Genomic DNA, 57,671 nt, shown 5'->3' on the forward strand with positions numbered 1-57,671 from the left:
GGGTCGAGGCGTGGTCGTCGTCTCGTCCGCCGGCCACCGACACGATGATCTCGGGCACGACCTCGAAATCGTCCTCGCTGCGACCGGCCGCGGCCAGCCCCGCACGGACAGCAGGCATCGTCGTGCCGTGCAAGTACCGTTTCGTCCCGAACGGCATCACCAGCAAACCGTCGGCCACCTCCGCGGTCGCCCTGGTCAGCCGGGGGCCCAGGGCGCCGAGATAGATCGGCGGCGGACCGAACGGGTTCGGCCCGGGTACGAATGTCGGCGTCATCAGGGTGTGCCGGTAGTACTCGCCGCGGAAGTCCAGCCGTGCGCCGTCGTTCCATGCCGCGAAGATCGCGCGCAGCGCCCCCACCATCTCCTTCATCCGGGCGACCGGATGGTCGAACTCGGCCCCGTAGCGCTTCTCTATCTGCGCGCGCACCTGCGTGCCCAGCCCGAGGATGAAACGCCCCTTCGTGAGCAGTTGCAGATCGTTGGCCTGATGGGCCAGCTGGATCGGATTGCGGGGGAGCGCGATCGCGACGTTGGACATCACGTCGAGACCTTCGACCGCCGATGCCAGCACCAGCGGCGTGAACACGTCGAACGGGCCTTCGAAGGTGAACACACCGGATGCGCCGGCTTCCTGGAGTACTTTCGCGCGTTCGGCCGCATCGGTGGGCCCGTACAGCGCTGTCATGATCTTCATACGTCGCGCCTATTCCGCTACGTCGGTCCAGTCGGAGAAGCCCGACGGATAGTGCGGTCCGAGCACGCCGTGCTCGAACAGCCCGGCACCCTCGCGGACCTGCCCGTCGGCTTCGGTGCATACGGCTGCGCCGATATGGTCGATGAGACTGAACGGCGCCCGGGCCATCACCGCGGGATCTGTGAGGTCGAAGCTGACGCGTTCGGCGAACGGTCCCTCCTTCCAGGTGCCGTGTGCCCATGAGGAGTCGCCACCGTAGCCCGACCCGAACGCGATGGGCGCAAAGAGCTTCGATTCGATATCGAGTTCGATCCGGTCGCCGGCGCGGTTCATGAACGAGATATGGGCGCCCCGCGGGATCCGTGTCCCGGGCGCATAGTGGATGGTGGCGCGCACTCCGTCGAGTTGTTCGACGCGGCCGTCGCGCCAGCGGCGAGTGCAGTCGTAGAGGCTCCGGTGGCCGTCGGGGTCTTCTTGCAGGATCAGGAACAGTTGGAAGTCGTCGAAGGCCAGCGGCAGGTAGAGCCACCACATTCCGCGGAATGCGGCATCGGGCCGGCCCGCCGGTTCCGGTTCACCGACCGGCCGGATGCCCCAGGATCGGTCGCGGCTGGCCACACTGGTGTCGTGATCGACTGTCAGCCGTTCGCCGTCGACGTCGATCCAGCCCTGCCACGTGCCGACCTGGGCGAACCGGCACGCCTGCAATGTCACTCGTCGTTCGGTCAGCATGTCGTGCGGCTGTTCCAGGGTGGCGGGGAACAGTCCGCGCCAGGTCAGATCCGCGGAGATGCCCTCGGTTTCGGCCAGGGTCAGGTGCAGTTCCTGTAACGGTTCGACGACGTCGAGGCGGTAGCCGTTGACGTTCTGGTGGAGCCGGTCGTCGTCGATGGCGTCGCTGAGGTGCACGGCGGTCTGGGTGTCTCCGCGGCGGACGACGAAGTAGGCGTCCTTGACGCCCAGGCGTGGGTAGTAGCCGATTCCGGTCAGGGCCATGAAGCGGCCGTCCCGGTCGAGCACGTTGAAGTACGAGCGGTCGTAGAAATTCCGATCGGAGGTGGCGGGCCAGGTGAGGGGCGCCGGTGTCTGATGAATCGGGTATTCGTCGAGTGGGCTCAGGTTCACACGGTCTCCCTCAAATATGATGCACACCGTATTGGAATTACGATGGGATCATGACAGCAGAAAGCGGCAGGGAAGGCAAGAGGTCTGCGCGATCTACGCCGGGCCGCCCGCGCGACGGCAGGATCGACGCCGCGATCATCGCGGCCACCCGGGAACTCCTGCTACAGACGGGCTATCCGGCGCTGTCGTTGTCGGCGATCGCCGCGCGAGCCGGGACGACCACGGCCGCCATCTACCGGCGATGGTCGGGAAAGGCGCAGCTCGTCCACGAGGCCGTGCTGCCCGCCGAAACGATTCCCACGCCGGACGGTTCCGGTGATATCCGCCGGGACATCCGGGCATTGGTCGAGACGGTCCGCGCGATGTTCGACAGACCGGAAGTGCGGCTGGCATTGCCGGGTCTGATCGCCGACACTGTCGCCGCTCCCGACGTGCACCGCATGATGATCGACCGGTTGGCCGGTAATCTGGCCGCTTTCGAATCCCGCTATGGCCAGGAGCGCCGAGCAGGCGACCAGTTGCCCATGCTCGCCGAGGTCGTGGCGGGCACCGCGATCTTCCGCATCCTCATCCGCCATGACGCCGCCCTCGACGACACCTGGGTGACCGAGATGACCGAGATGATCACCGACCGCTGGCCTTCTGGGCAGCGGGTCGACGGGACGCTCTAGCGCTTCGCGGCCGGGCTGCACCGTCAGCGCCCGGACGCAGGGGAGGAGACAGGAACACCACCGGCACAGAATCCGGAGCGCGGTGGGAACGGGCCGGAGTCGCACCTGCGGGCTGTGGCAGCCGAAATCGACCGACTGTCTACCGCCGAGCGCACCGACCCCGAGTTGACATAATGCGTGAGGTGCCAGAATGCGCCCGTCCAGCACCGACTCGATTGCGTCTCCGATCCCGACCGACATGTCTCGGCCGAACTTCCCCGCAGGCAGAGGGGCCCTGAGTCCGGGTACGCAGTCGTGAACTGGCCGCCACGGCTCGGTGTTCGGTCTCCGACCCGACCTCCCGAAGACTGCCGATAATCTACATTACGTCAACTAACGTCCAGGAGACGGACTGTGGACGTTCCCCCGGCAGTCGGCGGCCGGTTCCACACGCGACCGCCTCGGTCTCCAGCAATACAGTCGAGTCGCTGGGGTTGCCGGCCCCGGAGTGCCGGTCACTGCCACTGATACGCCGAGAAGTCAGTACTCCGGAGTGATGCGCGAATCGGTACCGCCGAACATGGTGAGAGCCCTGTTCCGAATCGCGGCACGAGACCCGCTCCTGTGCGCGGGACCGCAATCATCGGCTACCACACGGGTCTGGCCGGCACTGGGCACCTAGGTGGCGTGCACGCCGGCGGCCTGAGGCGCGCTGCTTGTCGTGCAACTCCATTCGGAAACAGCCAGTCCCCACGCCGGTTTCCTCGAGGTTGCTGCAGTGGTCGCCGCCGCCGGTGTGAGCACAACGCGGGCCCTGCGGCGCACTGACAGGACTCCCTGAGCTGAATTCGGGCGCCGGGTGTGGAGGCGCCGCCCCCCACCCGGCGCGGTCATCCGTTGTGTCCGGCGGTTTCTCGGTCGAGTTGGTCGTTCAGGACGTGGGCGATGCGGGCCAGGACCGCCGGTTCGGTCATCGCCAGGTGGGTGGCATCGATATCGATAGCGGTGATGTGGCCGCGGACGTGCGGTTCCCAGCCGTGGTGGCCGGTGGCGTCGGCGCGGCGTTCGCCGGTGGCGGTGAAGTACAGCATGTCGCTGTCGAGGATCCGGGGTTGCCATTCGGCGGCGGCGCGGATCGACTGGTTGTAGGCGTCGGTCATGCGCTGGATGAGGGTGGCGTCGATACCGAGCTCCTCCCCCAGGTTCTGCCGGATCAGGGTGGCGGCTTCCTCGGCGGTGGCGTCGGTGGGGACGAAATCGATACCCATGACGGGGCCGAGGTTGGCGACGAGTTCGCCGGCGGTCACGGTGGTGACGGCTGATCGGTCGAATCCGTCGGCTTCGGCGTCCAGCAGGGCCAACAGGGCCACCTCTTCCCCGGCGGCGCGCATTTCGACCGCGATCGCGTGGGCGATCTGGCCGCCGAGAGACCAGCCGAGCAGGTGGTACGGGCCGTGCGGCTGGAGGGTGCGGATTTCGTCGAGGTAGCGGCGGGCGGTGTCGTCGATGGTGGCGGGTCCCTGCCCGGCGCCGCTGAGTTGCGGTGCCTGGATACCGTAGATCGGCCGGTCCCCGGTGAGGTATTCGCAGAGGGGACGGTAGCTCCAGGCGAGGCCCGAGGCAGGGTGGATGCAGAACAGCGGGGGTTGTGTTCCGGTGGTGCGGATCGGTAGCAGGACATCGAATCCGGGGGCGGTGGGTTCGGTGGTGACCTGTCCGGTGCGCATCCCGGTTTCGATCCGTTTGGCGAGTTCGGCGGGGCGCGGGTCGGACAGGATCCAGCTGACGGGGACGTCGTAGTCGATTTCCCTGCGGAGTTCGCTGACCACCTGTACCGATTTCAGGGAGTTGCCGCCGAGGGCGTAGAAGTCGTCGTCGGCGCCGACACGGTCCACGCCGAGGACGTGGCCGTAGGCTCGGGCGACTTCTCCTTCCAGCCAGGATTCGGGTTCCCGGAACTCCCCTACCGCGAATACGGGTTCGGGTAGGCGGTTGCGGTCGAGTTTTCCGGAGGCGGTGAACGGTACGGTGTCGAGCACCATGACGGTGGTGGGCACCATGTAGTCGGGTAGTTCGGTGGCGGCGTGGGCGAGGACGGCGTCGGTGTCGACGGCGGCGCCGGTCGCGGGTACCAGGTAGGCGATGAGCCGGTCGCCGGTGCCGGAGGTGTGTACGGCGGCGATGGCGCGGGCGACGGTGGGGTGTTCGGCGAGAACGGCTTCGATTTCGCCGAGTTCGATACGCAGGCCGCGGAGTTTCACCTGGAAGTCGGTGCGGCCCAGGTATTCCAGTTCGCCGGTGCGCAGGCGGCGGGCGCGGTCGCCGGTGCGGTACATGCGTTCGCCGTCGGTGAAGGGGTCGGGGACGAATCGTTCGGCGGTGAGGCCGGGGCGGGCGTGGTATCCGCGGGCGATCTGGTTGCCGGTGAGGTACAGGTCTCCCGCTACTCCGGGTGGGACGGGGCGGAGGTGGGTGTCGAGGATGTGGGCGCGGACGTTCCAGACCGGTGTGCCCATGGGGACGCTGCCGTCGTCGGTGCCGGTGACGGGGTGAGAGGTGGCGTGCAGGGTGAATTCGGTGGGGCCGTAGAGGTTGTGCAGTTCGGTGTGGGGCATGGCGCGGCGGGCGGTGGCGACCACGTCGGCGCCGAATGCTTCGCCGCCGACGAGTAGCGCCCGTAGGGAGGTGAGCGATTGTGCGGGGGCGGCGTCGGCGAATGCGGCGAGCATGGACGGGACGAACGAGGTGACGGTGATGTGCCGGTCGTCGATGGTGTCGGCGAGGTAGGCGGGGTCGGTGTGGCCGTCGGGGCGGGCGATGACGAGGCGGGCGCCGACGGCGAGGGTGGCGAACAGTTCCCATACCGAGACGTCGAAGGTGGCGGGGGTTTTCTGCAGGACGATATCGGCGGCGGTGAGGCGGTAGGTGTCGATGATCCAGTGCAGTTGGTTGAGGACGGCGTTGTGCGGTACGGCGACGCCTTTGGGCCGGCCGGTGGAGCCGGAGGTGAACAGGACGTAGGCGGTGTTGTGGGGTCGTAGTGGCCGGAGCCGGTCGGTGTCGGTGACGGGGGTGTCGTCGTAACCGGTGAGGTCGATTCCGTCGAGGGTGGTGAGTTCGACGACGGGGGCGGCGGTGGTGAGCATGTAGTCGATGCGGTCGGCGGGGTGGGTGGGGTCGATGGGGACGTATCCCCCGCCGGCGGCGTGGACGGCGTACATGGCGGTGACCTGGTCGAGGGATCGGGGCATGCGTAGTGCGACGAGGGTGTCGGGGCCGACGCCGCGGGTGATGAGCCAGCGGGCGAGGCGGTTGACGCGGGCGGCGAATTCGGCGTAGGTGAGGGTGTGGGTGCCGGATTCGACGGCGGGCCGGTCGGCGTGGGTGGCGGCGGCGCGGGCGAACAGGGCGGGGAGGGTTTCGTCCGGGTCGAGTGGGTGTGCGGTGGCGTTCCACCGGTGCAGGACGGCGTCTTCTTCTGCGCTGTCGAGGAGTTCGATGTCGTGGACGTGCCGGGTGGGATCGGCGGCGATGGCGCGCAGCATGCGGTGCAGGCGGTCGGCGACGGCGGTGACGGTGGCGGGGTCGAACAGGTCGGTGGCGTAGGTGATGCCGCCGGTGATTCCGGTGGGTGCGCCGGTGGTGTCGTAGGTGTCGGAGACGGTGATCTGGAGGTCGAACAGGGAGGTCGCGGTGTCGGCTTCGACGGCGGTGGCGGTGAGTCCGGGAAGCTCGAATTCGGTGCCGGTCTGGTTCTGGAAGGCGAGCATCACCTGGAACAGGGGATGGTGGGCGTGGGAGCGGACGGGGTTGAGTTCTTGGACGAGCCGTTCGAACGGTACGTCGGCGTGCCCGAATGCGGCGAGGTCGGTGCTGCGGACGTGGTCGAGGAGTTCGGTGAACGTCATCCGGGCGGTGAGGTGGGTGCGCAGGACGAGGGTGTTGACGAACATGCCGACGAGGTCGTCGAGTTCGGGTTCACCGCGTCCGGCGTAGGGGGTGCCGATGGCGATATCGTCGGTGGCGGCGAGCCGGCCGAGGGTGGCGGCGAGGGCGGCGTGGAACACCATGAACAGGGTGGTGTTGTGGGTCCGCGCGACGTTGTCCAGTTCGGCGTGGAGGCCGGCGTCGACGGTGAGGGGGATATCGGCGCCGGTGTAGGTCTGGATCGCGGGCCGCGGCCGGTCGGCCGGTAGTTCGAGCAGGGGTGGCAGGTCGGCGAGCTGGGTGGTCCAGTAGTCGATTTGGGTGCGCAGCAGCGAGTCGGGGTCGTGTTCGGCGCCGAGGACGGTGTGTTGCCAGATGGTGTAGTCGGCGTATTGGACCGGGAGTGGTGTCCAGGTGGGTGGGCGGCCGTTGACTCGGGCCTGGTAGGCGGTCATCATGTCGCGGGCCAGTGGGGCGAGGGAGGATCCGTCGCCGCAGATGTGGTGGAGGACGACGGCCAGGACCCAGGTGTCGGGGCCGGTGTTGTAGAGGTGGGCGCGTAACGGTACTTCGCCGGTGACGTCGAAGGCGGTGGCGACGAATCCGGCGAGGGCCGCGGGTAGGCCGGTGTCGTCGACCGGGGTGGGGTGCAGGGGTGGTGCGGTGTGGTCGGCGGGCAGGACGACCTGTGCGGGTTCGCCGTCGGTGTGCGGGTAGTAGGTGCGCAGCACTTCGTGCCGGTCGATGACGTCGGTGAGGGCGTGATGCAGGGCGTCGGTGTCGAGGTGGCCGGTGAGGCGGATGATGATGGGGATGCTGTAGGCGGCGGAGTCGGGTTCGAACCGGTTGAGGAACCACATGCGCTGTTGTGCGTAGGACAGCGGGATATGCGGGGGCCGGGGTTGCGGGGTGAGGGCTACGCGTCCGGTGTCGGCGTGGGATTCGGCGCGGGCGGCGAGTTTGGTGACGGTGGGTGCGTCGAAGATCATCGCGACCGGCACGGTGGCGTCGAGGGCGGCGCCGATGCGGGCGGCGACGCGGGTGGCGACGAGGCTGTTGCCGCCGAGTTCGAAGAAGTCGTCGTCGGCGCCGACGGCGCGGTCGAGGCCGAGGACGTCGGCGAAGACGCCGGCCACGATCTCTTCGACCGGGGAGGCGGGGGCGCGGAAGTGTTTGGCTTGCAGGACGGGTTCGGGCAGGGCTTTGCGGTCGAGTTTGCCGTTGGGTGAGAGCGGGATCCGGTCGAGGACCATGATTGCGGCGGGCACCATGTAGGCGGGGAGGGTGTCGGCGAGTGCGGTGGTGAGGGTGTCGGCGGAGAGGTCGGCGCCGGGGGCCGGGACGACGTAGGAGACGAGGGTGACGGGTCCGGTGCCGTCGCGGCGCGGGATGGTGACGGCGTAGGCGATATCGGGGCGGGCGCCGAGTGCGGTGTCGATTTCGCCGAGTTCGACGCGGTAGCCGCGGACTTTCACCTGGAAGTCGTTGCGTCCCACGAATTCGAGGTCGCCGCGGGTGTTCCAGCGGACGAGGTCGCCGGTGCGGTACATGCGGCTGCCGGGTTCGGCGTAGGGGCAGGTGGTGAATCTGGCCGCGTTGGTGGCGGCGCGGTGCAGGTAGCCGCGGGCCAGGGCGGGCCCGGCGAGGTACAGCTCGCCGGTGACGCCGACGGGGGTGGGCCGGAGGCGGTCGTCGAGGACCAGTGCCTGCATTCCGGGGAGTGGGGTGCCGATGGTGGGTCGTTCGCCGGGGTGCACGGGAGCGGTGGCGGTGGCGACCATGGTGGTTTCGGTGGGTCCGTACAGGACCCGGAACTCGCGGGTGCCGGCGCGGTCGGTGCCGGCCCACCGGTTGATGAGGTCGGCGGGGACTTCGTCGCCGCCGGACATGACGGTGCGGAGGTCGTCGAGTCCGGTGGGGTCGACGGAGGCGAGGGCGGCGGGGGTGACGAAGGCGTGGGTGATGCGGTGGGTGCGCAGGAATTCGGCGAGTTCGTCGCCGCCGTAGATGCCGGTGGGGGCGATGACGAGGGTGGCGGCACGGCCGGCGGCGAGCAGGATTTCCAGGAGGGAGGCGTCGAAGGACGGGGAGGCGAAGTGCAGGACGCGGTCGCCGGTGTCCGGCGGGGTGCCGCCGCGTTGTGCGGTGACGAAGTCGGCGATTCCGGTGTGGGTGACGGCGACACCTTTGGGGCGGCCGGTGGAGCCGGAGGTGAACACGATGTAGGCGGTGTTGCCGGGGCGGAGTGGCCGGAGCCGGTCGGTGTCGGTGAGGGGTTCGGCGGATTCGGTGTGGAGTTGCCGGTGTGTGTCCGGGGAGTCGAGGAGGATCCAGTCGACGTTGCCGGGCAGTTGGGGTCGCGCGGCGGTGAGAGTGATGCCGAGGTGGGCGTGGGAGTCGGTGACCATTTGTTCGATGCGGCCGGTGGGATAGCGGGGGTCGACCGGGACGTAAGGGGCGCCGGTTTTGACGACGGCCCACCAGGCGACGATCGCTTCGGCGGTGCGGCCGGTGGCGACGAGGACGGGGTGTTCGGGTCCGGCGCCGCGGCGGATCAGCAGCCGCGCCAGCTGGTTGGAGCGGGTGTCGAGGTCGTGGTAGGTGAATTCGGTGTCGTCGGAGAGGACGGCGATGCCGGTGGGGTCGGCGTGGACGGCGTCGGCGAATATGTCCGGTAGCAGGGCGGGGGGCCGCGGGCCGGTGGGGCGTGGTCCGATCCGGGTCAGCAGGTCGTCGTGTTCGCTGGTGTCGAGCCAGTCGATATCGCCGACGGCTACCGCGGGGTCGGTGGTGACGGCTTCCAGGACGCGCAGGAGTCGCGTGACGAATTCGTGTGCGGTGGTGTCGTCGAACAGGTCGTGGGCGTAGGTGAGGGTTCCGGAGAGCCCGGCGGCCGCTCCCCTGTCGTCGTAGGTGTCGGCGAGGATCAGTTGCAGGTCGAATTGGGACAGTCCGGTGTCGACGTCGGCGCGGGTGACGGTGACGCCGGGGAGTTCGACGTCGGTGCCGGCGAGGTTCTGGAAGGCGAGCATCACCTGGAATAGTGGGTGCCGGTCGGTGGCGCGTTGCGGGTTGAGTTCTTCGACGACCCGTTCGAACGGTACGTCGGCGTGTTCGAAGGCGGCGAGGTCGGTGTCGCGGGTGCGCGTGAGGTGTTCGGCGAACGATTCGCCGGTGTGGACGGGGGTGCGCAGGGCGAGGGTGTTGACGAACATGCCGACGAGGTCGTCGAGGCCGGGTTCGCCGCGGCCCGCGACGGGGGTGCCGATGACGATGTCGTCGCTGCCGCTGAGGCGGGCGAGTACGGCGGCGAGGGCGGCGTGTACGGCCATGAACAGGGAGGAGCCGCGGGTGTGGGCGAGGTCGAGCAGTTTGGTGTGCAGGTCGGCGTCGAGGGCGACGGGGATGCGGCCCCCGGCGAGGGAGGCGACCGGTGGGCGGGGGCGGTCGGTGGGCAGGTCGAGGCGGTCAGGGGCGTCGGTGAGGGTGTCGCGCCAGAACCGCAGCTGAGCCGACAGGAGTGATTCGGGGTCGTCGGCGGCGCCGAGGACTTCGCGCTGCCAGAGTGCGTAGTCGGCGTATTGGACGGGGAGCGGCTGCCAGTGGGGTGCGTGGCCGCCGGCGCGGGCGGCGTAGGCGGTGACGACGTCGCGGGCCAGTGGTCCCATGGATTGTCCGTCGCCGGCGATGTGGTGGACGACGAGGACGAGCATGTAGTCGCCGGTGCCGAGGTCGAACAGTCCGATACGGAGCGGGACCTCGGTGGTGACGTCGAATCCGGTGCGTACGAACGCGGTGACGGTGTCGGTCAGGGTGTCGGCGTCGGCGGGCAGGGTGTGCAGGGCGGGTGCGGGGTCGGTGAGGATTTGTTGGCGGGGTTCGCCGGCGGTTTCGGGGTAGATGGTGCGGAGTACTTCGTGGCGGGCGATGACGTCGGTGAGGGCGTCGTGCAGTGCGCCGGTGTCGAGGTGGCCGGTGAGGCGCAGCATCACGGGAATGTTGTAGGCGGCGGAGTCGGGTTCGTACCGGTTGAGGAACCACATGCGTTGCTGGGCCAGTGACAGCGGTACGGGTTCGGGGTGGGGGCGGGCGGTGAGCGGTATCCGGTCACCGCTGCGCAGGGTGGTGGTGTGGCGGGCGAGGGCGGCGACGGTGGGCGCTTCGAACAGGGCCCGGACGGGGACACGGACGCCGAGGGCGGCGCCGACGCGGGCTACCACCAGGGAGGCGCTGAGGGAATCGCCGCCGAGGGCGAAGAAGTCGTCGTCGGCGCCGACGCGGGGCACGTCGAGGACTTGGGCGTAGGTGTCGGCGACCAGTTCTTCGGGCCAGGTGGCGGGGGCCCGGTATTCGCGTGCGGTGAATTCGGGTTCGGGGAGGCGGTCGCGGTCGAGTTTGCCGTGGGCGGTGAGCGGTACGTCGTCGAGGATCATGATCGCGGCGGGCACCATGTAGGTGGGGAGCGCGTCGGCGAGTGCGGTGGTGAGGGTGTCGGCGGAGACGTTCACTTCCGGTGCGGGCACCACATAGGACACCAGTCGTGCCGGTCCCCCGTCGTCGTGGTGTGCGAGGGTGGTGGCGAAGGTGATGTCGGGGCGGGCCGACAGGACGGCGTCGATTTCGCCGAGTTCGACGCGGGAACCGCGGACTTTCACCTGGAAGTCGTTGCGTCCCACGAATTCGAGGTCGCCGTCGGGGGTGCGGCGGACGAGGTCGCCGGTGCGGTACATGCGGGTACCGCCGGTGTCGAACGGGCAGGCGATGAACCGGGCGGCGGTCAGTCCGGGGCGGTCGATGTAGCCTTCGGCCAGTCCCGGCCCGAACAGGTACAGTTCGCCGGCCACGCCCTGCGGTACGGGCCGCAGCCAGGTGTCGAGAACAGCGGCGGCCACGGGGCCGACGGGGCGGCCGATCCCGATCGGTGTCGCGGCGGTCAGTTCGCCGGCGGTGGCCCAGATGGTGGTTTCGCTGGGGCCGTAGAGGTTGATCATGGTGCGGCCGGGTGCCCACCGTTCGACGAGTTCTCGTCCGACGGGTTCGCCTGCGGTGGCCAGCACTCGCAGGCCGGTGAGGTCGTCGGCGGGGACGGTGGACAGGGCGGACGGGGTGATGACCGCGTGGGTGATGTGCTCGCGGCGGATGAGGTCGGCGAGTTCGCGGCCGCCGTACACGTCGGGGGGTGCGATGACCAGGCGTGCGCCGGATCCGTGTGCCATGAGCAGTTCGAACAGGTTGGCGTCGAAACTGGGTGAGGCGACCTGCAGGACCGTGGACTGTTCGTCGACGTGCAGGCTGCGGTGTTGTGCCGCGACCACGTCGGTGAGGGCGCGGTGTCCGACCTGCACACCTTTGGGGGTGCCGGTGGATCCGGAGGTGTAGATGACGTAGGCGTTGCGGTCCGGGTGCAGCGGGGTGCCGCGTTCGGTGTCGGTGACCGGTTCCGGCGATTCCGCGGCCACACTGTGGTGGGTGGGTTCGTCGTCGATGATCAGCCAGTCGATTCCGGCGGGCAGGGTCGGTGCGGTGGCGGTATCGGTGATGCCGAGGCGGGCCGCGGAATCCGACAGCAGGTATTCGATGCGCCCGGCGGGCAGGTTCGGGTCGATCGGGGCGAACGCGGTTCCCGCTTTGGCGGCCGCCCACAGGGCCACGACACCGGCGAGGGAGCGTGGGAGTGCGAGGGCGGTGATCCGGCCGGGGCGGGCGCCGCGGCGGAGCAGGGTGCGGGCGAGACGGTTGGATTGTTCGTCGAGTTCCCGGTAGGTGAGGGTGGTGGTGCCGTAGCGTGCGGCGACCGCGGCGGGGGTGGCGGCGGCCGTGGCGGTGAGGATGGCGGCGAGGGTTTCGGGAGTGTGATGGGCGGTGTCGGGGTGGTCGGGCGAAGGTACGTCGGGTAGTGCGAGCGCGCCGAGCCTCGTGGCGGGGTCGCGGGCGATGCGGGTGAGGATGTCCACGAACCGGGTGAGGATGTGGTGGGCGCGGGTGTTGTCGACGTCGTCTTCGAGGAAGCGGAGGGTGATCCGCAGGCCGGGTGAGCCGTCGTGGGTGGGGGCGACGACGAGGCTCAGTGGGAACGGGGTGGCGTCGACGCCGTTGATTTCGCCGATGCGCAGGCCCGCGGATTCGACGAGTCGTTGCAGGGCGGGGCGGTCGACGGGGAACGATTGGAACGCGATCGCGGTGTCGAACAGTTCGGTGACGCCGGCGGCGCGCTGGATTTCGGGCAGCCCGATGTAGTGGTGGTCGAGCATGCGGGCGTGCTGGTCCTGGATTCGGGTCAGCAGGTCGCGCAGTGTGTGTGCCGGGTCGAGGCGGACCCGCACCGGGATGGTGTTGAGGAACATGCCGAGGGCGCGGTCCACGTCCGGTAGTTCCGGTGGGCGGCCCGAGACCGCGGAACCGAAGACGATATCGGTGTCGCCGGTGAGGACGCGCAGGTTCAGCGCCCAGGCCGCGGCGACGGCTGTGTTGACGGTGACTGCGGTGTCGGCGGCGACGTCGCGTAGCGCGCCGTACAGGTCGGCGGGTAGGTCGGCGTTCACTTCGGCGGCGGTGCTCGCGGTGGACGTTCCACGGGCGACGCGGGTCGGGGAATCCACGTCCGCGTATTCCCGTGCCCACACGGCTTTGGAAGCGGCGGGGTTCTGGTGTTGCAGCCAGGTCAGGTAGTCGCGGTAGGAGGGCGCGGGTTCGGTGGCGCCGATTCGTTCCGGTGTGCCGTAGTTGTCGAGGAGTTCGCCCATGAGCAGCGGCATCGACCAGCCGTCGAGGATGATGTGATGGTTGGTGACCAGCAGCCGGTGCACGCCGGGTTCGAGGTGCAGCAGGGTGAACCGGATCAGCGGCGGTGTGGACAGGTCGAAACCGGCGGCGGCGTCGGCGGCGGCGATCTCGGTGGCTGTGCGCGGATCGCCGCGGGTGAGGTCGATGTCACGGAATACGGTGCCGGTGTGTTCGACGACGATCTGGTGTGGCCCGGCGGCGGTTTCGACGAATCCGGCGCGCAGGATGTCGTGGCGGTCGATCAGGGCTTGGGCGGCGCGGCGCAGGCGGTCGGTGTCGATATTGCCGGTGAAGGCGATGGTGGTCTGGACGGTGTAGTTGTCGGTGGTGCCGGTGTCCTCGCCGGTGAAGGTGGAGTGGAAGTGGATACCGGCTTGCATCGGCGAGAGGGGCCAGATGTCGGCGAGGCCGGGATAGCGCTGCCGTAGTGCGTCGATCTCGGTTTCGTCGAGGGTGACGAGTGGCCGGTGTGCGGGGCCGGTGTCGGTGGCGGGGTGGTCGTGGCGGGCGGTGGCGGCGAGTGCGGCGACCGTTTTGCCTTCGAACACGTCGCGGGGGGTCAGGACGAGGCCGGCGGCTTTGGCCAGTGCGACCAGGCGCATGGAGACGATACTGTCGCCGCCGAGGGTGAAGAAGTTGCTGTCGGCGGATACGTTGTCCACGCGCAGGACCTGCGCGAACAGGTCTGCCATGGTGTGTTCTTCCGGGGTGGCGGGGGCGCGGCCCGTGACATCGGGTGTCGTGAATTCGTGGTGCTGTAGCGCTTTGCGGTCGATTTTGCCGGTGGCGGTGACCGGCATTTCGCCGAGTTCGATGATCGCCGCGGGGTTCATGTAGTGGGCGAGGGTGCGGTCGAGGTGGTCGTGCAGTGCCGTCGTGTCGAGGGTGGCGCCGGGCGCGGGGACGACGTAGGACACGAGGATCGGTTCGCCGGTGGGGCCGGTGCGGGTGATGGTGGCGGCGCTCGCGACCGCGGAGTGGCGGGTGAGCTGGGTGTCGATCTCGCCTGGTTCGATGCGGAGGCCGTGGATTTTCACCTGTTGATCGTTGCGGCCCAGATATTCCAGTTCGAGTCCGGTGCGGCCGTGGATCCAGCGCACGGAATCGCCGGTGCGGTAGAGGCGTTCACCGTGGGCGGAGCAGGGGTCGGCGACGAAACGGGCGGCGGTGGTGGCGGGCCGGCCGAAATAGCCGCGTGCCAGGCCGGGACCGCCGAGGTACAGCTCCCCCGCGACGCCGGCCGGTACCGGCCGCAGCCACATATCGAGGACCGCGGCCGATACGCCGTGGACGGGTCCGCCGATGGTCACCGGTTGTCCGGGGTGCAGGGCGGCGGATCCGGTGGCCCAGATCGTGGTTTCGGTCGGTCCGTAATGGTTCAGCAGGCGCCGGCCGGGCGCCCACCGGTTCACGGTGTCCGCGCCGGTGGCTTCACCGACGACTGCGACGGTGGTGAGATCCGGTAGCCGTGCCGGGTCCAGGGTGTTCAGCACGGACGGGGTGATGATGGCGTGGGTGACGTGTCCGGTGTGGAGTAGTTCGGTGAGGTCTGTGCCGCCGTACACGTCCGGGGGTGCGATCAGCAGGCAGGCGCCGTTGCCGTGGGCCAGGAGCAGTTCCGAGACGCTGGCGTCGAATCCGGGTGAGGCGACCTGCAACACCGTGGAGGTGGAGTCCGGGGCGAAGGCTTCGGTGTGGGCGGCGACGAGATCGGCCAGACCGCGGTGGGTCACCTGGACTGCTTTCGGGGTGCCGGTCGACCCGGAGGTGAAGATGAGGTAGGCGGTGTTCTCGGGTGTCGCCACGCGCGTGGGTGCCGGGGGCCGGCTGTGGGGGGTGTTGCCGGGGGTCAGCCAGTCGACGGTGCCGGGGAGGTGTGCGGCGACGGGGGCGGTGGTGATACCGAGGCCGGTACCCGTATCCGCGAGCATCGCGGCGATTCGTTCGCCGGGGTTGGCGGGGTCGAGCGGGATGAACGCGGCGCCGGTTTTCGCGACGGCCCAGATCGCGACGACCAGGTCGGTCGACCGTGGAAGTGCCAGGGCGACGAAGGTTTCGGGGCGGGCGCCGCGTTCGGTGAGCAGGGCGGCGAGGTCGTCGGCGCGCTGCTGCAGGGCACGGTAGGTGAGGGTGGTGTCGCCGGACCGGACGGCGGCCGCGTCCGGGTAGCGGTGGGCGGTGGCGGTGAGGATGTCGTGCAGGGTGGTTTCGGGGACGGCGGGTGCGCCGGTGGCCGGTGACGGTGCGTGGGTTGCGGGGTCGTAGCCGGGGGTGACGGCGGCGGTGCGGGTGGCGGGGTCGGTGACGAGCTGGGTGAGGATCTGTTCGAATCGGGCGAGCAGGGCGGTGGCCTGTTCGGTATCGAACCGGTCGGTGGCGTAGCGCAGGGTGATCGTGTAGGTGCCGGTGGGGCGCGGCGGGGTGACCTGCAGGCTCAGCGGGTAGGGGGTGGCGTCCTGGGCGTCGAGATCGATCAACTGCAGTCCGGCGGCGTCGAGGTCGCGGGCGAGGCCTTCCCGGTCCAGCGGATAGGATTCCAGCACCGTGACGGTGTCGAACATATCGGCGATGCCGGTGGCGTGCTGGAGTTCCGCCAAACCGATATGGCGGTGTTCGAGCATCGCGGCCTGTTCGGATTGCACTCGGATCAGCAGGTCGGCGACCGTTTCCCGGGGGTCGAACCGGACCCGCACCGGCAGTGTGTTGATGAACAGGCCCACCATGTGTTCGACGCCGAGCAGTTGCGGCGGACGGTGCGACACCGTGTTACCGAACACGACATCGGATCGTCCGGTGAGGGCGGTGAGCAGCATCGCCCACGCCACCTGGACGGTGGTGCCGGCGGTGACACCGTGGGAGCGGGCCAGGTCGAGGACCGCGGTGGCGGTCGCGGTGTCGAGTTCGAGACCGACTTCACCGGCGGCTGCGCTGCCCGTACGGTCCGGGCGGCCGGTGACCCGGGTCGGGTTGTCCACTCCGGCCAGCATCCGCTGCCATGCGGTGGTGGCGGCATCGTTGTCCTGGGTGTGCAGCCATTGCAGGTAGTCGCGGAACGACCGGGGGGCCGCGAGATCAGCTGCCTCACCGCCGTTGGTGTAGAGGACGAGCAGCTGATGGATCAGCAGCGGCATCGACCAGCCGTCCAGGACGAGGTGGTGGTCGGTGATCAGCAGCCGGTATTCGGTGATGCCGGTGCGCAGCAGGTGGAAGCGCAGCAGCGGCGGGCGCGCGGGATCGAACGGTGCCGCGGCTTCGGTGGTGAGGCGGCGGAGTTCGCGGTCGCGGGCTGCGGGGTCGTGATCGGTGAGGTCGGTTTCGCGCCAGTCGGCCCGGACGTTCTGCAGGACGATCTGGCGGGGGCCGTCGGCTGTTTCGACGAAGGCGGTGCGCAGGCTGTCGTGCCGGTCGATCAGCGTTTGCGCGGCCTGGCGCATCCGCTGCGGGTCCACGTCACCGGCGAGGGTCAGTGTCGCCTGCACGATGTAGCTGTCGTCGCCGTCGCGGTCGTAGAGGGTGTGGAACAGCAGCCCGGTTTGCAGCGCGGTCAGCGGCCACACATCCGTCATCGCCGGGAATTCCCGCGACCATTCGTCGATATCGTCCTGCGACACCGTGACCAGCGGGAAATCGGACGGTGTGTGACCGCCGGCGGGTTCGGTGTGCAGATGCGCGGCCAGGCCGTGCAGGGCCCGCACCCACAGATCGGCGAGTTCGGCTATCGCGTCTGCATCCACGATGTTGCGGGCGAACTCCCAGGTGGCGTCGAGTTCGAGGCCGTCGGGGCCGGGTTCGGCGATCGCGTTCACATCCAGTACCGCGGGCAGCGCCATCCGCGGATCGGTGGTCGCGGTCAGCGAGGTGAATTCGGTGGTGGGTGTCCACGCCCCCGAGTGGTCGCGGACACCCACCCGCCCCAGATAGTTGAAACTGATCTGGGGTTCCGGCGCGCTCCCGAGTTCGGCGCTGCCCACGGGATCGAGGTAACGCAGCATCCCGTAGCCGATCCCGTTGTCCGGGACCGTGCGCAGTTGTTCCTTCACCTGTTTGATCGCCGACCCCGCGGCGGGGCCGCCGGCGAAGGCGTCGTCGAGGTCGACGCCGGACATTTCGAGCCGGACCGGGAACCGGGTGGTGAACCAGCCGGCGGTGGCGCTGAGGTCCGCGCCCGGCACCGCCTGCTCTTCCCGGCCGTGACCCTCCAGGGAGATCAGTTCCGTACCGGCGGGGTCGCCGCGGCGGGCCCGCCATTGCGCCAAAGCCAGTGCGAGCGCCGCCAGCAGTGGGTCGTTGGCGCTGCCGTGGAAGCGGGCCGGGAGGGTGGTGAGCACTGCGTCGGTGATATCGGCCGGGATACGCAACCGGATCCGGCCGGCGGTGGCCATGACATCGCGTTCGGGGTCCAGTGGCCGTGTTCCGAGCAGCCGTTCACCGCCGGCGAGTACCTCTGTCCAGCGTGCCAGTTCTGTGGCGCGCCGCGCGGAGACCTGTTCGGTCAGGCCGTGCACCCAGCGCCGCACCGAGGTGGTGCCCGCGCCGGGCTGCGGGTCCTCGCCCGTAGACACCTGCAGCCAGATGTGGGCGAGGTCGGCGAGCAGGATCCGCCATGACACCGCGTCGACGGCGAGATGGTGGATTACCAGCCACAGCAGGTCCGGGCCCGTGCCGGTGCCGTCCTGCATGCGGACGGCCTGCATCAGCACACCGGCGGCGGGGTCGAGTCGGTCCGCGGCCGCCTGCAGGTGCCGGTCGATTTCGGCGGCGTCGCGGTCGCGCAGTGTGCGGTCGGTGAGGACGGTGGCGGCGTCGACGGATCCGGGGGCCGGAACGTCGAGGCGGTGTTCACCGGCGGCGGTGACGCGCAAGGTCGCGCGCAGCATGTCGTGGCGGTCCAGCAGGGTGTCCAGGGCGCGCGCGAGATGGGCGGGGTCGAGGCGGTCGGGTAGTTCGACGAGGGTCGCTTGGGCGAAGCGGTCGTAGTGGCCGCGGTCGAGCATGGCGTGCACGATCGGCGACAGCGGGACCGGGCCGGTGCTGCCGCCGGGTAGTTCCCGCAACTGTGGTGCTCCACCGGCTTCGGTGGCCATGGCGGCCAGGGCCGCGACGGTTTTGTGCTCGAACACGTCCTGGGTGGAGAATCCCAGACCCACGGCTTTGGCGCGCGACACCAGCTGGATCGACAGGATGCTGTCGCCGCCGAGGGCGAAGAAACTGTCGTCGGCGCCGACCTGCGGGACACCGAGGACCTCGGTGAACAGGCCGGCCATCAGGATTTCGCGGGCGGTTTCCGGGGCACGCCCGGCGGGGGCCGCCCCGAATTCCGGTTCCGGGAGCGCGGCGCGATCCAGTTTGCCGAATGCGTTCACCGGCAGCCGGTCCAGTGGCACGATCACCGCCGGCACCATATGCGGTGGCAGGGATTCGCGGGCGAACCGTTGCAGCTGCTCCGGGTCGGCGCGGTGGTCGTCGACGGGGACGACGTAGGAGGCAAGGACGGTGGCGCCGGCATTGTTGTGCACCGGGACGGTGACCGACAGGTCGACGTCCGGATGGGCGGTAAGGGCGGTATCGATTTCGGCGGGTTCGATCCGGTAGCCGCGGATTTTCACCTGGAAATCGCTGCGGCCCAGCAGTTCCAGCGAAACCCGCGAGTCCTCGACGGTCCAGCGGGCGAGGTCGCCGGTGCGGTACATGCGCTGCCCCGGGCCGCCGTAGGGGTCGGCGACGAAACGGGCCGCGGTATCGGGGAACCGCCGGTTGTAGCCGCGGGCCAGGCCGGGCCCGGCCAGATACAGTTCCCCGGCCGTGCCGACCGGCACCGGTTGCAGTGCGCGGTCCAGCACCATCGCCGCTACACCGCGGACCGGGCCGCCGGCGGTGAGGTCCCGGCCGGGCCGGATCCGGGCGCTCGCGGCGGTCACCGTGGTTTCGGTGGGCCCGTATTCGTTGAACATCGCGCAGTGCCGCGACCACCGTTCGATCACATGCGGCGGGCATACGTCACCCCCGACCACCACCACCCGCAGGTCGGTGAGCGGATGGGGGTCCACGGTCGCCAGCATCGCCGGTGTCAACGTCAGATGGGTGATGCGCTGTTCGGCCAGCAGCGCGGTGAGCCGGTCGCCGCCGATCACCTCCGGCGGCACCACCACCAGTGTGGCGCCGCCCGCGAAACAGGTGAGGAACTGTTCGAAGGAGGCGTCGAAAGCTGGTGAAAGAGCATAGGACACCCGCGACCGCGAGTTCATATCGTAGATGTCGCTGCGGTCGGCGACGAGATTCGCGAGGCCGCGGTGGGTGACCTGCACACCTTTGGGCACACCGGTGGAACCGGAGGTGTAGGTGAGGTAGGCGAGGTCGCCGGTGTGCAGCGGGCGGGTGCGGTCGGCGTCGGTGACGGGGCCGGGATCGTTGTCCGCGTAGGCCTGCCGGGTGGCGGGGTCGTCGACGAGCAGTACAGGTGTGGCGTCCGGTAGCCGGTCGCGGAGCGCGTCGAGGGTGATCACCACCCGGGCGCCGCTGTCGGTGATCATGTGCTCGATACGTTTCGCCGGATAGTCCGGGTCGACCTGCACGATCGCGGCACCGCATTTCGCGACCGCCCATGCCGCGACGATCGTCTCGGCGGAGCGGCGCAGCACGATCGCCACCGCCGTCCCCGGCCCGCAGCTGCGGCCGATCAGGTACCGCGCGAGCTGCGAGGAGCGGGTGTCGAGGTCGTGGTAGGTGAGCGTGGTGGTGGTGGCGGCGATCGCGGTCGCGGCGGGGTCGCGGCGGGCGCCTTCGGTGAGGATATCGGGCAGCAGCCGGTCGCCGGTGCTGTCCGGTCCGCGGACGGGCAGCAGCGCGGCGCGTTCCGCCGGTTCCAGCAGCGGCAGGGTGCTGACCGGGTGTTCCGGTCCGCCGGCCAGGAATTCGTGCAGGAACATCAGGAACCGGGTGTGGTGGGCGGCGAGTTCGTCGCTGCTGTAGGCGCCCGGGTTGCCCTGGAAATCGATCTGGGTGCTGTCGCGGCCCGCGCCTGGATAGATGTTGACGAAGAGGTCGGCGGTGGGGCCCGAGGTCAGCACATGTAACCGGCCGGTGGTGGTGCCGAGCACGATCTCGTTGTCCACCATCATGAGGTTGACCGCCGGGCCGAACGACGCGGTTTCGTCGCGGGCGATCCCCATATCGTGGAAGATGTCTTCCTGCCGGTATCGCTGGCGTCGCAGGGCGCTGGTGAGCTCGCCCTGTACGGCGTCGATCACCGCGCCGGTGCCGCGGCCGGCGACGGGGACCCGCAACGGGACCACGTTGGCGACCATTCCGCCGGACCGGCGCAGCACCGCGGAGTGCCGGCCCGACACCGGCAGGCTCAGCAACACTTCGTCGCTTCCGGTCATCCGGGCGAGATAGGCGGCGAACGCGGCGACGATCACGGGGGTGACGCTGGTCCCGCGGTCGGTGACGACCCGGTCCAGCAGCTGGGCGGTGTCGTCCGGGAGGGTGGCGCTGACCAGGGCCGGGTGAATGGTGGGTTTGCCGACGCGGCCTGCGAGGCTGACGACGGGTGGGGCGCCGTCCAAGTGTTCGGTCCAATAGTTGCGGTCGTTGTCGAATCGTGTCGACCCCCGGTAGGACAGGTCCTGGTCCACGATTTCACCGAGGTCCTTCGCCGTGGACTCCGGGGCCTGCTCCCCCGTCACCCAGGCGTTGTACAGTTCGGTGATCCGCTGCAGCATCGTCACCGCGGCGAAACCGTCGAGGACGATATGGTGGGCGCGCTGATACCACAGGTAGTGGTCCGAACCGACCTGGAAGACAACACATTTCATGAGTCGGTCGCTGTGGAGGTCCAGTGGGGCGGAATAGTCGCGGACCATCAGGTCGTGTGCGGCGGCCACCGGATCGTCGTGTCCGCGCAGATCCAGCACCGACACCGGTGAGGGCAGTCCTTCGTCGACGATCTGGAACGGTTCGCCGTCCTCCTCGACCAGTCGCACATAGGCGGAACCGAACTCGCGCCCGACGGTCTCACAGGCCGCGACCAGTACATCGACGTCGACCGGGCCGGTGATCTCGACATACTGCGCCACCGAAATCGGGGACGAGCCCGCCAGATGCTGGGCGAACCAGATCCCGCGCTGTGCCGCCGACAGACGCAACGGGTGGCCGGGCCGCGGGCTCGGCGAGACGCCGTTGTGGCTGCCGTTGCCGTTGTGCGGGTGTCCGCCGTTACCGGGAACCGGGCCGGGGAACTCTGCTGCGCCGCCCGGCGCGGAACCCGGCTCTTTCCGGCTGCTGTCGAGGTTGCGCTCGGACTGGGTCACCTGACCTCCATGAATTTCGTCGTTTCGAGGGCCGGTCGACACGTCCAGACCGCCCCCGCACCGCAAGAAACGTCGATCACTCCGGAAAAGCGGGAGTGAATTATCGAAATGGCACCGAATGCCGCCGGTGCGGAATTGGTTCGCGATTTATGCGGCATTCGGCAATGGCCGGACAATTTGTGGTCAACCCGTGATGAATCATCTTCGAGTATTGAGACCTGACGGTTATCGGTTTCGTGTAACGGGCCGTCGAAAATTATCGGCGGCCGGGGCGCGAGTCGTCGCGCACGAGACCGGACGGTCATCGGTGCGGGCGGCTTCGAATCCCGGGGCGAGCCGTTTCCGGCGTACCCGATGATTCCGGGGTGGACTCCCGGCCGGCCTGGTGCGCGTCGGTGGCGCACTCGGGCGACCCCTACCCGGCGGGCAGTGGGTACGCAGGTCACAGCGGTGTCTCGACCCCGAGTGGGGCGCGGCGAGCAGGAAGCGGACCGTAGTGGAATTCATTGGTTGCACTGGATCGCCTTCTCGGAAGTGGCGTGCCTATGTACCAGTTTGTTCCAGCAGAATTCGGCGACCGCACTGTCGTCGAATTCGCGCTATGGATTCCCCGCAACCCCGACAATTGGAGGATTCATCGGTTTCGCCCGACCGGTCGGTGACGATATCCGGTCCGGCAGTCGCCGGAGCGCACTTGCGTTCTGACGACCAGCTTGAGAAGGCAATGATAAGCAAGTTTCGAGGAGGGGCGCAATGGGTATTTATTTTCTGTGCTCTGTGCGGGGCGAGAGGGTGCGCGGCCTCGTGGGTACAGGACGGGGTGGCGCGTTTACCACCTCAGCGCCATCGCGCGGCGGCTGCGGAACAGGTGATTACGCCGGGTGATCTCGGAAACGTGACAGGAAGGCCGGCCGGTGGCTGCGACGGTGGTGACCGCGGGCGCGGCGAGATCGGCCGGTGTGGCGATTGTCCTGCGGCAGATCGGGAGACGCATTATCGTCCACCTCCTGAGCGGGCGGACTCCCCCGCGTGCCGTCGGTGTAGCGCGCAGGGTACCCGCCGGACGGCGATTCCGGGGCCTTTTCTGGATAGATACTGATACTTGATTGACTCCAGAAAAGCGGTAAGCTTGCTGCCGTGCCCACGACCGCGGAGTTCGAGAACATGCTGCGCGACGCCGCGCTGCGTGTGACCGCCCCCCGGCTCGCGGTGCTCAACGCCGTACACGACAACCCACATTCCGATACCGACACAATCATCGGACAGGTCCGCTCCACTCTCGGCGCCGTCTCCCAGCAAGCCGTCTACGACGTGCTGCGGGCCTTGACGGTCGCGGGGTTGCTGCGCCGTATCCAGCCCACCGGTTCGGTGGCCCGCTACGAAACCCGGGTCGCCGACAACCACCACCACCTCGTCTGCCGCTCCTGCGGCGCCATCACCGACGTCGATTGCGCCACCGGAGCCGCGCCGTGCCTGACCGCCGCCGACAGCCACGGTTTCACCATCGAAGAAGCCGAGGTCGTCTACTGGGGCCTGTGCCCCACCTGTTCCATGTCGTCCAGCCCGCAATGACCTTTTGTCAACCGGAAGGAAAGCAGTGTCCGAGACCACCACAGGCCAGTGCCCGTTCGCGGCCAAACACCCCACCACGGGTGCCGGCAACCGTGACTGGTGGCCCAACCAGCTCAACCTGAAGATCCTGCGCAAGAACGCGCCTGCCTCGGATCCGATGGAACCTGACTTCGACTACGCTGCGGCGTTCAAAACTCTCGACCTGAACGAGGTCCGCAAGGACATCACCGAGGTGCTGACCACCTCGCAGGACTGGTGGCCCGCCGACTTCGGCCACTACGGCCCGCTGATGATCCGGATGGCCTGGCACTCCGCCGGCACGTACCGCACCATCGACGGCCGCGGCGGCGGTGGCGGTGGCCAGCAGCGGTTCGCGCCGCTGAACAGCTGGCCCGACAACGGCAACCTGGACAAGGCCCGCCGGTTGCTGTGGCCGGTGAAGAAGAAGTACGGCAAGAAACTGTCCTGGGCCGACCTGATGATCTTCACCGGCAACGTCGCCCTCGAAACCATGGGCTTCACCCCGTTCGGCTTCGCCGGCGGCCGCGCCGACGTGTGGGAACCCGACGAGGACGTCTACTGGGGCCCCGAATCCACCTGGCTCGACGACGAACGCTACAGCGGCGAACGCGACCTGGAGAACCCACTGGGCGCAGTCCAGATGGGCCTGATCTACGTCAACCCGGAAGGCCCCAACGGCAACCCGGATCCGCTGGCCGCGGCCGTGGATATCAAGGAAACCTTCGGCCGGATGGCGATGGACCTGGAGGAAACCGTCGCGCTGATCGCCGGCGGGCACACCTTCGGTAAAACCCACGGCGCCGGTGACGCCGACCTGGTCGGCGCCGAACCCGAAGCCGGAGCCATCGAACAGATGGGCCTGGGCTGGAAGAGCGCCCACGCCTCCGGTAAGGCCGGTGACGCCATCACCAGCGGCCTGGAGGTCACCTGGACCACCAAACCCGCCCAGTGGACAGGCGACTTCTTCGAGATCCTGTTCGGCTACGAATGGGAACTCACCAAGAGCCCCGCGGGCGCCAACCAGTGGGTCGCCAAGGACGCCGAGGAGATCATCCCCGACGCCCACGACCCGGGTAAGAAGAAAAAGCCGATGATGCTGACGACAGACCTGTCGCTGCGTTTCGACCCCGAATTCGAGCCCATCTCACGCCGCTTCAAGGACAACCCGGAGCAGTTCGCCGACGCCTTCGCCCGCGCCTGGTACAAGCTGACCCACCGCGATATGGGCCCGATCGACCGCTACCTCGGCCCCGAGGTCCCCGCCGAGGTCCAGATCTGGCAGGACCCGATCCCCGCCGTGGACTTCGAGGTCGTCGACGACGCCGATATCGCGGCGCTCAAAGAGCAGGTCTTGGGCGCCGGCCTGACCGTGCCGCAGCTGGTGTCCACCGCCTGGGCGTCGGCGTCGACATTCCGCTCCAGCGATAAGCGCGGCGGCGCCAACGGTGCCCGGATCCGGCTGGAACCGCAGAAGAGCTGGGATGTCAACGAGCCCGAGCAGCTGAGCACGGTGCTGGGTGCACTGGAGAAGATCCAGGAATCGTTCAACGCCGCCCAGAACGGCGGCAAGAAGGTATCGCTTGCCGACCTGATCGTGATCGCCGGCGCCGCCGGTGTCGAGCAGGCCGCCAAGGAGGCCGGTGTGCAGGTCACCGTCCCGGTCACCCCAGGCCGTAACGATGCCCTGCAGGAGCAGACCGATGTGGATTCCTTCGCGGTGCTCGAACCGCGCACCGACGGTTTCCGCAACTACATCGGCAAGGGCCACCGGCTGCCGCTGGAGCACTTGCTGATCGACCGCGCGAACCTGCTCGGCGTCACCGCACCCGAAATGACCGTGCTGGTCGGCGGCCTGCGTGTTCTGGGCACCAACTACAAGCAGTCGAAGTACGGCGTGCTCACCGACAACGTCGGCGCACTGAGCAACGATTTCTTCGTCAACCTGCTCGATATGGGTGTGGAGTGGAAATCCACCGACGAAACCCAGGAGACCTTCGAGGCCCGCGACGCCGCGACCGGTGCGGTCAAATGGACCGGGACTCGCTACGACCTGGTGTTCGGCTCGAACTCCGAACTGCGCGCCGTCGCCGAGGTGTATGCGGCCGACGACGCCAAGGAGAAGTTCGTGCACGATTTCGTCGCCGCCTGGAACAAGGTGATGAACGCGGACCGGTTCGACCTGGCCTGATCGGTATCGCCGGGTAACCGTGGGCAGTGCCCCCGGGTGTCTTCGGATACCCGGGGGCACTCTGCTGTTCAGCGGCGCCAGAACAAGTGGTGCACGACTCCGCTCGGGCTGGGCACCTTCTCGAGATGGAACCGGTCCAGCAGATCCTCGGGACGCTCCCACAGCCGCTCGCCGCCACCGAGTTCGTTCGGGGTGACGACGATGTGCAGGGTGTCGATCAGATCGGCGGCCAGGAATTCGCGGACCGTCGCCACGCCCCCGCCGATCCGCACATCTTTGCCGTCCGCGGCGGCGAATGCCTGTTCCAAGGCATTTTCCGGAGTGGCGTCGAGAAAGTGGAAGGTCGTATCGCTCAGAGTGAACGATGGGCGCGGATGGTGGGTCAGAACGAACACGGGGGTGTGGAACGGCGGCTCGTCACCCCACCATCCCTCCCATTCGTGGTCTTCCCACGGCCCGCGTTGGGGACCGAACTTGTTGCGTCCCATGATCTCGGCGCCGATATTGCGGGCGAAATCGCGCGTGAAGTAGTCGTCGAGGCCGCGGGTACCGCCGGGATCGGTGCGGTTGGGCCAGCTGGCGGTGGCGCCGGCCCACGCCATCATGGTCGCCGGATCCGCGTGCCCGAACGGCCGGTCCAGGCTCTGGCCGGTACCGGCTCCGTAGCCGTCGGCGGAGACGGTGAAATTCTGTACGCGCACGAGCGGGCTCATCCTGGACTCCTTCTGATCTCAATGTGCAACCAGTGTCGAATACCACCTCACCGAAGCCGCCATCCAGCTCGTTCCCCTGATCACCGAACTCGGCGCCTGGGGCGCCCGCTGGCTACCGACCACACCAGAGCCGGCCATCCGCGCTCGCCTGCTCGCCGACGGCGGACCCGAACTCGGGCAACCTTTCATGAACGAACTCCGTGACGCCCACCTGCACCGGCGACCGGCACCCGAGAACGGTGTGCTGGCCGAACTGACCGCCGCCTATCAGGAGATCGCCCGGGCTTCCGAAAATCGGGACCAATGAGCCACCATCTGCGGCCGGCATTCCACCGCAGGTGTCATGTCTGCCGCCCACCTTAAGATGCGCCCCATGAAATACACCGACTCCATCGAGATCGCACTGCCGCGGCAGAAGGTGGTCCAGCTGCTCGCCAACCCGGCACACCTGCCGAAATGGCTGCGAGGCGTGGTATCGCACGAACCCTTGACCGGGGAGCACGGGCAACTCGGCACCACATCGCGAATCGTGATGCAGTCGGGTGGGCGAACGATGGAGTGCACAGAGACCATCACACGCCGGGAACCGGCAGACCTTCGCGAGGTCCCGGACACGGCTGTCGTTCACTCCGACCGCGAAATCGCCGGCGAGGGCATGTGGAGCGCCGTACGCGACCGGCTGACCGAAACCGGCCCGGAAACGACTCTGTGGGAGTGCGAGAACGAATACCGGTTCGACGGCTTCCTGATGAAGCTGATGGGGCTGCTGATGCCCGGCGCCTTCCGCAAACAGTCCCGACAGCATATGCAGGACTTCAAAGCGTTCGCCGAGCAGGGAAAAGACGTCCGCGAAACGGCGGACTGATCAGAGACCCCGCACGCGGCGTGGCCCTCGGCGCCCCGGCGTTCCCTTCCGTGTGCCCGCACCCCCGGTTCGCCCGCGTTCCGGCGAGTAGTTTTCACAGCTATGAGCACCACCCTTTCCGCATACGCCCGGCAGGCCTGGAGCCTGCTCGAACCGCTGCACGCGGTCACCTACTTCTCACCCGAACCACTCCAGGCGCTGAAAACCGCCGGATACCGCGGATTCTGGATGGGATACTTCGCCGGCCGCGCCGCGCCACTCGGGCCGGTAGGGCCGGAAACCGTGCACGCCCTCTTCTACAACTTCACCTACGACCGGATCGCGAAAGCCCTCCCGTCGGCCTGGGAATTCGCCGCCCCGCCCGCCGCGCTCACCGCCCGCGAACACGGTGCCACCGCGGCCCTGCGCCGCCAGCTCGGCGAACTCGCCGACAGCCCCGACCTGGCCACCGCCGCCGACTTCGCCTGCCGCGCGGCCACCGCGGCACCACTGGAAGGCCGGGCACTGTTCGCCGCCAACCGGGCACTCCCCGAACCCACCGATCCCGTCGCGCGCCTGTGGTACGCCGCGACCCTCCTGCGTGAACACCGCGGCGACGGACATATCGCCGCCCTCGTCGCCGCCGGAGTCGGCGGCCGGGAGTCGCATGTGCTGCAAGCACTGGCCAACGGCACCGACCGCGGCATATACACCGTCTCCCGCGACTACGACGACCAGGAATGGACCGGATGCCTCGACGGTCTCCGCGACCGAGGCTGGGCCGGTGACAGCACCCTCACCGACACCGGAACCGAGGTGAAAGCCGGTATCGAAACACAGACCGACGCGGCCGCAGCATCCGCATACACCGCCCTGACCACCGAGGAACGCGACGAACTGTTACGTGTCCTGCGACCCCTGACGAACGCGGTGATCGCGGCCGGGGAGATCCCGCGCGTCACCCCCATCGGGCTCGACCTCGGGGAGATCGCTGCCCCGAGGTGATCGAGTCGACGAACCCGCCCCAGCCCGGCAGGATCGCGGATATGACGCGGACCCACCACTACGAATGCCGCACCGACTGGACCGGGGCGGGCACCACCGGAACCGTCGACTACCGCTCCTACGAACGGTCCTATGTGACACGGTCTCCGGGCCGACCCGATCTGCACGGCTCCGCCGACCCGGCGTTCCGCGGCGACGACACCCGCTGGAACCCGGAACTGCTACTGGTCGCCGCGCTGAGCCAATGTCATCTGCTGTGGTACCTGCACCTGTGCGCCGTCAACGGGGTCACAGTGCTGGAATACCACGACGACGCGCACGCAACGATGGCGGAGACCGCCGACGGCGGCGGGCATTTCACCGGGGTGGAACTGCGGCCGGTGGTGACGGTCGCCGCCGCCGATATGGTCGACCGGGCCCGTGACCTGCACGGCGACGCCGCGGCGAAATGCTTCATCGCGGCCTCGGTGAACTTCCCGGTGAGCCACACCCCGCGAGTGGAAGTCGGCGGCGGCTGAACCGGGCTACCGGCGAGACCCGGGTCCGGGACGGTATGGAGCTCTCCCCGGCGCAGCTGCCGACCGGGCAGCCACTACGGCATCTACCAAACCAGAGTGAGTTCCGGGATACGGACCCGGCCGAAGAACCGTTTCGCGATATCGCTGCCGTCGAAGTTGTAACCGTTCATGATGTCGGCCAGTTCGGTCGCCAGCTCCTGCAACTGTGGACTGACCCGTTCGATACCGTCCTCGACGACCCAGCCCCATTCCCGCGGCACCTTGTCGATGGTGATATCGATACACGCGTGATGCGGCAGATCCACGGTGATCTCGATCTGCACCGGCGCATCGCCGAGCGGGTCGCGGATCGCGGGCTCACCGAGGCGGGTCTGCGGCGCGAACATGATCCGCCCGAGGGCGATATCGGCTCGGATCATCTCCGCCACCGCCGGCAGATCCGCATGTTTACCGACCCGGTGATGACGGTCGCCGTAGGTGCGGTCACCGACCGGCGCGCCACCACTGCGGGCCAGCAGCCGATCCAGCATCCGCTGCGCGGTCGCCCGCTCGTCGGCCCCGGTATTGGGGTGCTCGATAAGAGCACGCAGGCGCATGATCCGATGGCTCGCAATGATCGCCATAGCAGGAAAGAGTAGCGAAACCCGGACCGATCCGGCGGTTCAGTCCGAGGCGCGTCCCCCCGAACCTCCCGCACTCGCGATCACCGATGTCAAATGCTGCTCCGGTGTCAACGAGTCCGACTCCGGCGACCGCACCGCCAGCGGTGAACGCAACGCCGTCCACACCTCCAGCGCACCGAACGCCGTCATACAGCACCCCGCGACCGCAGCCAGCATCTCGATACTGTCGAACGGGGCCACCGCGATCACCAGACCCGACGCCAACGTCACCAGACCGAACAGTTCCTGTTTCCCCTGCCCGGTCACCTCGTCGTCGTCCCACACCCCCGCCACGGCATGCGCGATACCCCGCACCGACCACGCCAATCCCAGCCACATTGCCAGCAGCAGCGTCCAATTCCCCGCCCGGAAACACAGCGTCGCCGTCACCAGCGACACCACCGCCGCCAAGAACAGCAGCGTCCGCGGAAAACGGCCCAGTTTGCTACCGAACGCCACCGTCGCCAACGACACCGTGCCGCACAGCAGCGAGAACATGAACAGATTCCCGATCGCGCCCAGCGATTTATCGGGCCACACCACGGTCGCGACCCCGATCACCACCGAGCACACCCCCATCGCCAGCACCGTCTGACGTACACCGCGACCGAACACCGGAGCGGCCCCCGCTTCCTCGTAGGTCGGCATAGCAGAATGATATGGGCCGGTCGGCCCGATTGCCCAACGGTTGCCGTTACCCGCCTGTCGCGGACTGCCCGACGGGGCCGCTCGCACGTCGTACTCACCGGCCGCCGCGCACCGCCGCCACCGAAGCCGAAGAAGGATCGGCGCTGTGCCAAGGGGCGAACACATCGAATTCGAGCAGCGCCGACACAGTCCGGTGTACCGCGAGGACGAAACCGGCGGTGCACCGCTACGACCCCGGCGCGAAACGGGGTCACTGTACAGGCCCGGGCCGAGGCCGCCGGGGCCTGCGACACCGGGCGGTGAACCGCGGCACCGGCCGGTTCGGGCACTACAGTCGCAGCGAGACACGTATCGAGGGCACCAGTCAGGAGGCCGTCGTGACCGTTCCCGCGCTGGTATGGGGGTGCACCCTCGCACTGATCGCCGGACTGTTGCTGTTCGATTTCTTCTTCCACGTCCGCAGCGCACACACCCCGTCGCTCACCGAGGCCGCAGTGTGGTCGGCCGCCTATATCGGTGTCGCGGTGGCCTTCGGATTCGCGGTGTGGGGGTTCGGCGGATCCGATATGGGCCTGGAATACTTCGCCGGCTACATCACCGAGAAAGCGCTCTCGGTGGACAACCTGTTCGTCTTCCTCATCATCATGACCACCTTCCGCGTCCCCAGCGCCGCCCAGCAGAAGGTGCTGCTCGTCGGTATCGTGTTCTCCCTGGTGGTGCGCACCGGGTTCATCTTCGTCGGCGCCACCCTCATCAACCGGTTCGCGTGGGTGTTCTACCTGTTCGGCGCCGCCCTGCTCCTCACCGCCGGGAACATGCTCCGCCCCGAAGGGGAGGACAGCCACGCCGACGACAATATCGTCCTGCGGCTGGCCCGGCGTTTCCTGCGCACCAGCGACACCTACGACGGCGACAAACTGTTCACCACCGTCGCCGGCCGCCGCCATATGACCCCGATGGTGCTCGCGATGGTCGCCATCGGCGGCACCGACGTCCTGTTCGCCCTCGATTCCATACCCGCCATCTTCGGGCTCACCCAGAACGTGTTCATCGTCTTCACCGCCACCGCGTTCTCCCTGCTCGGCCTGCGTCAGCTGTTCTTCCTGCTCGAAGGGCTGCTGGACCGCCTGATCTACCTCGGTTTCGGTCTCGCCGCCGTGCTGGCCCTCATCGGCGTCAAACTGGTTCTGCACGCACTGCACGAGAACAACGTCCCGTTCATCAACCACGGCGAACCGGTACCGGTCACCGAGATATCGACAGGCCTGTCGCTGGCCCTCATCGTGCTGATACTGGTGGTCACCGTCGTCGCATCCCTGCTCAGCCCCGCCGGGCGCGCGCAAACCGCCGTCGGTAATGCCCGCCGCCACGCCACCCGCTACCTCGACCTCGGCTACGAAGCCGACCAGAGCCTGCGGGAACGCACCTACAACAAGATGCTCGGCGAAGAGAAAACGCTCGCCGGCCTGCCCGCCAAATACCGGCGGCGGATCCGCGAAGGCGAAACAGAACTGGTCGCGCTGCTCGAACGGGCCCATTTCGTGCACGCCGACCGTATCGCGCGGATCGAAGCCGGACTCCCACTGCGCATATAAGCCCAGGGGTATCGGAGTGAGAACGTGGCCGGGAACACGGCACGACAGGCTTGAGTATGCCGTTGCGTCACAGTGTTGAGTCGGTGACGACAACGTGATCCGGAACAGAGCGGAGTGCACAGTGACCATGACCGGAGAACCGACCGACCAGCGGCCGGCACTGATCGATATCGAAACCTTCTTCGCCGATCCGCAGTTCGCGTACCCCTCGATCTCCCCCGACGGCACCCGCATCGCCTACCTCGCCCCACACCGCGGGCGCCGCAACGTCTGGGTCCGGGGTGTGGACGCGACCGACGACGACGCGGTCCCCGTCACCCACGACACCCGGCGCGGGATCACCACCTACTACTGGACCGACGACCCCCGCTGGCTGCTCTACCTGCAGGACACCGACGGTAACGAGGACTGGCACCTGTTCCGCGTCGACCTCGACGACCCCACCGCGCCCGCCGTCGACCTCACGCCGATGGACCCGGGATCCCGGGTGGTGGGCGCCGAAGACCTACCGTCCATGCCCGGCACTGTGCTGGTCACGATGAACCGGCGTCCACTGTTCTTCGACACATTCCGCATCGACGTCGCCACCGGCGAAACGACCCTGCATCTCGAACAAGACGATCCGGCCGCCACCGTGCTCCTCGACCGCGCCGGTGCACCCGTATTCCGCACCGCACTCACCGCGGACGGCACGGTGGAGATTTCCGCGATCGACCCCACCGGTGAGACACGGCCACTGCGCCGGCTCGGCGGCGCCGAACACCCGATGAGTGTCCACCCCCAGCAGGTCACCGCCGACGGGAAAGGCCTGCTCGTCGGCTCCTTCCAGGACGGCGACAACCTGCGGCTGGTACGCATCGACCACGAGACCGGGGCGGATACCGTCGTCGCCGCCGTCGACGGTCACGACCTGGATCTCAGCGGGATGATGCTGCCCGGCGTGCTCCCGCCGCCGGTCCACACCCATCGGCGCACCGGCGAAAGCCTCGCCGCCCGATTCGTCGCCGACCGCCCCCATATCGAAATCCTCGACCCGCACTTCGCCGAAATCTATGCCCAATTGCAGAAACTGTCCGACGGCGTGCTCGGCACCCTGTCCGGCGACAACTCCGGGCAGCGCTGGATCGCCACCTTCGCCCACGACCGCGACCCCGGTGTCACCTGGTTCTACGACCACACCACCGGCGAGGCCCGCATGCTGTTCCGGTCCTACCCCGATCGCGATCCGGACACTATGGCGCCCATGCAACCGGTCGGTTTCCCGGCCCGCGACGGGCTGCCCCTGCACGGCTACCTCAGCCTCCCCGTCGGTGTGGCACCGCGCGACCTCCCGCTGGTTCTGGTGGTGCACGGCGGCCCCTGGTACCACGACTCGTGGGGGTTCAGCAACGATGTGCAGTTCCTCGTCAACCGCGGGTACGCGGTACTGCAGGTGAACTTCCGCGGCTCCCTCGGTTACGGGAAACGGCATGTCACCGCCGCGATCGGTGAATTCGCCCGCGCGATGCACGACGACCTGATCGACGCCGCCGACTGGGCCGTCGCCGCCGGATACGCCGATCCGACCCGCATCGGCATCTACGGCGGCTCCTACGGTGGATACGCCGCACTCGTCGGTGTCACCGTCACACCGGACCGCTTCGCCGCAGCCGTCGACTACGTCGGCATTTCCGACCTCGCCAATTTCCTGCGAACCCTACCGCCGTTCACTCGCGCCTACAGCGTCAACAACTGGTACCGCTACGTCGGCGACCCCGGAATCCCGGAGCAGGAAGCCGATATGCTGACCCGCTCACCGATCACCATGGTCGACGAAATCCGCACCCCGTTGCTCGTCGCGCAGGGCGCCAACGATGTTCGGGTGGTCCGGGCCGAATCGGACAATATCGTTGCCCGGTTGCGGGAGCGTGGTGTTCCGGTGGAATACCTGGTCGCCGAGGACGAGGGGCACGGCTTCGACAACCCGGAGAATCAGATCATGCTGTACCGGGCGATCGAACAGCATTTCGCCCGCTACCTCGGCGGCCGCAGCGCCGGCCCAGCGGTAGAGGTTCCTGGTCCCGGCAGCCCGACCGGATGAGAGCCGGCCCGCTACCGTTCGTCGAGGAGAGCCACCAGTGATTTCGGCGCCACCGCCCGGTAGGCGTCGGTGACGAGCTCGGCGATCTCCGCCCAATCCACCGGAACATCCAGATACACCCCGAGCCGGCCACGGTGGCCCACATACGGTGGCCGGAAGAATCGCTGCGGTTCCGCCGCCACCAGCGCCTCCTGCGCGCCCGGCGGTGCCGCGCACCAGAAACCCAGCCGGTCGTCGTGATGCCGGCCGGCGTAGGTGACGAACGTTTTCTTCCCGCGCACGAACCAGGTGGGTTCGCCGTGGCTGAGCCGTTCGGTGGTTTCCGGCAGCGCTGTGCACAGCCGGCGTAGACGGGGCAACGGATCCTCGGCCATGAGATCACGGTAGCGTCCTGGCACACGTTCGACCGGGCAGCCACGGGTGTGGTGCCGTCGCGTCGCGCCACCACACCGTTGTCCTGTCGAAAGGTTTCCACTGATGTCCCGAGTCCTCGGCCGCCGGGCGCTCAATCGCGCGACGCTCGACCGGCAGCTGCTGTTACGGCGTTCCGAGGTGCCGGTCGTCGACGCGGTGGAGCATCTGGTCGGGTTGCAAGCCCAAACCCCGCATACCTGGTATGTCGGATTGTGGTCACGACTGGCGGGGTTCGTCCCCGAACACGCCGCCGACCTGCTCACCGACCGCGCGTTGATTCGTATTGCGTTGATGCGCTCCACGATTCACCTGGTCACCCCGCAGGATGCACGTGCGCTGCGGCCACTGATCCAGCCCGTATTGGATCGCGATCTCTACCGCAACCACACCCACGGAACACCGATCGAAGGCATCGATATGGCGAAACTGGTCGCCGACGGTATCGAGCTCCTCGCGGCGGAACCGTTGACCAACAAGCAGCTCGGCGCATTACTCGCCCAGCGGTGGCCCGGCCGAGCGCCGGCCTCGCTCGTCTACGCCATCCGCAACCAAGTGCCGCTGGTGCAGGTGCCACCACGCGGCGTGTGGGGCCGCAGCGGGTCCATCGCGCACACCGCCGACGCATGGCTCGGCGCGGACCTGACGAGTACCGCTTCGCTCGAACAGATGGTCCTGCGGTATCTGGCTGCCTTCGGCCCGGCGGGTGTGAAAGACATGCAGATGTGGTCCGGCCTCACCAAGCTGCGCGAGATCGTGGACCGGATCCGGCCGAAACTCATCGTTTTCCGCGACCAGCACGGGCAGGAACTGTTCGACCTCCCCGACGCAGCACGCCCGGACCCCGACACCCCGGCCCCACCCAGGTTTCTGTACGACTTCGACAACCTGCTGCTCTCCTATGCGGACCGGACCCGAGTGATCACCGACGAATACAACCGGCAGGGATACCGCACCCAGCGCCCCGCCCCGCAGATCCTGCTGGTCGACGGATTCACCGCAGCAGACTGGACGATCACCCGGGACGCCGGAACCGCGATCCTCACCATACGTCCCTACGATGGTCCGTTCACTGCAGAAGACGCGGCGGCAGTGACCGAGGAAGCCCACGAGTTGCTGGCATTCACCGACCCCGGCGCCCGGGCCCGCGATGTCGTCCTCGACGGGCCCCGGCAGCGAACGTGAGCACCGGGCCGCGCTGAGCGGGCCCCCGGGAGTGACGCGGGTCTGCGAAGGCAGCGCCTTTACACAGGATCCGGTTCGGTGTGCGGCGCCGCCCGATCGGATAGCAGAGTGTCCAGCTGCTGCTCCGCACGTTCCGCACGCGCCAGGGTTTGCGTCCGCGCCTGATCGAGTGCCTCGATACGCTGCGCGGTCTCAGTGCGCACCTGTTCGACGGCGGCTGCGGCCTCGGCGCGGGCAGCGGCCAGGTCCGCGGCCGCGGCGCGACGGACATCGGCGAGATCCTGCCGGACGGTGTCGTATTCGCCGCGCAACCGCTGCAATTCGGTGCGCGCTTCCCGGGCTGCTTCTTCACGTTCGGTGGCCGCCCGTTCGGCCCGTTCCAGGGCGCGCTCGGTATCGGCGGCCCGCTGAAGGGCCAGATCCCGGTCGGCGGTGGCAGCCTTCACCTTCTGGGTGTTCTCCCGGTCCGCGCGTTCGATATCGGCGTCGGCGGCGCGGCGGGCACGGTCGATTTCCGCGGCGCATTCGGACCGAATCCGCTCTACCTCCGCGGCGGCCTCGTTTCGCGCGGCCCGGATATCTTCTTCTGCCGCGCAGCGGGCCGCGAAAACGTCGTCCGCGGCGCGAGTGGTGACGGCCTCCACTTCGCGTAGCGCGTCGTCGCGGGTGGCTTCGGCGGCCGCGGTCTGTGACTGGGCTTCCGCGATGCGGGCTTCGGCGGTATCTGCGGTGGCTGCCGCGTCCTCGGCTGCTTCTTCCGCGTGGATCCGTGCCTGCTGGGCATCGCGGCGTGCCTGTTCGGCAGCGGCCGCGGCCATTTCGGCTTCGGCGATACGGCGCGCGGCGTCGGCCTGTACGGCCTGGACTTGCGCTTCGGCTGCCGAGGGGTCGGCCAGTGTCGACATTTCGGTGACTGCGGCGTTGAGGGTGGTACCGAGTTGTTCGGCCAGGTTGCGGAATTGGGTGAGCAGTTCGTCGGCGCGTAGCCGGGCGGCAGTGACGGGGCCGGTTTGTGTCACTGTGACGGAATCGGGCTGGGGTTCGGTTTCCTGTTGTAGCCGCTGCCTTTCGCGCCAGGCGCGCCATCGGGTGTGCTCCGGGCGGTCGCAGTATTCCGAGGGGCGGCCGGGGCCGGAGGGGCGTGGGATCGGCTGAGTGCAGCCGGGGTAGTTGCAGGTGGTCGGCACCCAAGAATCGTAGCGTTTGTTTCGTCGAAACCAACGGTATAACACGAAACGAAATTCTGAGTGGGCATCAGCGGCCCGATGGAAACATGTACCCTTCTAACCGCCGATAAGTGAACATTATCGGCGGTTAGAAGGGTACAGTTGCGGGAGATTCGTTTCCGATCAATACGTTTCGTTACGTTAGGTCAAATGCAACGTATTGCGTGACGCAATTACCGACGAGGAGAACCGTGACCGAAACAGCCGTCGACCTACCCGACACCGTGCGGACCGAACTCCGCCGCGGCGTCACCAGCGTCCTCGTCGACACCGCCGCACTACGTAACGTCCGCGAACGTTTCGACACCGAACAAGCCACCGCGCTCGGCCGCTACCTCACCGCCTCCCAATCCCCCAACACATTGCGCGCCTACCGCACCGACTGGATCGCCTGGGCCGCCTGGTGCACCCGCGAAAACCGCACCGCCCTCCCCGCCGACCCCCTCGACGTCGCCGTCTACCTCGCCGCCGCCGCCGACGCCCGCACCGCCAACGGCCGCCACGCCTACAGCCCCGCAACCCTCGAACGAAAATCTGCCGCCATCGCCGCCGTCCACGCCGCCAACGGACTACCCGCACCCACCCGCAGCGACGTCGTCCGCCTCACCCTCCGCGGAATCCGCCGCACCCGCCGCACCCGGCCCACCCGCAAACGCCCGATCCTGCTGCACACCCTCGGTGAACTCCTCACCGGCCTCCCCGAACCCGGCCGGCCCGGCGAACCCGCCCGCCGCCGCGACACCCTGCTCCTACTCCTCGGCTTCGCCGGTGCACTCCGCCGCAGCGAACTCGCCGCCCTCCGCATCGCCGATATCCACTTCGGCACCGACCACACCACCGGCGAACCCCTCCTACTCATCCACCTGCCCACCACCAAAACCGACCCCACCGGCATCACCGAACAACACGTCGCCCTGCCCCGCGGCAGCCAAGCACACACCTGCCCCATCTGCGCCTGCGCCGACTGGCTACGCCTACTCGCCGCCCACACCGAAAACCCCCGCGGCGTCCACACCTGGATCGACGAAAACCCCATCGGCGAGCCCCATATCCACCGCTGCCACAGCTACCACCCCGACCCCCGCCTCACCCCCGCACAACCCCTGTTCCCCGCCGTCAACCGCCACGGCGGAATCGGCGCCACCGCCCTCTCCGGCCGCGCGGTCGCCGAAATCGTCAAACGCTACGCCGCCCGCGCCGGACTCGACCCCACCCTCTTCTCCGGCCACTCCCTGCGCGCCGGCTTCGCCACCCAAGCCGCCCTCGGCGGCGCCGCCGACCGCGAAATCATGCGCCAAGGCCGCTGGAGCAACCCCCGCACCGTCCACCGCTATATCCGAACCGCCGACCCCCTTGCCGACAACGCCGTCACCAAACTCGGACTCTGACCCGACGGCATCAGCAGTCGGGGCGTCCCATACGCCGCAACTCGTCCATCCGGCGCAGGATGTGATAGATACGCAGTTCTGTAAACGTGACCCAATCCCCGCCGCGCTCGGAGGGAAAACCCGTGCGGCCGGAACGCGCCAGCAGTTCGAGTGCCTTGCGCAGTTCCCGCCCGTACCGCAGATCGACAGCCATCCGGTCGCAGCGCAACTCGTCCAGCACCCGAATCCACGCCACAACCAGCCCTTGGAAATAGCACAGTACCGCCGCCGTCACCGCCCAGGCGAACCCCAGAACCAGGGCCGGACTCACCGGAACTGCAATCCCCACTACTACGAACCAGATCCAAGTAACAGTCACCGCCATCGGGCGAGAGAATCGCTGAATCGGATCGGCCACGAAGCGGACAACACCGAACAGAACACCGAGGACGAACGAAACCGGCTTACCGCACAATAAAACGAAACGCTCCGCCCAGCGGAGCCCGAGCACAGCGTGGCCGTACTCATGCGCCAAGACCGCCTGCAATTGGTCAGGTTTCAGCGCTTCCAACGCCGCAGAGGTGACGGCAATATCCGGTGCCGGTCCGTACATCGCATTCACAGCGGACGAATCACGCACCCACAGCGTGATAAGCGAACTGTCGGCTCTTGCCCGGTAGCAGACCTCATCCCAGGCGGGGCCCAGCACCCGCTGCTCGGCTTCAGTGGGCCGACGATAGCCCATTACCGCCGGAGAAGTGGCCGGGTCCACCGCCAGATAGAAGTACGCCCCACAGCAAAACAGCCACGCCACCGGAATCAGCGCCCACGGCAACCCGGCCGCGGCCCCCAGTAACGCCAGGAACGCCGCGGTCACCACCGCAGACGGCAACGCACACACCGTCCTCACGACCCGCCGCAACCGATACCGCCCGACCACGTGACGCCGAGATCCAGCGGAAAGACCAGGGACGCAACGACGCATCCCCCCTGTATCCATACCCTCACCCCCGAGAAGCACTCCCTCCAAGATACCGGGCGGCCACACAGCGCGGTTTCGATACACCATCGGCCACAGAGCGTACGACCGGGGGCGATGCCGTCTACGGCGTCCGGATATACCGGGGCGACATGGGCGGCCACCGTCCCCTCTGCCGAATCCACCGTCACCCGCAGGCCGCCGGGATCGGCAACCACGAGATTCGTCCGCTTCGCAGAGAAGCCGCAATTGTGGTGTCCAGGTCAGCGGAAACCGCGAGCTGCCGCCGACGCCGACACCCTGCCCGCCATCGAAGCCGGCGCCACCGGATACCTCCTCAAAGACGCCCCACCCGAAGACCTCGCCGCCGCCGTCCGCACCGCGGCAGCCGGCCGGACCACACTGGCGCCCGCCGTCGCCGCAGCCACCGACCTCGGCCTCATCCGACGCTGAAGTACGCACAGATCATGTCGGTGTGGTCTCGATCGGGCATCGCCCCGCGACGGGGGTGCGCATATCCGCCGCCCTGGTGGCACCGTCACGTCCGATAACCGCGAGCAGGCGCGCCACCAGCGGGTATGCAGTGTGTTCGGGATGGAATCGCAGGGTTGCCACCGGGCGCTGCTGTGCGAGGATATTGAGCGCTCCACGAGTCAGTCCGTTTCAAAAACCCCTCTTTGGAAGGATGCTCAGATGGCGCAAGACACCAGTACCGCCGCCACCCGCACCAGCACCAGCAACGGCAGTGGTCAGCAAGTCCAGAGCCTGGAAATGCTGCGCATGGGCCTGGACGAAATCCGGCAGGAATCCCAGAGTGCACGGCAGTACGCCCAGCAGGCGCAGAACCTCGCCCGCCAGGTGCAACAGCAGGCCCGGCAGGTACAGCACCAATCCCAGATCGCGCAGAGCCAGGCCAACCAGGCCGCGCAGCAGGCCCAGCAGGCCCGCCAGCAGGCGCAGCAGGCACAGAACCAAGCACAGCAGGCGCAGAGCGAAGCCGACCGGTCGCAGAGCCAGGCCCAGCAGGCCCAGGCCGACGCCAACCAGGCCAACCAGCGCTGCCAGTCGGCGCAGGACCAGGCCGACCAGGCCGCCTACCTCGCCCAGCAGGCCGAGGAACAGTCCACCCGGGCCCAGGATCGCGCAATGCAGTGGGAACTGCAGATGCACCAGATGCGCCAGCAGGTACGGCAGATGTAGTGCATACCGGGCAACCGCAGGGCAGCAGCCCTGTATGCCTTCGCGGGGCCCGGTGGAATCACCGGGCCCCGCCCCGTACGCCGGCCCGGTGAACCAGCAGTGGATTCCGGTACGGATAAACGACGCAGCTCACAATTGCGCTTTTGATAATTGCCGCGTGTCTCGGTCGACGTCTACCGGCCGGGCATATAGCCGAGCATGGCAGAATTCACCGTCCCGGCGCAGCGACCGCAGGATTACCACGAGCAGCCGATGCGGTCGAGGATTATTCTGGAGAGCGCATCAGGTGCTTCCTCGGGGATCCAGTGGCCCACACCCTCCAGCACCTCCAAGCGGTATTCCGCATCCACATACCCTGCTGTCGCGTCCACACCGGACCGCGCCACAGCCAGATCGGCGTCACTCCACACGAAAGTTGTCGGAACACCCACCGCGGGAACCGTACTCCAGGAATCACCCGCCGCGCGATACCAGTTCAGCGCCGCCGTCATCGCCCCCGGTTCCCGGAGCCGGGCAATATGCTGTGCCGCCTGCACCGCCGGAACCTGATCCCCGAAACCGGCACGCAAACCCGCGCAATCATTCGCCAGCAGCAGATCTTCGGGCGCGTCCGGTTGCTGGAAAAAGGTCATGTACCCGGATTTTTCGGCCTGCACCGGATCGGTCTCGCGGGCCCGGGCGAATGCCGCCGGATGCGGCACCGACACCGCGGTCAGCGAAACCACCCGCTCCGGATGCCGGGCCGCCACATCCCAGGCCACGATCGCGCCCCAATCGTGGCCGACCAGGTGAACTCGCCGCACGCCCAGCGCATCGCAGAGGCCGACGATATCGGCGCGGAGTTCGGAAAGACGGTAGGACGCGATATCCGCGGGACGGGCTCCGGGCGAATAGCCGCGCTGTTCCGGCGCATAGGAGCGGATTCCGCGGGAGCTCAGGTGTTCGGAAACGAAATCCCAGGACGCCGCACTCTGCGGAAACCCGTGCAGGAGCAGCACGTCCGCGCCGTGTACCGGCTCACCCGGGTGGACCCGCACCTCGAAATCGAAATCACCGACATGCACCGTGCGAAGTTCACCTGTGGACATGGCTGCATGCTAGCCAAACCCCGGACGAGCTGCTAGACAGCTGTATAGATATATGTCCGACCACCGGCGCGGGGCGCCCGACCCGGCATCGACACGGAGGAACCGCCATGAGCACACCCCGGCAGATCGCGATCATCATCGGCGGCGCCTCCGGAATCGGCTGGGCCACCGCCCAACTCCTCGCCGCTCGCGGCGATACCGTGATCATCGCCGACCTCGACGGCGTCGCGGCCGGTACCCGGGCCACCGAACTCGGCGGAAACGCGACCGGGCACCAGGTCGACGTCACCGACGAACAAGCGATGCGCACCCTCTTCGACACCGTCGCCGCCGAACACGGACCGATCGGAACCGTCGTCGACTGCGCCGGAATCTCCCGCCCCGGAACGATCGCCGACCTCGCCCTCGCCGACTGGAAAGCCACCGTCGACGTCTGCCTCACCGGAGCCTTCCTCACCGTCAAAAATGCCGCTCACACAGTGCGAGACGGGGGATCCATCGTGCTCGTCGCCTCGCTCAACGGCCGGCAACCGGGCGTGGGGATGGGCGCATACTGCTCGGCCAAGGCCGGAGTCCTCATGCTCACCGAGGTCGCCGCCATGGAACTCGCACCCCGCGGCATCCGCGTGAACGCGGTCAACCCCGGGTTCGTCCACACACCTCTCACCTACGGTGCGACGCTCGTGCCGGGACTGGTCGACGAATACATCGAGAACACACCGCTGGGGCGCGCCGGCACACCGGAAGACGTCGCCCGCACGATCACATTCCTCACCTCCGGCGACGCCGGTTGGATGACCGGCGCGGCGATCGACCTCAACGGTGGCGCCCATACGATGCGGTACCCGAACATCGTCGAACGAGTCGCCGAGATGACCGCTGCCGGTACTGACTCCGAGTGAGGTAGGAACCCCCTCCGCCTCGCTGTGTTGGAGTGAGTTGACTTTGTTGGTGAGACGTAAGGAAGGAGTAATCATGTATAGATGCGCATATCCGCGTAGCGCTCTATATCAGCTTCGGTTCTTGTTCTTTCGAGGGCTCCACCGGTCACTGTCGTTCCGGAAAGCCTGATCTACAGGGTCTGAAGTTGCGCCTCAGCTGAGGCTGTCCATTGCTCTCCCGCGCGGGTTCTACTCCCCTACCCCGCCTGCCACCATCGGTCCCACCGCGCGGCGCCATGGTCAGGGAAGAGTTCAGAGAGAATTGAGACATCTGTCCTGTTGTGCAAAAGTGGGCATTTCATGCCCTGCACTGAGGCAGCCGGCCCACCGCCGGCCCTGTGACCTGCAGTCGGTCGTTCCGGATGCCACGGCGAGTGCGTCACTTCACCGATGCAGCTGGTGCGGGCGGCTTTCCCGTTGTGCGAAGCGCTGTTTTATGGCCCCCGCGGCAGGCCAATAGCGTCGGATTCATGGAGTGGACTATGCAGCCGGCCGAAGAACTCGCGGCAGCCTTACGTGCCGGGGCGGTGACATCGGAGGAACTGACCGACGAGGCGATCGCGCGTATCGAGCGCGACGACAAGATGATCAACGCGATCTGTGTACGGGACTTCGAACGTGCACGCGCCGCGGCGCACAATGCAGACCGGGCACGCGCCCGCGGCGAGGAGCGGCCGTTGCTCGGTATTCCGGTGACGGTCAAGGAGAGCTACCACATCGCCGGACTGCCCACGACCTGGGGCATGCCCGCACAGCGGGACTATATGCCGGCCGAGGACGCACTACAGGTATCGCGGTTGAAGGCAGCCGGCGCGGTGGTACTCGGAAAGACCAATGTGCCGGTGATGCTGCGTGATATCCAGAGCTTCAACGAGATCTACGGCACCACCAGCAACCCGTGGGACCACGACCGCACATCGGGTGGATCGTCCGGCGGTTCGGCCGCGGCGCTGGCGGCCGGATTCGGTGCGCTGTCCATCGGCTCCGACCTCGCCGGTTCACTACGCACCCCCGCGCATTTCTGCGGTATCTACGCGCACAAGCCGACCCTCGGACTGGTGCCGACCCGCGGCATGGTCGCACCGCCCGCGCCCGCCCTGCCGATCGATCTCGACCTCGCCGTCGCCGGCCCGATGGCGCGCACCGCCCGCGACCTCACGCTGCTGCTCGACGTGATGGCCGGACCGGACCCGCTCACACACGGCATCGCCTACGACATCGCACTGCCGCCCGCGCGGCACGAGCGGCTGTCGGATTTCCGGGTCCTGATCATCGAGGATCATCCGCTCATTCCGACAGGATCGGCGGTGCGGGCGGGCGTGCACCGGGTCGCCGAGGCGCTCATCGACGAAGGCGCCCGCGTCGAACGACACAGTCGGCTGCTACCCGATCCGGCTGAAGCGGCGATGCTCTACATGCTGCTGATGATGTCGAACTCGGCCGCAAGCCTTCCCACCGACGTGTACGACCGGCTACAGACCCACGCCGCCGCCCTGAGCGCGGACGACCGGAGCCTCGATGCGGCACGCCTCCGGGGCATGGTGCTGCGCCACCGGGACTGGGTCGACGCGAACAACCGCCGCGAACTCCACCGCCACGCCTGGCGGCAACTGTTCACCGAGTTCGATGCCGTGGTGTGCCCCATCACCCCGACCCCCGCGTTCCCGCACGACCACCACGAAGGCCTGGAGAACCGGCACATCGATATCGACGGCGTCGCGTACCCGTACTACGACCAGCTCATCTGGGCCGGTGTCGCCACTATGCCCGGGCTGCCCGCCACCGCCATACCCACGGGCCGGTCTTCTGAGGGGCTACCGGTGGGAGTACAGCTCATCGGGCCGATGTTCGAAGACCGCACACCACTACGGCTGGCCGAACACCTCGAGCAGAAGATCGGCGGATTCCAGGCACCCGGATAGAGATCCACCTACCCCTGTCCCCCAACGCTCGCAGACTGCGCTTCGGTGACATCGAGCCAAGCTTTCCGGCCTTCGGTGTCGCACGGAGTCGACCGCTACCGGGGTCGGCCCGGAACTGCGCGGGGTCCGGACAACCCCGCCTGCGGAAGGCGGTATTGTCCGCCTCGCGGTTGCACGACCGGATCACGTCGATGGCCCGGTCGACGCAGCTGCAACCGTCGAATATGCATGGCGGGCGACGAAATCACGGAGGCGGGCCACGGCCGGGGTGGGGCGGTGGTGTCCGGACACCAGCCCGACACTTCGCTGGACCGGGATGCTCAGCGCGATGCGGTGCAGATCCGGGTGCGGCGTTTCGGGTTCGGGCAGTAACGCGATGCCGAGATTCCGGGCTACGAGCGCGCGCAGGGTGTCGAATTCGGTGATCTCGAACACCACCTTCGGGGTGAATCCTGCCGCGGCACACAGCGTATCGAGTAGGTGCCGCAGGTGGTAAGTCGGTGGGTTCGCGATGAACGATTCCGCGGCGAGGTCGCAGAGTTCGGCGGTGCCCTGCCCGGCCAGACGATGATCGCGGCCTACGTAGAGGTGGATCCGCTGGTGTCCCAGGGTGATCGCGGGCAGATCTGTGGGAGCGGGGATCATCACCGCAAGGTCCAGGCGGCCGTCGCGGATCATCTCCGCCAAGGCCTCACCGTGGGCTTGGACGAGATGTAGCCGGATCCGTGGTGCGCTGCCGTGGAAATCCGCCAGCAGCGACGGGATGCTCACCGGGCCGAGGGTGAGTGGGAACCCGAAGCGGACCAGGCCGCTGTCGGCATCGGCGTGGCTGCGCACCACCGTAACCGCGTCGTCCAGGGCACCGACCAGATCCCGGGTGCGATCGAAAAGTTCGCGACCCGCGGCGGTGAGTGCGATACCGCGGCCCAGCGGCTGGAAAAGCGGCACACCGACCGACCGCTCGACCGCTTTCAGCCGCCGGCTCAGGGAGGACTGCGGAACACCCAACCGCTGTGCGGCCCGGGTGATATGGCCCTCATCGGCAGCGGTGGCGAACGCGGCCAGCAGCGGAACCAGCTCCTCCACCGGGGGTGCGAACGTTTCATCCATATATGGATCATATTCGAGCAATATTGGCCGTAGACGGATTACTTCCGCCGGCGCGACGATGTCTGCACCAGTTCTCCAGGAGGCAGCATCATGAAATTCCGCAGATCAGCCGGTACCCGCCGAACAGTGGAAGCAACAGAAGATGTGCTCGATGTGGCCTTGATCGGCGGCGGTATCATGTCCGCGACACTCGGCGCGATGCTGGCGAAACTGCTACCAGATCGGTCGACGGTGCTGATCGAACGCCTCGACGAACTCGCCCGGGAGAGTTCGGGGCCCTGGAACAACGCCGGCACCGGCCATTCCGGGCTCTGCGAACCGAACTATATGCCCGACCCCGCCGACTCGGAGAAAGCCGCGAATATCGGTCGGCTGTTCCAGGTCTCACGGCAATTCTGGGAGGCTCTGCTGGGCGACGGATCTCTCCCCCGCCCGGCCTCGTTCCTCAACCCGACGCCGCATATGACCGTCGCTTTCGGCGAGCGCGATATCGCCTATCTGCGGCGGCGGTACGAAACGCTGCGGTCGCTGCCGCTGTTCTCCGGAATGGAATACAGCGAGGACCCGGCCACCATCGCCGGATGGGCGCCGCTGATCATGGCCGGGCGCCGGGCGGGCGAACCTCTGGCCGCCACGCGGCACCGAGCCGGCACAGATATCGATTTCGGCGCCTTGACCAGGTCGCTGACCGAGGTCGCGACCGGAAACGGAGCGCAGGTGCTGCTCGGCCACGAGGTGACCGGCTTGCGGCGGGACGCCGGCGGTGTGTGGCGACTGCTGGTGCGCAACCGGAACACCGGGGCGCGCCGAGTGATCCGAGCGCGGTTCGTGTTCGTCGGCGCCGGCGGGCAGACGCTGCGGCTGCTGCAGAAGGCCCGTCTCCCGGAGGTGCGCGGCTATGCCGTTTTCCCGTTCGGCGCCCAGTTCCTGCGCACCGACCGCCCCGCCGTCGTCGACCGTCACGGTGCCAAGGTGTACGGCCGGGCAGCCCTCGGCGCTCCCCCGATGTCGGTGCCCCATCTGGATAAACGCATCGTGGAAGGTCACGAAGCGCTGCTGTTCGGGCCCTACGCCACCTTCAGTACCCGGTTGCTCACATACGGTCGCCCGACCGACCTTTTCGCGACCTTGCGCTGGGCGAATCTGCCCGTTCTGCTCGCTGCGGGCCTGCAGAACACGGGGCTGGTCCGGTATCTGGTGGGACAGCTACTCGCCACTCGAGGCCGCAAGTTCGCGCAGCTGCGGCGCTTCTATCCCGAGGCGGATCCGGCGGACTGGTATCCGATACAGGCGGGGCAGCGCGCTCAGCTCGTCAAACCGGATCCGCGCAAGGTCGGGGTTCTGACCTTCGGTACCGAACTGGTCACCGCGGCGGACGGCACGATTGCCGGCCTGCTCGGGGCTTCACCAGGGGCATCCACCGCCCCGGCGATCATGCGGGAACTGCTGGGGCGCTGCTTTCAGCAGTACACCGAGCGGTGGGAACCGGCGCTGCGCCTCCTGTTTTCCGGCGCCTGAGATCGGGTTTCGTGACGATTGATCACTCTGCTGTCTCGGTGTCGGTTCCGAGCGTGAGGGTTTCGAACGAGTGATCGACCAAGGAGAATACATGGTGTGATGCGCATATCTGCGTATCTGGGTTTATCGACTCTTCCGGTCTTGTCGGCGGAACACCGGATCAGATCGACTCCGGCCGTTAGGCTGTGGCGTCGGAACCAGCACCGGGCCGGGTACAGAGAAGGAGGCCGATTCGATGGGGCCGTGGAACCGTCGCCGTTTTCTGACTACGGGCGCACTGGCCGCCGGAGCCCTCACACTGGGTACTGGACCGGTGGCCGCGCGCCCCGCTCCCCCACTGGAGGTCGCACCACTGGGACCGGAATTCCTGTGGGGCGTCGCGTCGTCGGGATTCCAGTCCGAGGGGCATGCACCGGACAGCAACTGGACCCGTTATATCGCTGCCGGGAAGACCGAGGACCCCTACCACGATTCTGTCGAATTCTACTCGCGATTCCGTTCCGATATCGCGCTGGCTGGGCGATTGGGTGTGCGGGTGTATCGCATCGGGATCGAATGGGCCCGGGTGCAACCGCGGCCGGGCGAATGGGACGAGGCCGGGTTCCGGTTCTACGACGAGGTCGTCGGCGCTATCCGCGAGGCGGGTATGCGGCCGATGCTCACCCTCGACCACTGGGTGTATCCGGGCTGGCAGGCCGAGCGCGGCGGCTGGCGGCGCGCGGGCATGGTAGACGACTGGCTGGCCAACGCCAGGACCGTCGTCGACCGGTATGCGGCGACGGACCCACTGTGGATAACGTTCAACGAACCCGCGGCCTATCTGATGAACGAGGTACGGTACGGCGGTATCGGCGCCGGCGATATTCCGGTGATGCAGGAGCGGATGGCTCTCGCGCACGACGCCGCCTACGACCATATCCATCGTGTGCAGCCGGGGGCGATGGTCAGCAGCAATGTCGCCTATATTCCGGCCGCCGAAGAGGTGATCAACGGCGCGTTCGTGGACCGGATCGGCGGGCGGCTCGACTACATCGGGATCGACTACTACTACGGGTTCTCACCGCACAGCGTGCTCACCCAGTTCCCGGATCCCGGGAAACTTTGGACGCTGTCGCTGCAGGCCGAGGGCATCTACTACGCGCTCGATCATTACGCGCGGCGGTTCCCCGGCACACCGCTCTACATTGTCGAGAACGGTATGCCGACCGAGAACGGCAGAGCCCGCGCCGACGGTTACACCCGGGCGGATCTGCTCCGCGACACCGTCTACTGGCTGCAACGCGCGGCCGCCGACGGGATGAACCTCATGGGGTACAACTACTGGAGCCTCACCGACAACTACGAATGGGGTTCCTACACTCCACGGTTCGGGCTCTACACCGTCGACGTTCTCGGCGATCCCGCACTCACTCGCCGCCCCACCGATGCGGTCGCTGCCTACACCGCGATCACCCGACGTGGTGGTGTGCCCGGCGACTACCGGCCGACCCGGGCTCCGGCGGCCTGCTCGATCGTGGACGGATTGTCCAGTTGTGCCGATCAGGTGACCGTACCGCGCTGATCCGGTATCCACCGCGCCGTCGAGGTCGTGCACTGCCCGGACCGGCCGGTCGTGCGAGACTGGCCGGGTGAACGGGGAGAAAGAAATCCGCGACGACAGCACCGGCGCGTCCACCGCTACCCGGCTGGAACGGGGGGACGTGATCGGTTCCGGAGTGCTGTGGCTGGCGAAATGGGCGTTGTGCATCGTGGCGATCGCGGCCGGGGCCTGGGTGCTCGGGTTCCTGGCCGCGAAACTGTGGGTGGTGCTGTTGCCGGTGCTGCTGGCGGTCGTGATCGCCACCGTACTGTGGCCGCCGACCGGGCTGCTGATGCGGATCGGGCTGCCACCGGCGGCCGCGGCATCGCTGACTCTGGTGGGGTTCATCGGGGTGCTCGCGGGCGGCATCGCGTTGATCGTGCCGTCGGTGGTCGATCAGATGCCCGAACTCTCCGACAAGGCCACCGGCGGTATCAACACCGTCCGGGACTGGCTACAGGGGCCGCCGCTGAACATCCGCGATGAACAGCTGGATTCGGCGGTCGACGCGGTGGTCGAGCGGGTGCAGTCCAGTGCCGAGCAGATCGCCTCCGGGGTGTTCACCGGGGTCAGCACCGCGACCTCGGTACTGGTCACCATCTTCCTCGTCCTGGTCCTGACGTTCTTCTTCATCAAGGACGGGCCCAAATTCCTGCCGTGGCTGCACAAGTTCCTCGGCGGTCGCAGCGGGCGGCATTTCGAGGAAGTGCTGGTACGGGTGTGGCAGGTACTCGGTGGGTTCATCCGCACGCAGGCACTGGTCAGTTTTATCGACGCCTTCTTCATCGGGCTCGGGCTGGTGATTCTCGGGGTGCCGCTGTGGGGTGTGCTGACCGCGCTGACCTTCCTCGGCGGATTCATCCCGATGGTCGGCGCGTTCGTCGCGGGCGCGCTCGCGGTGCTCGTGGCACTGGTGGGCAACGGATTCACCACGGCGTTGATCGTGCTGGTGATCATCATCGCGGTGCAGCAGCTCGAGGGCAATGTGTTGCAGCCGGTACTGCAGAGCCGGACCATGAAACTGCATGCGGTCGTCGTGCTGCTGGCCGTCACCGGGGGCGGCACGCTGTACGGGATCACCGGGGCGTTCCTGGCGGTCCCGGTGGTGGCCGTGGTGGCCGTGGTCATCCGGTATATCAGCGAACAGGTCGATGTGAAGGTCGCCGGGTCCGGCGGAGACGTGGAGGTTTCCGAAGATCCGGTGCCGGTCGAGGATGCCGGCGCCGCCGAGAAGACATAGGCGGTTCAGGCGCCGAGCAGCGATTCCAGCGCCGCGATATGGAGGTCGAACACCTGACCCCGATCGGTGAAGGTATCGCCGCCGTACATATCGAAGACGTCGAAACTCACCGCCCCGAACAGGGTGCACCAGACGGTGAGCGCGCGGGCGAGTGCCCAGTCGGGTAGATCCATGCCGAACTCGTCCCGGATCCGGGTGAAGTCGCGGGACAGGGCGCTCGGGACGGGCGGGTCCACGGCCGGGCGGGTCAGCAGCTGCCGGGCGTGGGCCTCCGCGATGATCCGCACCAGTGTGAGGATCACCCGTGTTCCCGGGATGACGGTGCGGTCGGCCGGGGCGGTGTAGCCGGGGACCGGGGTACCGAACAGCAGCCCGTACCACGCCGGTTCGGCCAGTGCCCAGGCACGCACGGCGCGCGCGGTGATCCGCAGACGTTCGACGGGGTCGTCGCCGGCGTCGGCGAGGGCGGCGTCGACGGCGTCGCCGAGGGCGGCGTAGCCGTCGACCACGAGCAGGGTCAGCAGTTCGTCGCGGCTGCGGACGTAGCGATATACCGCCGAGGAGACCACTCCGAGATCGCGGGCCACGGCGCGCAACGACAGGGCCGAGGCGCCGCCGGTGGCAAGATGTTCGCGCGCGATGCGCAGAATATCCGACATGGTCTGGGCGCGAGCCCGGGCACGAGGGGTGGTCACCCGCACAGCCTGACGACTTCGGAGAGCAGTGTCAACAAAAGTGATCAGCGCTCCCCAGTCACTGTGTTAATGTTACCGCCAGTCACTGCTGACCTTCCGAAGCAAGGAGTAATCCATGTCCGAGGCGACCACGGATTTCGATGTACTCGTCGTCGGGTCCGGCTTCGGTGGCAGTGTCACCGCGCTGCGACTCGTGGAAAAGGGCTACAGCGTCGGCGTACTCGAGGCGGGCCGCCGTTATCCCGACGACGAGCTGCCGAAAACCAGCTGGGACCTGCGCAAATTCCTGTGGGCGCCGAAGCTGGGCTGCTACGGAATCCAACGCATCCATCCGCTACGCAACGTGCTCATCCTCGGTGGCGCCGGGGTCGGGGGCGGCTCCCTGAACTACGCCAACACGCTCTATGTTCCGCCGGAGCCGTTTTTCCAGGACGCGCAGTGGCGCGATATCACCGATTGGCGCGCCGAGCTCACGCCGTACTACGAGCAGGCGAAACGCATGCTGGGCGTGGTGCAGAACCCGCATATCACCCCGGCGGACGAGGTGTTCCGTAAGGTCGCCGAGGATATGGGCGTCGGTGACACCTTCGTGCAGACACCGGTCGGGGTGTTCTTCGGCGAACCGGGTGAAACAGTAGACGACCCCTACTTCGGTGGCGTCGGCCCCGCCCGCACGGGCTGTATCGAATGCGGCGACTGTATGGTCGGCTGCAAGTACGGCGCGAAGAACACTCTGGTCAAGAACTATCTGTATCTCGCCGAACAGGCGGGGGCACAGGTGGTACCGATGACCACGGTCACCGAATTGCGGCCGCAGGCCGACGGGAGCTGGATCGTCGCGGCGAAACGCACCGGCGCGTGGATTCGCACACAGCGCACCACCTACACCGCGCGGCAGGTCGTGGTGGCCGCCGGCACCCTGGGCACCCAGCGGCTGCTGCACGATATGCGTGATCGCCGGATCCTGCCCGGAATCTCCGACCGGCTCGGCCTGCTGACTCGCACCAACTCCGAATCCATCGTCGGCGCCGCCACCAAGAAACTCGCGCCCGGCCAGGATTTCACGCGGGGCGTCGCGATCACCTCGTCGATCCACCCGACCCCCGACACCCATATCGAACCCGTGCGCTACGGGAAGGGTTCGAATGCGATGGGGCTGTTGCAGACATTGATGGTCGACGGCGGCGGCCGTATCCCACGGTGGCTGCGGTTCCTCGGGACTGCGCTGCGGCACCCGCTGCTGCTGATCAGTTTCCTCAGCGTCCGCAACTGGAGTGAACGCACGATCATCTCGCTGGTGATGCAGCATCTGGACAACTCGATCACCACCTACACCAAGCGTGGCCTGTTCGGGCGGAAACTGACCAGCCGGCAAGGACATGGACAACCCAACCCGACGTGGATTCCCGCCGGTAACGAGGCGACCCGGCGGGTGGCCGAACAGATCGGCGGAACCGCGGGCGGCACCTGGGGCGAGGTGTTCAATATCCCGCTCACCGCGCATTTCCTCGGCGGAGCCGCCATCGGCGCAGACCGGGAGACCGGGGTGATCGATGCCTACCACCGGGTTTTCGGTTATCCGACACTGAGTGTGGTCGACGGCGCGGCGGTCTCGGCGAACCTGGGCGTGAACCCGTCGCTGACCATTACCGCACAGGCCGAACGGGCCGCCGCGTACTGGCCGAACAAGGGCGAGCAGGACACCCGGCCCGCGCAAGGCGACGGGTATCGCCGGATTGCGCCGGTGGCACCGATTGCCCCGGTGGTGCCGGAATCTGCGCCGGGCGCACTGCGATTGCCGATCACTCCCGTCACCGACACCGCGGCGGGTTGAACCGCAGCGGTTCAGCCCGCGCAACGGGGCATCAGCCTTTGAAGTAGACGAGCTGGTGGCTGGTGGCCAGCAGCGTGCCGGCGCGACCCCAGAGATGGGCGTTCTGATCGAAATGGCCGTGCGCGAAGCGGTGGGCACGGGCGCTGCCCAGCAGGTGTTCGGTGCCTTGGGCAGCCAGTTCGGCGGCGGACGCGTGGTAGTAGACGGTGAGTGAGATCGTTCCGGCGGGGAGGTACTGGCCGCGGCGCAGGAAAACCCGCGGGTAGAACGCATCCGACATCGCTGTGAGCGAGGCGAAATCGAGCGGGCGGGTCGGCCGATCGCGCAGCCAGAGGGTGCTCACCGAATCCGGGTTTCCCGGCTGCGCTTCGGACGGGACAGGCTCGGGAACGGCGCCGGTGACGAAACGCAGGTCATAGTTGCGGCCCCAGGCGATGAATTCCGGGAACTCCTGCGGTTCGGCCTGGTCGGGGCCGGGTACCGACGGCATGGTGAGTTCCAGATCCGACCAGGTATCGCGGCGGATGCCGAACACGGCGGTCGCGGTGGTGGTGACCGCCCCGTTCTGGGCAAGCTCGAGCTGCCAGTGCTGATTCGTGCGGTTGGTGCGGACCGGGCGGGCGCTGATCTCGAATTCGCCGTCGGCGATGGGGCCGGCGTAGTTCACCGTCAGTGCCAGCGGGTCACCCATCCGGTCGGGGTGCCCTTCGATCGCGCGGAGCAGCGCCGCTGCGGTGACACCGCCGAACGGGCCGACCATGTTCGCGTAGTCGGGGCAGGTCCGGCCGGCGATACGGTGCCCGCCGAGGTACTCGGTGGCGACCGCGGTATCGAAGGGATGGGGCGGCGCATCGATCCCGGTCACGGGGTCCTCCTGGGGTTGTGGCGGTAGGCGGCTGGTGGAACGAATATAAGTATGACAACATACATAGGAATAGGAGGCAACAGGGAGCGGAGTCATGCCACGACGTAAGGATCCGGACGGGCCCCGGGCGGCAATGATCCGCAGCGCCATCTCACTCATCCGCCGGCGCGGGGTCGCCGCGGTATCGTTCACCGATGTCCTGAATGCCAGCGGCGCGCCCCGCGGATCGGTCTACCACCACTTCCCCGGCGGGAAGACACAATTGGTCACCGAAGCGACCAGGGTTGCCGGGGCACGGGTCACCGGCGAACTCACCCGCGTACTGGAGACGCCGGAAACCGCGGCCGCGCTGCGCGAACTCGCCGAAACCCTCGCACGCGGACTCGACCGCGGCGATTACGCCGTCGGTTGCCCGATCGCCGCGGCCGCACTGGGCAACGAACCGGATGCGGTGGCCGCCGCGGGAGCCACTTTCGATACCTGGCGTGATCTGATCGCCGGGAAACTCGTCCGCGACGGCGCGGCGCCCCAGCGCGCCCGGTCGGTCGCCGTGCTGGTGATCAGCGCCTTGGAAGGTGCGCTCATCGTTGCGCGCACCGAACGCGACCCTGCCGCACTCGATACCGTGGTCGACGAGCTCGGCGTGCTGTGCCGGTCGGCGGTCGGCACCGGCGCCTCGGCGCCGGTCAGTCGACGGGACGAGTCTTGATCGCATCCCGCGAGATGAAGACGTCGTACTCCCCCGGCATCGCGATCACCGCATTGCCGTAGGCGGAACGCACGAACGGTGCGGTGAACCACCGGTCCTCGGTCATCTCGCGGAAGAAATCGCGATCACCGCCGTTGAGCAGGATATGGTCCTGCCCGGTCGCCTCCCCGTCGAGGCGCTGCCCATACAGGCGGGACAGCTTGTAGCCGGAATGAAAGCCGAGCGTATTCACCCACGGCTCCAATTCGACGATCTGCGCCTGCAGCACCCACAGGTCGCCCTCCACACGATGCATGTTGCGTTCGGTCGGTGCCCCTTCCTCGTCGTACAGGGTCAATTCGACGTCGAGGCGGTGCTCCGTACCGGCAACCGGAGTCACCACGACGTGGGCGGCCCGAACCTCGCCCGTCAGGCCGAGATATGTCTGCACGAGGGTCGCCGTCCACAGCACCAGCGCCGCAACCGCCAGAAGCAGCAGCCCGCCCCCACCGCGGAGGAGCACTGTGCGGGGCCCCTTCCCGCGCAACGCTGCCAGCGCCGAAATCACGAGGGCCACACCGGCGATGATCACGACGATCGCACCGGTCTGTAGCACCCCGAGGTCCACCGGGTAATTCATGGGCCGGTTATACCCCGTGCGGGAACGTCCGGCAGTACGAATCGGACCTCCCCGGCCCGGCTGCCGGGGCACCGGCACGATCCTGCCCCACACCCGGGCCGACTCTCGTATGTTTGCCCTACACGATGTCGAAAGGTGCGAAGGTGACAGAAGTCAGTGCGGACTATGTGATCGTCGGGTCGGGTTCGGCGGGCGCGGTGCTCGCCGACCGGCTCAGCGCTGATCCGGGACGGTCGGTGATCGTGCTCGAGGCGGGGCCCGCCGACAAGGACAAGTTCATCCGGATCCCGGCCGGCTTCTCGAAACTCTTCCGCAGCCCCTACGACTGGGACTATCTCACCGAACCGCAACCCCAGCTCGGCAACCGGCAGATCTACTGGCCGCGCGGTAAGACCTTCGGTGGGTCGTCCTCGCTCAACGCGCAGATGTGGGTCCGCGGTTTCCGGGCCGACTACGAGGAATGGGCCGCGGCCGCCGGTCCGGACTGGGGATTCGACAAGGCAGTCGAACAGTTCCGCACCATCGAGGATGTCGAAGGGCCCGCCGGTGACGATCACGGCACCGGCGGGCCCCTGCACATATCCCACCAGCGCAGTCCGCGCCCGTCCACAGCCGCCTACCTGCGGGCCGTGGCCGAACGCGGGTTCCCCGTCGAAACCGCGAACCTTCCGGAACCCCGGGGGTTCACCCAGACCATGGTCACCCAGTACCGGGGCCGGCGCTGGAGCACCGCGGACGCCTATTTACGGCCGGCCATGAAACGCCGCAACCTCACCGTACTCCCGGAAGCCACCGCCACCCGGGTGCTGTTCGACGGGGACCGCGCCGTGGGGGTCGAGTTCCACCGGGCCGGGCGCCTCGAACAGGTGCGGGCCGGCCGCGAGGTGATCCTGTGCGGCGGAGCGATCAACAGTCCGCAGTTGCTCATGCTGTCCGGGATCGGTGACCGGGCCGAGCTCGAGCGCCACGGGATCGACGTCCGCCGGCATGCTCCCGACGTAGGCGCCAATCTGCAGGACCATCTCGTCGCGGGGCTCGGTTACTCGGTGACCGCGGATTCGCTGTTCGGCGCCGAAAAGCCCGCGCAGCTGGTCAATTACCTGGTGCGGCACCGCGGCATGCTCACCTCGAACGTCGGCGAGGCCTACGGTTTCGTGCGCAGCGACCCGGGGCTGGAGTACCCCGATCTGGAACTCGTGTACGCACCCGCGCCGTTCTACCACGAAGGCCTGATCGACCCGACCGCGCACGGCGTCATCCTGGCCACCGTACTGTTGCGCCCGCGCAGCCGCGGCACCATCACCCTGGCCTCGAACGACCCGCTCGCCAAGGCTGTGATCGACCCGAAGTACCTGTCCGATCCCGACGGCGCCGACCGGGCCGCGCTGATGGCAGGATTACGGCACTGCGCCGAAATCGCCGGCGCCGATGCCATGAAGGGGGTACTCGGCGACCTGTGCTACCCACCGGACGCCACCGACGGAATGGCGGAGGAAACCCGGACCGAATCCCTCGAGCAATACGCCCACACGCTCTACCATCCGGCCGGTACCTGCCGGATGGGGTCCGACGATACGAGCGTGGTGGACCCGCAGCTGCGTGTGCGGGGAGTCCAGGGCCTGCGGGTGGCGGATGCCTCGATCATGCCGGTCCTGGTGCGCGGCCACACCCATGCGCCGAGTGTGTTGATCGGCGCGCAGGCCGCCGCGTTCCTGACCCGCTCCTGAGGTGCGCACCCGCCGGGCCCGGACGCGGTGCGGACCCGGCGGGTGCGCGGGGAGACACTGCCCGCTCCCGGCGAACCCACCGATGGCGGATATACGGTGACGCCATCGGTGGGTTCGCGGCCGCCGCGCCGATTCGGTAGCAGGTCCGGAGGCACCCGGACCCACCCGAACGGAAACGGCGGTGTGTGCGCACCGAGCTCGACTGTGGAGTCGGGCAGTCCGCCGGTGCGCACCGTCTTACCGGCGGATCACAGCTTGCCGCCGCCGCCGATGAGCCACGGGTTGAAGGTGCACTGCAGCGCCGGGAACTGCGCCGGGTCCAGCGCCTGCAGCGCGATGGACAGCGCGCGCGGCGAGTACATCATGGTGAGATGGTCCGACAGATCCTGTTCGCAGCCGTCCTGGAGGGTGACATTGTGGACGGGCGCATCCGGTCCGGGTTTCAGGAAGGTCAGATCGAACGGGGTGGTCACCTCGTCGTAGCGGGTACCGACGACGGTGTAGTCCACACCGGGAACCGTATCGCCGCCCGCGTTCAGCTGGTTCACGAAATCCGAGCCCACGGTCTGCTGGATCCCGGAGTGGCCCACGAAGATCTCGATGAATCCGAGGATATCGATACCGAAGTTGTTGATCGCCCGGCCCAGCGCACCGATCCCGTCCAGGGTGGTGCCGTGGTGGGTTGCGCCGTAGGTGATCAGTTTGGCGACCTTGTCGGCGCCGCCCTCGAACTTGGTGTACCAGTTCGACATCGAGCCGCCTTGTGAATGCGCGATGATATCCACCTCGGCGGCGCCGGTGGCGTCGAGGACCCGGTCCACGAAAACAGCCAGCTGCTTTGCCGAATCCTGGATGTATCCGGTCCCCATCGTGCCCGGTAGCACCGACCCGAGTCCACCGCCCTGGACCAGGTTCGCCCGGCCGTAGTTGAAGGTGAAGGTGCAGAAACCCGCGTCCTTGATCGGCTGTCCCATGAACGCGAAACCGTTGTACGCATTCATCCACGTGCCGTGGATCAACAGTACGGGCCGCGGATGCTCCGCGGTGGGTTTGCAGTTCCAGTCGTTGGCTCCGGGCGGTGCGACATCGGCATTGAACAGGCCGTGCGCGAATGCCGACAGGAACGCCGTCTGCGCGGGGCCGTGGCCCACGGTATCGGAGGCATACCCGCCCGACAGACCCGAACTGCTACCCGAACCGCCGTAACAGTCTCCGGAGCCGTTACCCGAGCCCGCTCCGCTGCCCGAGTTACAGGCCGAACCGCTGGCGCTACCGGAATCGGCCACCGGCCCGGCGGTCCGGCCGGCCGCGATGTGGGCGGCCAGGTCCTGTTCCGTGGGAGCCGCCGGCGGGTCCGCGTTCGCGCCCGCACCGGTGAACCCGAAAAGGAGTGCGGTGGCGGCACACAGCACCGCGGCGCGCAACCGGGCGGAGGTAGGTCGAATCATCGGGATCCTTTCTGCCGAGAAATTCGTCGTCCGATTCCCTTGCCGCGCAGGTATTTCGCGGCAGAGAAGCTGCGCCGACAGTACGGGCCGCGGATCTGTTCTCCACTGTTCCGGTGGTGGAATTGGGCAGCTCACCAAACCGTTCGAACCGCCTTGGCGCCCGTCACAGAATATTCGGCGGCGAATTAATGGAAACGGCCGAATGTCTCGCCGTCGTGCACCGTTGCGCGCACCAATAAACGCATCCCCATTCCGTGGGTTATCCAATAGCGCACAGAATCACGAATCGATCACATACGGGTAGGTGAAAATATAGTCACCACATTCCGATACACGGCCTGTTCCGGCCCCGTCATCTCGGAGTTCCCTATGTCCGATACCCACCGCGGCCGCCACCGGCGCCGCCGCCACCGCTCACTCCGGGCGGCACTGACCACCGCCCTCACCGCCGCCGCGATCAGTGCGGGCCTGTGTGCACCGGTCGCCGCCGTCCCCACCCTCCCGGGCGGGTTACCGGCCGGGATCGGCGATCTGCCGACCGGACCACTGCCCCGCGTACACGGCCCCGGGACCGCGATCGTGATACTCGGCTACGGCCTGCTACCCGACGGCACCATGCGACCGGAACTGGTGAATCGATTGCGCGCCGGGTATATCCAAGCCCTACTCGCGCC

35 protein-coding genes and 1 pseudogene (2 of these 36 cut by a window edge) are annotated in these 57,671 nt (G+C 67.8%); 21 read left to right on the forward strand and 15 right to left on the reverse strand.

Annotated features, from left to right (window positions below):
* Both NFL01S_RS00930 and NFL01S_RS00935 read right to left on the reverse strand, forming a co-directional pair.
* On the reverse strand, positions 1 to 694 hold the 5' portion of the coding sequence (locus NFL01S_RS00930) for a TIGR03617 family F420-dependent LLM class oxidoreductase (protein ID WP_062970488.1). Its footprint begins 311 nt before the window's first position; only the first 694 of its 1,005 coding nucleotides appear in the window; its start codon is at positions 692 to 694; its stop codon lies beyond the left edge, outside the window.
* A gap of 9 nt (positions 695 to 703) precedes the next feature.
* Positions 704 to 1,819, reverse strand: coding sequence for an Rv3169 family protein (locus NFL01S_RS00935; RefSeq protein WP_062970490.1), 1,116 nt, complete (start codon positions 1,817 to 1,819; stop codon positions 704 to 706).
* A gap of 50 nt (positions 1,820 to 1,869) precedes the next feature.
* Between NFL01S_RS00935 and NFL01S_RS00940 the strand changes: the two genes are divergently transcribed.
* Positions 1,870 to 2,490, forward strand: coding sequence for a TetR-like C-terminal domain-containing protein (locus tag NFL01S_RS00940; RefSeq protein WP_062970492.1), 621 nt, complete (start codon positions 1,870 to 1,872; stop codon positions 2,488 to 2,490).
* 869 nt (positions 2,491 to 3,359) lie between these two features.
* On the opposite strand, the gene NFL01S_RS00945 is transcribed toward NFL01S_RS00940, so the two are convergent.
* Positions 3,360 to 21,488, reverse strand: a complete 18,129-nt coding sequence (locus NFL01S_RS00945; RefSeq protein ID WP_062970494.1) for a non-ribosomal peptide synthetase — start codon at positions 21,486 to 21,488, stop codon at positions 3,360 to 3,362.
* A 1,137-nt stretch (positions 21,489 to 22,625) separates the two neighbouring features.
* Here NFL01S_RS00945 and NFL01S_RS00950 point away from each other — a divergent pair.
* Positions 22,626 to 23,060: a Fur family transcriptional regulator gene (locus NFL01S_RS00950; protein WP_062970496.1), complete on the forward strand. Its 435-nt coding sequence runs from the start codon at positions 22,626 to 22,628 to the stop codon at positions 23,058 to 23,060.
* Between the two features lie 25 nt (positions 23,061 to 23,085).
* Complete coding sequence (gene katG / locus NFL01S_RS00955; RefSeq protein WP_084492301.1) at positions 23,086 to 25,269, forward strand: catalase/peroxidase HPI; 2,184 nt, start codon at positions 23,086 to 23,088, stop codon at positions 25,267 to 25,269.
* 68 nt (positions 25,270 to 25,337) lie between these two features.
* Here katG and NFL01S_RS00960 read toward each other — a convergent pair whose 3' ends face one another.
* Positions 25,338 to 25,982, reverse strand: coding sequence for a dihydrofolate reductase family protein (locus NFL01S_RS00960; RefSeq protein WP_062970500.1), 645 nt, complete (start codon positions 25,980 to 25,982; stop codon positions 25,338 to 25,340).
* 373 nt (positions 25,983 to 26,355) lie between these two features.
* Here NFL01S_RS00960 and NFL01S_RS00965 point away from each other — a divergent pair, with 373 nt between their 5' ends.
* From NFL01S_RS00965 to NFL01S_RS00975, 3 genes are all read left to right on the forward strand, one after another.
* Positions 26,356 to 26,847 (forward strand): SRPBCC family protein, encoded by a 492-nt coding sequence (locus tag NFL01S_RS00965; protein ID WP_062971232.1) that lies wholly within the window; start codon positions 26,356 to 26,358, stop codon positions 26,845 to 26,847.
* A gap of 102 nt (positions 26,848 to 26,949) precedes the next feature.
* The gene (locus NFL01S_RS00970; RefSeq protein WP_062970502.1) at positions 26,950 to 27,831 is read left to right on the forward strand and encodes an SCO6745 family protein; all 882 of its coding nucleotides are present in this window, start codon (positions 26,950 to 26,952) and stop codon (positions 27,829 to 27,831) included.
* Between the two features lie 41 nt (positions 27,832 to 27,872).
* Entirely contained in the window at positions 27,873 to 28,349 is a 477-nt protein-coding gene (locus tag NFL01S_RS00975; protein ID WP_062971234.1) for an OsmC family protein, read from the forward strand.
* 83 nt (positions 28,350 to 28,432) lie between these two features.
* On the opposite strand, the gene NFL01S_RS00980 is transcribed toward NFL01S_RS00975, so the two are convergent.
* Complete coding sequence (locus NFL01S_RS00980; RefSeq protein ID WP_062970504.1) at positions 28,433 to 28,972, reverse strand: hypothetical protein; 540 nt, start codon at positions 28,970 to 28,972, stop codon at positions 28,433 to 28,435.
* A 39-nt stretch (positions 28,973 to 29,011) separates the two neighbouring features.
* Entirely contained in the window at positions 29,012 to 29,659 is a 648-nt protein-coding gene (locus NFL01S_RS00985) for an HdeD family acid-resistance protein (RefSeq protein WP_062970506.1), read from the reverse strand.
* Between the two features lie 377 nt (positions 29,660 to 30,036).
* On the opposite strand from NFL01S_RS00985, the gene NFL01S_RS00990 reads away from it, so the two are divergent.
* Positions 30,037 to 31,254 carry a TerC family protein gene (locus NFL01S_RS00990; protein ID WP_062971236.1) on the forward strand — a complete coding sequence of 406 codons (1,218 nt, stop codon included), beginning with the start codon at positions 30,037 to 30,039 and terminating at the stop codon, positions 31,252 to 31,254.
* A 127-nt stretch (positions 31,255 to 31,381) separates the two neighbouring features.
* A complete protein-coding gene (locus NFL01S_RS00995) occupies positions 31,382 to 33,334 on the forward strand; it encodes a S9 family peptidase (protein WP_062970507.1) in 1,953 nt (650 codons plus the stop codon).
* 11 nt (positions 33,335 to 33,345) lie between these two features.
* On the opposite strand, the gene NFL01S_RS01000 is transcribed toward NFL01S_RS00995, so the two are convergent.
* Positions 33,346 to 33,708, reverse strand: a complete 363-nt coding sequence (locus tag NFL01S_RS01000; RefSeq protein ID WP_062970509.1) for an MmcQ/YjbR family DNA-binding protein — start codon at positions 33,706 to 33,708, stop codon at positions 33,346 to 33,348.
* A gap of 103 nt (positions 33,709 to 33,811) precedes the next feature.
* On the opposite strand from NFL01S_RS01000, the gene NFL01S_RS01005 reads away from it, so the two are divergent.
* Positions 33,812 to 34,930 carry a winged helix DNA-binding domain-containing protein gene (locus NFL01S_RS01005; RefSeq protein WP_062970511.1) on the forward strand — a complete coding sequence of 373 codons (1,119 nt, stop codon included), beginning with the start codon at positions 33,812 to 33,814 and terminating at the stop codon, positions 34,928 to 34,930.
* Positions 34,931 to 34,989: 59 nt separating this feature from the next.
* Here the strand turns inward: NFL01S_RS01005 and NFL01S_RS01010 are convergent, their stop codons facing one another.
* Positions 34,990 to 36,117: a hypothetical protein gene (locus NFL01S_RS01010; protein WP_063915782.1), complete on the reverse strand. Its 1,128-nt coding sequence runs from the start codon at positions 36,115 to 36,117 to the stop codon at positions 34,990 to 34,992.
* Between the two features lie 230 nt (positions 36,118 to 36,347).
* On the opposite strand from NFL01S_RS01010, the gene NFL01S_RS37270 reads away from it, so the two are divergent.
* Positions 36,348 to 37,544 carry a tyrosine-type recombinase/integrase gene (locus tag NFL01S_RS37270; protein ID WP_062970513.1) on the forward strand — a complete coding sequence of 399 codons (1,197 nt, stop codon included), beginning with the start codon at positions 36,348 to 36,350 and terminating at the stop codon, positions 37,542 to 37,544.
* 10 nt (positions 37,545 to 37,554) lie between these two features.
* Here the strand turns inward: NFL01S_RS37270 and NFL01S_RS01020 are convergent, their stop codons facing one another.
* On the reverse strand, positions 37,555 to 38,415 hold the full coding sequence (locus tag NFL01S_RS01020) for a M48 family metalloprotease (RefSeq protein WP_168433856.1): 861 nt from the start codon (positions 38,413 to 38,415) through the stop codon (positions 37,555 to 37,557).
* Between the two features lie 375 nt (positions 38,416 to 38,790).
* Between NFL01S_RS01020 and NFL01S_RS34050 the strand changes: the two are divergent.
* Both NFL01S_RS34050 and NFL01S_RS01030 read left to right on the forward strand, forming a co-directional pair.
* A pseudogene (locus NFL01S_RS34050) lies at positions 38,791 to 38,922 on the forward strand (DNA-binding response regulator); the annotation flags it as partial.
* A gap of 273 nt (positions 38,923 to 39,195) precedes the next feature.
* Positions 39,196 to 39,702 (forward strand): hypothetical protein, encoded by a 507-nt coding sequence (locus tag NFL01S_RS01030; protein ID WP_157116113.1) that lies wholly within the window; start codon positions 39,196 to 39,198, stop codon positions 39,700 to 39,702.
* 236 nt (positions 39,703 to 39,938) lie between these two features.
* On the opposite strand, the gene NFL01S_RS01035 is transcribed toward NFL01S_RS01030, so the two are convergent.
* On the reverse strand, positions 39,939 to 40,790 hold the full coding sequence (locus NFL01S_RS01035; protein WP_062970520.1) for an alpha/beta fold hydrolase: 852 nt from the start codon (positions 40,788 to 40,790) through the stop codon (positions 39,939 to 39,941).
* A 107-nt stretch (positions 40,791 to 40,897) separates the two neighbouring features.
* Between NFL01S_RS01035 and NFL01S_RS01040 the strand changes: the two genes are divergently transcribed.
* Complete coding sequence (locus tag NFL01S_RS01040) at positions 40,898 to 41,692, forward strand: SDR family NAD(P)-dependent oxidoreductase (protein WP_174555622.1); 795 nt, start codon at positions 40,898 to 40,900, stop codon at positions 41,690 to 41,692.
* 509 nt (positions 41,693 to 42,201) lie between these two features.
* The gene (locus NFL01S_RS01045; RefSeq protein WP_062970522.1) at positions 42,202 to 43,653 is read left to right on the forward strand and encodes an amidase; all 1,452 of its coding nucleotides are present in this window, start codon (positions 42,202 to 42,204) and stop codon (positions 43,651 to 43,653) included.
* Between the two features lie 183 nt (positions 43,654 to 43,836).
* On the opposite strand, the gene NFL01S_RS01050 is transcribed toward NFL01S_RS01045, so the two are convergent.
* Positions 43,837 to 44,763, reverse strand: a complete 927-nt coding sequence (locus tag NFL01S_RS01050) for a LysR family transcriptional regulator (protein WP_062970524.1) — start codon at positions 44,761 to 44,763, stop codon at positions 43,837 to 43,839.
* 126 nt (positions 44,764 to 44,889) lie between these two features.
* Between NFL01S_RS01050 and mqo the strand changes: the two genes are divergently transcribed.
* The 3 genes from mqo to NFL01S_RS01065 all read left to right on the forward strand — a co-directional run bounded on the left by mqo (position 44,890) and on the right by NFL01S_RS01065 (position 49,100).
* The gene (gene mqo, locus NFL01S_RS01055) at positions 44,890 to 46,281 is read left to right on the forward strand and encodes a malate dehydrogenase (quinone) (RefSeq protein WP_371851745.1); all 1,392 of its coding nucleotides are present in this window, start codon (positions 44,890 to 44,892) and stop codon (positions 46,279 to 46,281) included.
* Positions 46,282 to 46,516: 235 nt separating this feature from the next.
* Positions 46,517 to 47,842, forward strand: coding sequence for a family 1 glycosylhydrolase (locus tag NFL01S_RS01060; RefSeq protein ID WP_062970528.1), 1,326 nt, complete (start codon positions 46,517 to 46,519; stop codon positions 47,840 to 47,842).
* Positions 47,843 to 47,909: 67 nt separating this feature from the next.
* Positions 47,910 to 49,100 carry an AI-2E family transporter gene (locus tag NFL01S_RS01065; protein WP_245670466.1) on the forward strand — a complete coding sequence of 397 codons (1,191 nt, stop codon included), beginning with the start codon at positions 47,910 to 47,912 and terminating at the stop codon, positions 49,098 to 49,100.
* A gap of 5 nt (positions 49,101 to 49,105) precedes the next feature.
* On the opposite strand, the gene NFL01S_RS01070 is transcribed toward NFL01S_RS01065, so the two are convergent.
* Entirely contained in the window at positions 49,106 to 49,759 is a 654-nt protein-coding gene (locus tag NFL01S_RS01070; protein ID WP_062971244.1) for a TetR/AcrR family transcriptional regulator, read from the reverse strand.
* 151 nt (positions 49,760 to 49,910) lie between these two features.
* Here NFL01S_RS01070 and NFL01S_RS01075 point away from each other — a divergent pair, with 151 nt between their 5' ends.
* A complete protein-coding gene (locus tag NFL01S_RS01075) occupies positions 49,911 to 51,629 on the forward strand; it encodes a GMC family oxidoreductase N-terminal domain-containing protein (RefSeq protein WP_062970530.1) in 1,719 nt (572 codons plus the stop codon).
* A gap of 31 nt (positions 51,630 to 51,660) precedes the next feature.
* Here NFL01S_RS01075 and NFL01S_RS01080 read toward each other — a convergent pair whose 3' ends face one another.
* A complete protein-coding gene (locus NFL01S_RS01080; protein ID WP_062970532.1) occupies positions 51,661 to 52,494 on the reverse strand; it encodes an acyl-CoA thioesterase in 834 nt (277 codons plus the stop codon).
* Positions 52,495 to 52,588: 94 nt separating this feature from the next.
* Here NFL01S_RS01080 and NFL01S_RS01085 point away from each other — a divergent pair, with 94 nt between their 5' ends.
* Complete coding sequence (locus NFL01S_RS01085; RefSeq protein ID WP_062970534.1) at positions 52,589 to 53,203, forward strand: TetR/AcrR family transcriptional regulator; 615 nt, start codon at positions 52,589 to 52,591, stop codon at positions 53,201 to 53,203.
* On the opposite strand, the gene NFL01S_RS01090 is transcribed toward NFL01S_RS01085, so the two are convergent.
* Positions 53,181 to 53,822 carry a hypothetical protein gene (locus tag NFL01S_RS01090; RefSeq protein ID WP_062970536.1) on the reverse strand — a complete coding sequence of 214 codons (642 nt, stop codon included), beginning with the start codon at positions 53,820 to 53,822 and terminating at the stop codon, positions 53,181 to 53,183. The two genes, NFL01S_RS01085 and NFL01S_RS01090, sit on opposite strands and share 23 nt — an antisense overlap.
* 143 nt (positions 53,823 to 53,965) lie before the next feature.
* Here NFL01S_RS01090 and NFL01S_RS01095 point away from each other — a divergent pair, with 143 nt between their 5' ends.
* On the forward strand, positions 53,966 to 55,549 hold the full coding sequence (locus tag NFL01S_RS01095) for a GMC family oxidoreductase (RefSeq protein WP_443093694.1): 1,584 nt from the start codon (positions 53,966 to 53,968) through the stop codon (positions 55,547 to 55,549).
* A gap of 248 nt (positions 55,550 to 55,797) precedes the next feature.
* On the opposite strand, the gene NFL01S_RS01100 is transcribed toward NFL01S_RS01095, so the two are convergent.
* Complete coding sequence (locus NFL01S_RS01100; protein WP_062970539.1) at positions 55,798 to 56,997, reverse strand: esterase/lipase family protein; 1,200 nt, start codon at positions 56,995 to 56,997, stop codon at positions 55,798 to 55,800.
* 369 nt (positions 56,998 to 57,366) lie between these two features.
* Between NFL01S_RS01100 and NFL01S_RS01105 the strand changes: the two genes are divergently transcribed.
* On the forward strand, positions 57,367 to 57,671 hold the 5' end (the start) of the coding sequence (locus NFL01S_RS01105) for a YdcF family protein (RefSeq protein WP_062970541.1). 316 nt of this gene lie beyond the right edge of the window; the window shows 305 of its 621 coding nt (coding positions 1–305); it begins with the start codon at positions 57,367 to 57,369; its stop codon lies beyond the right edge, outside the window.

Source organism: Nocardia flavorosea NBRC 108225, from assembly GCF_001613385.1.
In the GTDB taxonomy this organism is placed as follows: domain Bacteria; phylum Actinomycetota; class Actinomycetes; order Mycobacteriales; family Mycobacteriaceae; genus Nocardia; species Nocardia flavorosea.

Coding starts and splice junctions, on each gene's coding strand:
- NFL01S_RS01040 (WP_174555622.1), top strand. CDS start 40,898: ATGAGCACACCCCGGCAGATCGCGATCATCATCGGCGGCGCCTCCGGA.
- NFL01S_RS01085 (WP_062970534.1), top strand. CDS start 52,589: ATGCCACGACGTAAGGATCCGGACGGGCCCCGGGCGGCAATGATCCGC.
- NFL01S_RS00985 (WP_062970506.1), bottom strand. CDS start 29,659: ATGCCGACCTACGAGGAAGCGGGGGCCGCTCCGGTGTTCGGTCGCGGT.
- NFL01S_RS00980 (WP_062970504.1), bottom strand. CDS start 28,972: ATGGCGATCATTGCGAGCCATCGGATCATGCGCCTGCGTGCTCTTATC.
- NFL01S_RS00970 (WP_062970502.1), top strand. CDS start 26,950: ATGAGCACCACCCTTTCCGCATACGCCCGGCAGGCCTGGAGCCTGCTC.
- NFL01S_RS00975 (WP_062971234.1), top strand. CDS start 27,873: ATGACGCGGACCCACCACTACGAATGCCGCACCGACTGGACCGGGGCG.
- NFL01S_RS01060 (WP_062970528.1), top strand. CDS start 46,517: ATGGGGCCGTGGAACCGTCGCCGTTTTCTGACTACGGGCGCACTGGCC.
- NFL01S_RS01030 (WP_157116113.1), top strand. CDS start 39,196: ATGGCGCAAGACACCAGTACCGCCGCCACCCGCACCAGCACCAGCAAC.
- NFL01S_RS01005 (WP_062970511.1), top strand. CDS start 33,812: ATGTCCCGAGTCCTCGGCCGCCGGGCGCTCAATCGCGCGACGCTCGAC.
- NFL01S_RS00940 (WP_062970492.1), top strand. CDS start 1,870: ATGACAGCAGAAAGCGGCAGGGAAGGCAAGAGGTCTGCGCGATCTACG.
- NFL01S_RS01070 (WP_062971244.1), bottom strand. CDS start 49,759: ATGTCGGATATTCTGCGCATCGCGCGCGAACATCTTGCCACCGGCGGC.
- NFL01S_RS01045 (WP_062970522.1), top strand. CDS start 42,202: ATGGAGTGGACTATGCAGCCGGCCGAAGAACTCGCGGCAGCCTTACGT.
- NFL01S_RS00960 (WP_062970500.1), bottom strand. CDS start 25,982: ATGAGCCCGCTCGTGCGCGTACAGAATTTCACCGTCTCCGCCGACGGC.
- NFL01S_RS01075 (WP_062970530.1), top strand. CDS start 49,911: ATGTCCGAGGCGACCACGGATTTCGATGTACTCGTCGTCGGGTCCGGC.
- NFL01S_RS01090 (WP_062970536.1), bottom strand. CDS start 53,822: ATGAATTACCCGGTGGACCTCGGGGTGCTACAGACCGGTGCGATCGTC.
- NFL01S_RS01035 (WP_062970520.1), bottom strand. CDS start 40,790: ATGTCCACAGGTGAACTTCGCACGGTGCATGTCGGTGATTTCGATTTC.
- NFL01S_RS01000 (WP_062970509.1), bottom strand. CDS start 33,708: ATGGCCGAGGATCCGTTGCCCCGTCTACGCCGGCTGTGCACAGCGCTG.
- NFL01S_RS00995 (WP_062970507.1), top strand. CDS start 31,382: ATGACCGGAGAACCGACCGACCAGCGGCCGGCACTGATCGATATCGAA.
- NFL01S_RS01050 (WP_062970524.1), bottom strand. CDS start 44,763: ATGGATGAAACGTTCGCACCCCCGGTGGAGGAGCTGGTTCCGCTGCTG.
- NFL01S_RS00965 (WP_062971232.1), top strand. CDS start 26,356: ATGAAATACACCGACTCCATCGAGATCGCACTGCCGCGGCAGAAGGTG.
- NFL01S_RS01100 (WP_062970539.1), bottom strand. CDS start 56,997: ATGATTCGACCTACCTCCGCCCGGTTGCGCGCCGCGGTGCTGTGTGCC.